Origin of the sequence: Prochlorococcus marinus str. MIT 9211, assembly GCF_000018585.1 — a bacterium.
Taxonomy (GTDB): Bacteria; Cyanobacteriota; Cyanobacteriia; order PCC-6307; family Cyanobiaceae; genus Prochlorococcus_D; species Prochlorococcus_D marinus_B.
The window spans coordinates 964,111-1,021,781 of sequence record NC_009976.1 but is presented as its reverse complement, the minus strand read 5'-3'; the positions used below and the strand labels follow the sequence as shown (position 1 = coordinate 1,021,781).

Here is a 57,671-nt window from a genome sequence, read left to right as displayed (position 1 = left end):
GTTCAGAGCCCAGTCTTCTCTATCAAAAAAGCAGCTCATATTCAACTAAATGAAGTTGTGCGTCATCAGGGGCCCGTTTTGAAGTTGGCTACTTTGCTTAGGGATGAAAGTTTTCTTTGCCCATCGCCGCCTTGTTTCCCTGTTGTAGCTAATACACAATGCTGTATTGGGTCGCTTGACCATAAAGAGTGGTTGGAAAAAGCTAAGGATTCTTTGTACTCAGCCTCCAAGAAAGATGATCCGGATGCGGCGAGAATTCTTTGCTATACCAATAGATTTTTAGAAAGGTTGATACCCCATGCTCGTCGAGCTATTCATGGAGCTATTGCTGATGAAATGTCTGTTTTACCAGGAGAAGTACTGATTAGTCGCAGAGCAGTCATGAGTAATGCATCGCTTGAGCAATTTAGTACTGAAGAAGAGCCTGGAATGCTTTTTGGTTCTAATACAGAAATGATAGTAAAGGAGGTAAGTGAAGAATTAAATGATTTTGGAAATTCTGAATTTGCTGACCAGGGTTTAATTGACTTTCCCCAGATGAAAATTTTAACTGCAAAAGTTAGCTGCCGAGGTTCAGAATTTTTGGTTCGCCTCATGCCTGAAGTTGGATCATCTTCAAGGGCAACTTTAGATTGCTTTTTAGAAGACTTGGCATCAAAAGCAAGGCAAGCCAGTAGTAAAGAAGCGCGTAAGCTTTGGAAGATGTTCTTCTATTTTAGAGATTCCTTTGCTTATCTTTGCCCAGCTTCAGTTTTGACAGTTCATAGAAGTCAAGGGAGCACTTTTGGTGAGGTATTCGTTGCTTCAGATGTCTTTTGGCCTAATGATATTTCTTTAAGGAGACAGCTTGCTTATGTGGCTGTTAGTAGAGCAAATAAAGGCGTCTGGCTATTAGGAAGTAATGATAAACTACATAAAAGAGACATATGGGAAAGAGAAATAGATTTGATTCATCAAGATATGACTAATTAACTTGATTTGACAATCACTTTACTCTTGTACCCTTGATAGCCTCAATAGAATTACACCATGCATCTAATATTTTTTCAGAGCTTGGCCAATGAAGATGAATCCAACTCGCATGAAGTAGGTTGTTACTCCATCCTTCGCTTACCGGATCTAGGCCCCAGCCAGTACTTAACCATGGTGGAGACAGATCCTTTTTATTTTCATTAATACTTAGATGCCATCGATGGAATTCATGGCCAACTAGTTTTTGATGTGGAGATAGAATAAGACTTCGTTTGTGAGCTGTTAGTCTTCTATAACCTACTTTTAGACTTCCTTCCCTTGCTTTAAATGGCAAAAGACCAGTCATTGGATATTCATTTCCATTTATGTCTTCTATGGCATTACCTAGGATTAACATCCCCCCACATTCTGCATATATTGGTCGCTTACAGAAGATCTTTTGTAATGAATTTAGGCTTCTTTTACATTGACTTATTTCTTCCGCAAACTCTTCGGGAAAACCTCCTGGAATAATTACTCCTTTAACTTCTTTAGGTATAGGCTCGTCTTTTATTATTTCCCAAGTTAGGATTTCCATTCCCATTTCTATAAGGCATTCTTTGGTTTCTGGATAATTAAAATGAAAGGCTTTGTCTTCAGCAATAGCAATTAATGGTTTATCTAACACTTTGTTTTTAGCTTTTCGCTCAATAATCTTTGCAGACTTTTTATTTTCGCAATTAGGTGAAGCGAGTAATTTTTCAAAATAATTAAGATCAAGATATTTCTCGGCTATAAATTTCCATAATTTAATTCTTGCTTCAATTCTTCCTAATTCATGGGGTGGGGAAAGTCCCAAATTTTTACTTTTTAGATGGAGGTCTTCGCTATTTGGTAGACAACCAAGGACTCTGACATTCATGTCTTCAAGAACCTCAGTTAACAAACTCCTATGACGTGAAGTGTTGACATTATTAAGAACGACACCTTCTATATTCAAATTGAGATCTGTGTCTCGAAACCCTTTTACCAGTGCACCAATAGATGCAGCCTGGCCACTTGCATTAATGATAAGGACTATTGGAAGATTTAATAAACGAGCTATATCAGATGTGCTGCCTTCTCTAGAGCTTCCTACCCCATCAAATAAACCCATAACTCCCTCTATTAAAGTTAACTCAGCTGAATTCTTATGGCTAGAAAAACTGTTTTGCACCCATTCCGGACCTGAAAGAGTCAGGTCTAGATTTCTGCATGGTCTTTTGGTTACTAAGGATAATTGCTGAGGATCTAGATAATCAGGCCCTACCTTGAATGTTTGAATGCTCTTTCCTTTAGAGCGTGCCCATGCCGCAAGAATAAGGCTTAGTATTGTTTTCCCACTGCTACTTGCAGGTGCGGATATGACACATGCCATTTAGTATTCCTTTGATTTATAGAAACTTAGTTTTTAGGCTTAATTAAGTGCAGCAATTTTGCGGCTACAGGAGCAGCATTCGCAAGAAGTGGACTTGTTGAGCCGCGACTAGTTGCAAGTAGCCTTGCGACATCCATCTCAGCAGAGTTTTTTTGGTGTGGGACTACTTCCTCTAAAAGCTCCATACTTGCCATGCCTCCTGCCTCAAGTCTCATACATTCTCCTGATTCAGAAGCAAGAATAATACAAACAGATTTTTTAGGCTCCTCTTTAGGTTTGGATATCAACCTTATACCAATAATTTGGCCAGGGTGGATACTTGGATTGCCTACGGGCAATGGCATTAATTTGAATTTGACTATCTCTTTGTCATCACGGACAAACTCGGCATTTACAATATTCCCATCCGCAGAAACATTATTTTGTAATTTCCATCCAAGTCGATCTGCAATCCATGTTGCCAATAAAAGAGCCTGAACAGGATGATCGCCTTCAATATCAATGTCTATGCTTGTTAGATTTTTGAGGATTATACGTCTATCTGGAGGATCAAATACCATTGCTAAAGTTTCTCTCCATGATCTTAGTCGAAGCCAATTGAGATCATTAACTGCTTGACCACTACTTATACTTTTTTGAAGTAAATCAAGACAGTTAAAGGGATTTCCTAGGGCACTGTCAATTATCAACCTGCGAATTGGTGTGGCTATTTTATTTAATAGACTTGGATCTTCATCAAGATTTCCATTCCACCACAACCATGAAGGAAGATCATTTGGAATTAATTCTTCAACTATTTTTAGACCATTCTTTAGAGAATTCAGATCACCTCTGAGAACCACGACATCTCCACACGCCGAACTACCTCCACCTTCTTCTGGTAGAGGACAATAGGCAGCCACAAGAGCCTCTAGTTTCTTTCCCTTATCAATAGAGGGAGCTAGGGTAATTAACCTTCTTGGTTGAAGTTCGCTTATAGAACTATCTATATGTTGACCTCTGAGGTCTTCTTTTTGATTTGCTATAGGTGCCATCTCGATAGAAGCTGCAACGGATGTATCAAAAGGCGGCGTTGAATGAGGTAAATCATTCTCTAGAACTACTTGTCTTGCAGCTTCAATAACTTCATTCCTTTGGTCCCCAAGAATTGGTTCTTTGACTCTTCCAGTTTTTACAAGCTTTTGCTCTATCCAAGCAGGTTGCCAAATTAATAGAGAAAATGTATTTGCTCCTTTTATATCAACTTGCTCTTGGGCCCAAAGTTGTTTTAAGTAATTAGGTATTTCTGATGGAGGTATCTGAAGAGGAGTTTGAAGCGTGAGTTGAGGTGTCATTGATTATATGGAGAGAGTTTTTAAGATCGGATTAGGGTCTACGCCAAAGCAATTGGTCTTTAGCTAATAGGGCATCAGATTCGGCTGGTCCCCATGTTCTAGCTTCATATTGGTAAACAGGTAGTTGCCAGGGGCTATCTTCTATTAATTCCAATAAAGGGGTATATAACCTCCATGCTGCTTCTACTTCATCACTTCTGGTAAACAGTGTTGGATCGCCGAGCATTACGTCAGCCAAAAGTCTGACATAACCTTCGTCAGAAGGTTCTCCAAAAGATTCGTCATAAGAAAATTCCATTTCAACTGGGCGACTTCTCATCCCAGAACCTGGGGATTTAACCTCAAATCGAAATTCAGCCCCCTCATTTGGTTGGATTCTTAAAACCAGTTGATTTGACGTGGGAGAGCCACCAGCTGCGTCGAAAAGGTGAACAGGAGCTTCTCTGAAAGTAAGAACAACTTCACTTGTCCTTTTGGCTAACCTTTTACCAGTTCGAACGTAAAAAGGAACTCCTTGCCATCGCCAATTGTCTACGAATAGTTTCATCGCGACATAAGTTTCAGTGGTGCTATTTGGGTCCACTCCTGGTTCCTGTCTGTATCCAAGAATCGGGCTATTTTTATTTCCACCTTGAGAATATTGACCTCTTACGCAACATTTCCAGGGCTCTTTTTCGTTAGCAAGATGTGCGGCTTGTAGAACCTTCGCTTTCTCATTTCGGATAGCTTCCGGGTCAAAGTGACCAGGTGGTTCCATCGCTGTTATCGCAAGCATTTGAGTCAGATGATTCTGTACCATATCTCTTAGAGCACCTGCGCTTTCGTAAAAACCGGCTCGGTCTTCAACACCAACTGTTTCGGCTGATGTGATTTGGATATTTGAGATGTAGTTTCTATTCCAAATCGGTTCGAAAATAGTGTTTGCGAACCTTAGTACCAAAATATTCTGTACGGTTTCTTTCCCCAGATAGTGATCGATACGGAAGATTTGACTCTCAAGCGCACAACTTTGAACTATTTGATTCAAAGTTTGCGCGCTAGCGTAGTCACGCCCAAAAGGCTTTTCTATGACAATTCGATTGCGTTTGGGATCACTTAGAAGGCCCACCCCTGCAAGGGATTTGCAAGCCATTGCATAAAACTTAGGTGCTACAGAAAGGTAAAAGGTTCTATTGCCATGAGTCGCTTTTAAACGATCTATCTCTTCTAAACGTGTTGATAGTTTCAGGACATCTTCCGACCTTTGAAGATCTACAGGTTCATAGAAAAGATTGGCTGAAAATTGTTCCCATTCCTTGGTACTTTGTTTGACTTTGCTTTCAAGAGCAAATGCCATCTTTTCTCGGAATTCTTCATCAGTCCATGGTCTTCGTGCGCATCCAAGTATGGCAAACTCACTAGGTAATCGTCTCTGCTTAAAGAGTTCAAAAAGTGCAGGGATTAGTTTCCTGTGTGTCAAATCTCCACTTGCACCAAAAATTATCAAACACTGAGGTGATACAACTCTTTCTTGCCTAAGACCTATCCTTAAGGGGTTTGTAGGCTGGGTCCGCATTTAAACTCCTTGCCGGATGGTTGAACAACTAATAATTAAATTCAAATTACTTATTCGCAATACGCTATGTTTTGTTGTCAGATCACCAAAAATAAAAACCTAATATTTGACCCTCTTTTTTGCTTTATAAGCAATACTGCTTCATAGAAGCTAGTTGCTTGTGTGGTTTTCTAGGTGATTTTTTTAATACGTCTCAACGTGCCATCTGCCTGCTTTCTTAAGTTGAGGCCTTAATTCTGACCAAACCAAGCCTTTTGAAGCTGCTGCTTGAGTCATTGCTTCATCTATGCCAGGTTCCATTCCTTTTAAACCACAAAGATAAATATGAGTTTTTGGATTCTCAATCAATGCAAATATCTCATCAGCGTGTTCAAGTACCCGATCTTGAATGTACATGCGACCACCTCTGGCATTCTTTTGTTCCCTGCTAATTGCTTTTGTATAACGTAGGTTGTTAGGGAATTTAGACTTGTAGCCTTCAAAATCAGAGTCATAAAGAAGGTTTGCAGTTTTTGGAGCACCCATGAACAGCCATGCATTCCCTTTGTAGTTCCAGCTGTTTTTTTCTTGTTCTGTTGGATCAAACATTCTTCGAAGATAGGCTCTCATAGGGGCTATGCCTGTACCTGTGGCGAGCATAATTATGTTGGCATTCTCGTCTTCAGGAAGAAGCATTTCTTTCCCAACAGGTCCGGTGATTTTTACCTTGTCTCCAGGCTTTATGTCACACAGATAAGTTGAACAGACTCCATCAATAGTTTTGCCATCTTTTTCATATTGAAGTTGACGGACACATAGAGAAACTGTATTACCTTTATAGTCATCACCATGTCTTGTACTGGCTATTGAATAGAGCCGAATTTTGTGAGGTTTACCATTAGCATCTTCGCCAGCAGGAATTATTCCAATGCTTTGACCTTCTACGTATTTAAGAAGAGGGTCTCCACTAGATAGATCAAAGGTTATGTGATTAACCCTACCAATTGCACCTGATTTCAATAGTGAGTAGTTCTCTTTAACAGTCCCAATAAAAGGGGTCTTTGGTTTATAGGTATTAACGGGAACATTTGGATGGGCTGGCTTTTTAATTACTTTTGGCTGTGAAGAAGCCACTGATGAGGCTGGCTTCGTCTGAGTACTGGGCTGATTGGATGTGCCTTTTGCTTGGGTTCGCTTGAGAATAAATGACTGAATAAAGCCAAATACCCCAATGAGAACAGGTATATGCGCCAGGCCACCGGCGATTACATTTGCTTCCGAGTAAGACATTAAAAACCTAAAACCGAAGTGGAGAATACCAATAGATCGATTTTATTGGCTTATATATTCCATTTCAAAGTTCACGTTTTGAGATTGGCACAAGTCAGAACATTTCCAATTGAGTCCCAATTTGCTTCTTTTTTAGGTAATCTGCGTAAGTTTTTAAAAATCAATTAGTTTGTCCACGCTTCGGACTATTAAGCAAAATCTTGCTCTGGAGTCTCATGATCCATTGTCTCAATTGGATTTTAACGAACGAACTATAGAGCAAACTATGGAAGTTCTTCCTGGAGGGACTCGTAGATTGGCAGCTCAACTCAGAACGAGGACAAATTTTGATGCGTTATGGAATGTACTTACAAATTACGATCATCTGAGTGAATTCATACCAAATCTTGCGAGCAGCAAACTGGTTTTTAGAGATGAGAATAGAATTCACCTAAGACAAGTGGGTTCACAAGAGTTCTTTGGCTTTACTTTTTCAGCAGAGGTCTTGTTGGAATTGATTGAAAATAAAGCGGATGGAATTTTGAAATTTTCACTTCTAGAAGGAGATTTCAGACGCTTTGAAGGCTCATGGGCAATAAAGCAATCAGCAAGCGGCCAAGGCTCCTCAATCATTTATGAGTTGATAGTGCAAGGATGCTTTGGGATGCCTGTATCTCTTATTGAGGACAGATTAAGAATTGATTTGACTAATAATCTTTTAGCAGTCGAAAAGGCATCTTTCGAAATGTTAGCCAAATCTAATTGAATATTTTGATTTATAGCCCCAAGGGGATTCGAACCCCTGTCGCCTCCGTGAAAGGGAGGTGTCCTAGGCCTCTAGACGATGGGGCCAAGGCCGTGATCAAAAATTGATCACAATTTAAAACTACGGGCCAGGTGAGCCCTGCGTCAAGCTTTACTAGGACTTGTTATCTCCATTCCATACAGGCACTGTGAAATGAAAGCATGCACCTTGGCCAGGTTCAGATACCACCCAAATCTTTCCTCCATGAACTTCAACTATGCGTCTACATACTGAAAGACCTATGCCAAAGCCAGGAGTCTCACTGGACGTTTGAGGAAGACGAACACGATCTAAAAAGATCCGTTGTTGCTCATCTTCAGGAATACCTGGCCCTTGGTCGCAAATACTGCACTGAACCCATTGGTCAGTTCTGTGTAACATTGTTATTGATACTGTGTCTCCTTTCCTTGAATATTTGAGTGCATTTTCCATCAGGTTAAGCAAGACCTGACGCATCCTTCTTTGATCGGCAAAAACTATTGGTAAGTCAGATGGAATATCAGTGTTAACCCCTACTCCTCTTGCGAGCCAAAGTTTTTCCAGTTCTAGAATTACCTCGGCAGTAATATTGGATAAATTTGACTTTTGTGGGTTAAATAAAGCTTCCCATCTTGTACTTCCAACTTGCAGTAAATCTTTTGAGAGTAATTCGATCTCTTCAAGCCTTCTTTTGACAACTTCTTGAAATTTTTCTTGGTTAATTTGACCGAGCTCTTGACTTTGTATCGCTAGTACTGCTGCTGATAGTGGAGTTCTTAATTCATGAGCAACCATCCTTAAGAGTCTTTCTTGAGACTCGACTCGTGCTGAGAGAGTTTCATTTTCTTGTCGCAAAACTAATAATTCATCTTCTAAAAGAACCTCTCTGCGTGTCCTAGTAGCATCAGCATCTGAAATTCTTAGATTGAGATCTAAACCACTAATAAGGCCCTCTTGTTCCCATCTTGGCAACCAGTTCTTTAGTTGATCAAAAATTTTACTTCCAGCAAAAATTTGTTTTGGTTGGGGATTTATCTTTATTAGAGCTGGAATGGCAACAAGTCGATGAAGCTCAAGCACTTCTGGTTGTTCAGTAGGATCAGAAAACTGAAGGGATACCTCAAAACCAGACACTTCGGACTCCAAGAAATTAATAAGTGTCCTTATATCTCCTCTTGAGAGGTGTTGCCGACTTGCAACAAGAAGAAGCTTCAGCTTTCTTCTTCCCTTTTCATATTCCTCATCCAAAGCCCAATTTATTTAAATTGTTAGGAATACTTTAAGCTACTAAGAGTCACTTTATGGATTTGCTAAATAAAAAGATGAAAAAGACTACTATTAATTAAAAGTTATTTTATGGAATATACTTATTAAAAGTATGAGAAATTGAAATTTATATAATCTAATGATGCTTCTAGATTGATTTTAGTAATTTGAAAAATGTATTCATATGATTTCATACTTATGGCGTATTAAAAGATTGAATTTATCAAGATGAAGGTTTCTTAAATATACAGATGTTTGTTAAGTTGGAAAGGCATCAAGAGAAGGAGTTTCGGCTCTTAGGTAGAGAATAAGCTTTAATGTAGAAGATCTAAATTCCCTTTTTTGATAAAGAACTAGCTTATTGTAAAGAATCATCTATAAGGTAATCTGTTTTTGACTATAAACATAAATCAAAATAATTGTTATATAAGTAATTTCTCTGGTATATCTAGTATTAGAAAAGTAGATGAAAAAGCAGTTATCTTAGAATTAACATAAGAAATCTCTTAACTACTAGAACAAGAGAGACTGATATTTCAAGATCGATGGTGATCAAAGGCTATTTATATTTGGGATGATGAGAAATTAAGCATCATCGAGAATTACCATGAGCTTATGAATTATGGTTTACTTGGACCAGTCCATGAAAATAATTAAGTGATGTTTCCAACAATCAAGTATATTTATAAAGCTTTAGACCAATAATTCACTTTTGAAAAAAAATCCTTTTCTAATACAGAGTAGCCTCTCAGGCAGACTGCTTTTTATCTTGCTAGCGCTTCTTTGCCTTTTCCAGCTACCAGCAACTGCGAAAAACAAGCAAAAGAATAAGCCCGCTACGGACGAGGATACTTTTCTTTATAGAACCTTAGGAGGTAGCTATATATGTAATGCAAGAACAGCTGGCATTGAATTTCCCAAAGCTGTAGGCATCGCTTCTGGTACTTATGTTCAAGTGCTTGAAGGAAAACATGGAGGCAAAGTCAAGAGTGTAGGCAAGAAAAAGCTGGGCCGAGAACAGTTATATACTGGAGCTGAATTTCAGGTGATAACAGCAGCGATTCAATTTTGCCCAGATAAAGTCCCTGATGATATTAAGGAGAAGGTTAAAAGTGCACTTGATAAAGAGCTAAAGAAGAAGGATTAGGCTTAATGATATCCAAAAAATAATAACAACTAAGTGGCTCTACTACCTAAACATTGAGCTTACTGAGCTTTCTTCGTGTATCCTTAGAATCGCTTCTCCAAGCATATTCGCTACAGATAACACTTGTAATTGTTCGAAGTTTAGGTCATTAGGGACTGGGATACTATTAGTAACAATAACTTGTTCAAAAAGATTGGGAATAGATAGTCGACTATAAGCAGGAGGAGAAAATACGGCATGAGATGCGCAGGCAAATACTCTTTTTGCCCCTTCTTTCCTTAGTAGTTCAGCTCCTGCACAAATTGTCCCTCCAGTATCAATCATGTCGTCAATAAGAATGGCTGTTTTATTGGCAACTTCACCGATTACGGTAAGACTCTCTGCAACATTATGAGCTGAGCGTCTCTTATCGATAATTGCTAGAGGCGCATCTTTCATTTGTTTTGCAAAAGCCCGAGCTCTGGCAACCCCCCCTACATCCGGAGAAACCACAACTACTTCATCTAATTGTTTTGTAGCTAGATAATCGACTAAAACAGGTGACCCATATATATGGTCACAAGGGATATCGAAATAGCCTTGTATCTGTGCTGAATGAAGGTCCATTGCGAGTACACGATCAACACCAGATGAGACAAGAAGATTTGCAGTTAGTTTTGCTGTTATGGATTCTCTTCCTGCTGTTTTTCTATCTGCTCGAGCATATCCGTAATAAGGAATGACTGCCGTAATTTGTCTTGCAGAAGCCCTTTTGCAGGCATCCACCATTATCATTAGTTCCATTAAACTGTCATTTACAGGGGCGCAAGTGGGTTGAATTAGAAAGACGTCGCACCCTCTAATGGATTGTTGAATCTGGATATAAAGCTCACCATCTGCAAATCTTTTGGAAACAAGAGGAACGCATGGAATCCCAATATATTGGGCTATTTCTTTTGAAAGAGCTGGGTTGGAAGTCCCGCTTATTAGCCTTAACCTTCTAGTGTCATGGCTAATATTCTTTTGTTTTGTATTAGCTGCGGTGATAAAACTTGTCACGGTCGCCGCAAACAACTTGCTTTCTACAAATGCTAATGCTCATAGCCGCACTAACCAAACTTGTTAATAATCATATGTTCAGATAATGATTTCTAAGATGCCTTTCCTTATAGAGGCTGGATCTATTCCAGATGATTCTATGAATACAGGTTCTCTTGCCTTGGCTAGGCTTTGGGGTGGCGAGCTAATTTCATTTTCAATTGAAGAGAGCCCAAATGAAGTTATTTGTTCCTTGCCTTCTTTAGATGGATTAGTTCGACTAAGAGGAGATGCAGCTATCACAAATGTATCTGGAGGTTCTTGGTTAGAAGCATTGGCAGCTTGGAGAATTCCTGTAATTCTCGTCGCTATGCCATTGCCCTCAGGCCACATACCTGGAGCGGCATATGCATATGTTGCTTTATGCAAGCAGCTCTCTGTCCCATTAGTAGGGATTTTGCAATTAGAAGGACCCTGGAAGCCCCAACTAAGAAGACTTGATGGACTTCCTTGGTGTGGTCATATTCCTTCTGATGCAATTAAAGTTGATTTAAATAATAATGATGCACGTAACAATACCTTAGTTGAATTACATAATGTTATTTATAATTTAAAGTCTAGATATTTCCATTTAACTAAATAGGAAATAGAGTTATCTACATAAATACTCATATTAATCATTGCTTTTTTGATAGATTTGCAATAAAAAGTTAAAACGAACTTAACAAAAAAAGAAAAAAATGATTTTCGCTTGCAAAAGCTATGCTTAAAGATAATTCTATTTTTGGTTTGAACTATTTATTAAAGTCTTTGATGGATCTGCATTTTGCTTTTTTGTGTCTGCCCAATAATTATCTAATAATTTCGCCGTCATCCAAAACCCAAGTAGGACAACTCCTAAAAAATGTATTGTCCTTCCAGGATATTTCAAAATCATACGTTGAAATTAGAAACTTTGAGCCCATAATTCAAATATTAGCTGATTTAAAAATCCCTGAATAGTTTTTTGCTGTCCTTTCTTTTTTATAATGATAGAAGTTAATTCAGCTAAACCCCGATTTAGTGGAGTATTGCTTCACCCCACGTCTTTACCAGGTAAAAGGACATGTGGTGGGTTTGGACAAGAGGCAAGAGATTGGCTGGAGTTACTTGCAAAGTCAGGAATCAGTGTTTGGCAAGTATTGCCACTATCTCCCCCTGACTCAACTGGCTCTCCATATAGTTCTCCTTCAAGTTTTGCATTCAATCCTTGGCTGCTTGATGTAAATGATCTTGCTCAACAGGGATTTATTGCGATGGATGTTTGCAATGAATTATCCAGCAGTAAGCAAGACATAAATTCAAGTATGGACTTTGACTTGGCTAATTTACATAGCAGAAAGTTAGGTCAGGCATTAAGAAAAGAATGGCCTATCCAAAATAGTTCTTCTCACAAGGAATTTCTGGATTGGTGTGCTGATCAGTTTTGGCTTGAAGATCATGTGATGTTTATGGAACTTCGTATTCAGAACAATCAACTTCCTTGGTGGGAATGGCCTGAGGACTTAGCTCTGCATAACAAAAAAGAACTAAATAATTTTAAAGTTAATTTTAAGGAGGCTCTTCTAGAACACTCTTTATTGCAATGGCATTTAGATCGTCAGTGGTCATCAATAAGGTCTTTAGCAAATGATTTGGGGATATTGATTTTTGGAGATTTGCCTTTCTATGTTTCAAGAGACAGTGCTGATGTTTGGAGTAATAGGTCTTTATTCTCAATTCTTGCAAATGGAGAAATGTATATGCAAAGTGGAGTTCCACCTGACTATTTTTCAGAAACAGGTCAGCTATGGGGTACGCCTGTCTATCGTTGGCAAAGCAATAAAAGATCTCACTTTAGATGGTGGCGCAGAAGGCTTTCCCGACAGTGGAATCAATTTGACTTATTACGACTAGATCATTTTCGAGCGCTTGATTCATTCTGGGCTGTACCTGGTAATGACAAAACTGCTCAAGATGGTTCGTGGATTCCATCCCCTGGACTTAAGTTACTTAAGCTTCTTAAAAAAGATTATGGTCAAAAACTTCCATTGATTGCTGAGGACCTTGGTGTTATTACTCCTCGAGTTGAGAAATTAAGAAATTATTTTGGATTGCCCGGGATGAAAATTCTTCAATTCGCTTTTGATGGAAATCAAGAAAATCCCTATTTGCCTGAAAACATTAGAGATTATCGATCAATTGTCTACACAGGCACTCATGACAATGAAACTACTACTGGTTGGTGGGCAGAGGTTGGACCTGAAATTAAATCAAGGCTTAGAAAACAATCCAATCAAGAAAATGATTCCCCTGCATGGCAATTAATAGAGCTTGGCTTACAGACACAAGCATGTTTATTCATAGCTCCTATGCAGGACATACTTGGACTAGGCAATGAAGCCCGTTTTAATACTCCTGGCACTGTTAAAAGAAGTAATTGGTCTTGGAGGCTAGAGGCATTTAATGACTCAGTGTTGGCAGGTGTTGAAAAATATGGACAATTGTCGAAATCATATGGTAGAAGCTTCGCAGAAGTTTCTACTTTAATTGGATGACAGAGGTCTATTTTAATTATCTAACTGACTGTACTACTTTATAATAATTGGTGCGGTTGTTTGACTATTTTTGATTGAAAGATACTCCTGTTGCTTGTTGATCATAAAGATACTTAATCCAATTAAAAGGAAGTAGATAAAACTTCCTTGCCAACTAGAGAAAATATTTATATTACCTAGTGTGAATAACCTTAGACTTTTATCTGACTTGCTTTCTTCTTCGCAAAAAATTTTTAGGCTGTTTCTTTTAAGACCCAATTGATCTTCTAAAATAAGAAGCATTTTTGAAAGGTATGCTTTTTCAGGCAACTGATTTAGCCATCCATTTTCTATAGCTTGAATTACAGCAACAGAGATTCTTGTTTGAGATGATAGGTCTGTTCTTGATAAACCTCTCTGTTCTCTTTTTTCCTTTAACATCTTACTTGCAATTGAAAACTTTTCATTAAAAATAATATTCTTGGAAGATAAATCATTTATTCCTTTCAGTTGTCTTGATTTGACTTTATCCATCTTTAGACTATGGCACCTTATTTATTGGTATAAACATGATAACTCATCTTCTTTAACTTCTCTCCAGCATCCTTCTTGAAGGTTGCCAAGTTTTATTTTTGATATGGCAACTCTTTTTAGATCGATTACTGGGTGACCAAATTTCTCGGATATCCGTCTTATTTGTCTATTCCTACCTTCTTTCATTTCTATTTGGATCAAACTTTGATGTTTGAGAGACTTTATAAGATTAACCTTTGCTTTCATTGTTATCTTTCCATCAAGAACTGTTCCTTGCCTCCACTCAGAAAGTGTTGAGCTACTAGGTAATCCTTTGACCCATACAAAATATGATTTTGTATGGTTGAATTTTGGGTGTGTTAGCTTTAAAGTTAGATCACCATTATTGGTTAGTAATATTGCACCTCTACTTTCATAATCTAATCTTCCTATTGGATATAGACCTTTCCTAATATCGCTTGGTATTAGGCTTAAAACAGTTTTTCTTCCAAATTGATCATTACAGCTGCTAATAATACCTCTAGGCTTATTAAGAAGAATCACTCTATTGAAAATTACCTTTGGGATCCTATAACCATTTACAATTATTTGATCGTTTTCAGGATTTGCTTTATCCCCAATTTTTGCCGCAAATCCATTCACCAGAACTTTATGTTGGATAATTAACTCTTCTGCTTTACGCCTAGAGCATATTCCTGACTCAGCAATAATTTTTTGCAGCCTTTGCTTAATCATAAGCTAAGACTATAAACTTTATTAGCAGTTAGTAGTATATTCATTATTTATGAAAGAGGAGATTTACTTTTAGATTTTAATAAAGGTAAAAATCCATTTGCAATAGAGATTGGGCTGAAGGTACTTTTAAGTAACTTTACTAACTCTTGCATTTCTGAAATATTAATCTTGTCATCTTTTATAAGAGACATCAATAGTTTTCTTCTTACTGGCGAACCTTTAGAGCTGATAAGCAGTTTCAAGCCATCTCTAGCAACAGGGAGTAATTCATTGCCGGGAGTATCTGAACCTTCTGTTAAAACATTTAATAAAGCTTCAAGTCGATCAACTCTTATATGATCATACTTATCAAATATTATATCCATAAGTATTTCGATCATCTCTTCATTTTGTTCTACTAGTAGACGCTTCGCTACATAGGGATAAGCAAAACGCAGTATCTTAAAGCTAGGGTCTAATTTTATAGCTAGGCCCTCTTGGCTAACAACTGCTCTTATTATTAGAGCGAAACGTGCTGGTACCCGAAAGGGGTAGTCATACATTAATTCAGAAAACTTGTCAGTTATACTTTTAAGATTAAATGAATTAACTTCTTTAGTAAGTACTCCACCAAGTACTTCTTCTAGGATTGGTACTATTTTACTTAGATCTTCTTCCTCATTTAAGAACCCTAATTTTACAAAATCATTTGCTAATGAAAGGAAATCCTTGTTTATTAAATGAACAATTGCGCCAGTAAGAGTTATTCTGTCCTCATTAGAGATTGAGTCCATCATGCCAAAGTCTACATAGGCTAAGTGGCCCATTCCTCCAAGAGTATTCTTTAATGCAAACATATTCCCAGGGTGAGGGTCTGCATGAAAATATCCAAATTCGAGTAGTTGTTGAATACCACTTGTTACCGCTGTTCGGATTATTTCTGTTGGATTAATTGAGTTTTCCCTTAGGTATTCGCTATCTTTTAATTTTATTCCTTCAATCCAACTGGTAGTAATAACTTTAGAAGATGAATACATCCGTTCTACTTTAGGTACAGTGACGTATTTGTTAGATGCAAAGAGTCTTGAAAATCTTTCAGCATTATCTGCTTCTTGCTTATAGTCAATCTCCTTGAATAGGCTTATTCCAAATTCATCTATAATTTCACTGAGTCCAAAGCCAAGATTTAAAGGAAGTATTGGGCTTATTAACGAACTAAGAATCCTAATAATTACAAGATCTCTTCTAATAATATAAGTTAATCCTGGCCTTTGAATCTTTACTGCTACAGTATTTTTGTTTTTTAATTTCGCCTTGTAAACCACTCCTAGACTAGCAGAAGCTATTGGCTCATCAGGAAACTCTTCGAAATAACTTTCTAATGGATAGCCGATCTCATTTTGTAGAATTTCAATTGCTCGTGGATGGCTAAATGCAGGCAAACTATCTTGAAGCTTAGTAAGCTCTTCTAACCATTCCTTTGGGATTAAATCAGGTCGTGTTGATAAAGATTGTCCAACTTTTATGAAGCAAGGACCCAGAGTTGTAAGACTTTCCAGAAGATCTTTCGCTAGCCCTCTTTGAATATTGCTACTCTTACTTTGACCAAGAAAAAATAATTTGAATGCAAATATGCTTATCGAGACAATAATTATGATTATTCTAGGTATCCATATCCATGGCTGAACTAGTAACCATAAGAAATCTCGGCTAGCGTCATAACCTATAACCATGGAATCTATTTTGACTGAAGACTTATTGGGAAACTCCAATTGCCTAAACCTCAACTTTATTCAAACACTTTAGAAATACCACCATAATCTCATGAGGCTATCTGCCTTGCTTACTTTTAATCGCGGCCAGAATTTATTCTTGCCAGCTCATGGTCGTGGTGCTGCATTACCAAGGGAGTTCAGAAAACTTTTAAGACAAAGTCCAGGGGTTTGGGACTTGCCTGAACTTCCTGATATAGGAAGCACCTTAGTCTCAACAGGGGCAATTGCAATTAGTCAAGAGAAGTCTGCGAAGGATTTCGGAGTAGATCATTGTTGGTATGGCGTCAATGGCGCTACGGGATTATTGCAAGCTTCCCTTTTGTCAATGGCTAAGCCTTCTGAGGCTGTTTTAATGCCACGAAATATACATAGAAGTTTAATCCAGGCTTGTGTTCTTGGTGATATACAACCAATTCTATTTGACCTGCCTTATATGGCTGATAGAGGTCATACGTCACCTCCAGACTTGAATTGGTTAAATAAAGTTCTTAATTCAGTAGTTTCTTCAGGTATAAAGATCGTAGCCGCTGTATTGGTAAACCCTACTTATCATGGCTACGCATCTGACTTGACTCCATTAATAGAGCGTCTTCATAACTATGGAATATCAGTTTTAGTAGATGAAGCGCATGGGACATATTTTGCAGCAAATATTTCCAGGGATTTACCTCATTCGGCATTAAGAGCAGGCGCCGATCTTGTTGTTCATTCACTTCATAAATCTTCGACCGGTATTGGACAGACGGCGGTTCTTTGGTCCCAGGGAAATTTGATTGACCCTATAACAATCGAAAGGAGCTTGGGGATGTTTCAGACAACTAGTCCAAGCTCTTTATTGCTTTCTTCTTGTGAGGCTACACTCCGAGACTTGTGCAGCAGGGCTGGCCAAAGAAGATTGATCTCTCAAATTGATTCTTGTAGAGATGTCTATTCGCGACTTTTAACTCTTGGAGTACCTTTACTTAAAACTGATGATCCATTACGCATAATTTTGCATACATCATCTGAAGGAATAAGTGGGTTTAGAGCAGATGACTGGTTTATCAAGAAGAGAATCGTTGCAGAACTACCAGAGCCTGGGACACTTACATTTTGCATGGGGTTTGCATCTCCCAAAGGTTTCGTAAGGGCATTGGACAAGCAATGGCACGGAATGCTTGAAAAAAAAATCTCTGATGAGATATACCCACCATTTACCTTCCCAAAAGTTCCTTTTTTGACAATTCCTAGATGTTCATGTTCCTTGGCTTCTAGAGGACGGTCGCATTTTGTTTTGTTAAATGACGCAGTAGGCTCTATATCAGCTGATCTGATTTGTCCCTACCCTCCTGGCATACCTATTGTTATCCCTGGAGAATCGTTGGATCACGACCGTGTTAACTGGATGATTGAACAAAATAAACTTTGGCCTAATCAAATTCCATCACAAATCAGAGTTCTTTACTAATGCTTTCAGGGCTTTCACGAAAAAGAATTATTAGTGGTTTTGTAGCAGGAATGTTAGGCCTTTTATTTGTTGGACTTGGAGGGTGGTGGTTTACTTTATCTCTTTGCTTAATTGTGCACCTAGCGCTTCTTGAGTATTTTCGAATGGCAGAATTTACCGGTATTCGTCCTGCTACGAAAACAACTCTTGTTGCTTGTCAATTACTTCTTCTTACGACCCATTTTGGTATAGGAGAAGGATTTACAAGTTTTATTTCGGCGGGAGTATTACCTCTTACTGGGGCGGCTATTTGTGGTTGGTTGCTTTTGCAACCTAAGACAGGATCGATAGCAGATATTGCCGCTTCAATATTTGGACTTTTTTACCTTGGTTTCTTACCAAGTCATTGGATCAAATTAAGAAACATCACACATTTAGACCTCACTCAAAGCTCACCTTCTTTAACACATGGTTTATCAGGGCTATTTAATATTGGGTTTGTTATGACTTTTATTACGTGCCTAATGATTGTTGCTTTCGATATCGGATCTTATGTCTTTGGTCAAATTTATGGGAGAAGACCTCTCTCTCCAATTTCCCCTTCTAAAACTATTGAAGGTGCCATAGCAGGCTTCCTTTCAGCTATATCGATCGGCGCTATTTCTGGATTTATACTTGAATGGAAAATGGGAGTTTTTATTGGGGCTATGCTAGGTATGCTGGTAGCCTTCTTTGCATTGGTAGGAGACTTAACAGAATCAATGATGAAAAGAGATGCAGGCTTAAAGGACTCTGGAAATGTTTTACCTGGACATGGCGGCATATTGGATAGAATAGACAGTTATCTTTTTACCCCAGCGATTGTTTACTATGTAATTATATTGATAATTCCTTTAATCAATTAGTAGAAGTATTTACCTTGATCAAGGTGTTACTTTTGAGGAGCACTTAACTCTTATAGAATTATCATCTGTTGTCGCTTCTTTGATATTGATAGACTCATCCATTGGAAATAAAGAAGTTTTCTTAGAAGCAATATCCGAAATTTCCAATGTACCATTAATTACTTTAATACTAAGGTTTTTTTCAATAGTAATATCTTCTATACTATTTAGAGTTTGTAGAATCAATAGATTATTTCTAATACCTAGGATTTTAAAATGATAATTCAAAGAGAACTCTTTTTTAAACCAACTTCTTATCCAAGACCATTTCTCAGAAGAGATGATTTTATTAATACCATCCTTTGATAATAATATTTCAAAATCTATATGGAATTCTTTCGATAGTGAAACTTTTGGAGTTAATTTGTAAAGAAGCAGTTTTAGCTTTATACCTTCTGCACAGATATTTATTTTATCAATAATAATACCTTTAAAGTCTACTTTGCTAGCTTCTAAATTGACTTGGGATACGTGACCTTTCAAAAGATTCGAAGGGGAAGTATTAATTTCTAAAGATAAATCTTTAATGCTATTACATTTTGTTTTTATCCAGAGTTTTAAAGAGGTTTCAATTAGAGAGGTGAACGAATTATTGCTTCTGGGGCTATGTTTTTTTACTTCCATTTCTTAAGCCAATTAGTTGCTACAACTTCTGGCACGTCTAAGTGAGGTAGGTGGCCACATTCTGGAATCTCCTCATATTCGCACTTTAAGATTTTCATAGAAGATTCCTTTATTTCCTTATTTAGGATTTTATCTTTATCTCCCCATATTACTTTTATGGGTTGATTTGGAACAGGTTTTCCGCAATTTGCAACTCCTCCAGATCTGGCAAAGGCTGCAAGAGAACTACTCCATCCAGGGACATTTATATGTATTGATGCTATCTGCTGTTCTTGTACCCCAACATCCTTTGTTGGATTAGCAAATGCTTTAATACACAATTGCTTCCTAACAAATTTATTCTTAAGAATGCAGACGCCTAATTGATCTAGTGGCCTTGGCAATGGTTTAACTTTTCCTATTATGCCCGCTGGTGAAAGTAATAATAGACGATCTATTTTTGAATTAACCTTTCTAGCTAGCTCAATTGCTATACCTCCACCCATTGAGGCCCCTATTAAGCCAATGGAAGAATCTCCTACAATGCTTTCTATTACTGCTTCTAGGTGTTCGATGATTTTATTTATGCCATATTGAGTGTTTTCTGGTCGTGGGCAGAATCCAAATCCATATAAATCAGGAATAATTAGCTTATGTGAACTTTCTAAATAACTTACTAGTCTTCTAAATTCAAGGAAACAACTATCAAAACCATGAATAAGTAAAACTGGTGAGCCCTTCCCAGTTATAGCTATCGGATATTGCTGATTATAATCTGATGAGATACCTTCTAGGTAAAACCATTCTACTTTTCTGGCAAGAGATTTGGCGTAAGGGTCAAGCAAATTTTCAATTGTTTTATTAAAACCTTCTTCGTAATTATACAATTTGAACCTCTTTGATTGTATTAATTATTAGCTTGTTAAATTTATACTCCTGCACCGGCTAGTTCTAAATTTGTCGCACCTTTGTTAATGTGTTTAACCACAACTTTCTTGTTCTCATCGATATCTACTTCTGCTTTGTCTCCATCTTTAATCCTTCCTGAAAGAACTTCTTCCGCCAAGCTGTCTTCTAGGAGTCGCATTACTGCTCTCCTTAAAGGTCTTGCTCCATAAGAAGGGTTATAGCCTTCTTCTACAAGTCTTTCTTTGAAAGCTTCTGTGACTGATAGTGTTATGCCTTTATCTTTAATTCTTAGGAATACTTCATTTAGCATAATTTCTGCAATGTCTTTAACTTCATCTCTAGATAGCTGACGGAATACTATTATCTCGTCTAACCTGTTGAGGAATTCCGGCCTGAAATATTGCTTTAGTTCTTCATTTACGAGGGATTTAATTCTATTGTACTGACTATCTTCGATGCTCTCACCAGAGAATTCAAACCCTAGTCCGCCACCTCCTTTCTCTATAACTTTAGATCCTATGTTAGATGTCATTATTATTAATGTGTTTTTGAAATCAACTGTTCTTCCTTTTGAATCTGTTAGTCGACCTTCTTCTAAAAGTTGAAGTAGCAGATTAAATACATCAGGGTGCGATTTCTCTATTTCATCAAAAAGAACGACTGTGTATGGCCTTCTTCTAACTGCTTCAGTTAGTTGTCCGCCTTCATTGAAACCAACATATCCAGGTGGAGATCCAATTAGTTTGCTGACGGTATGTCTTTCCATAAATTCAGACATGTCTAGTCGAATCATCGCTTCTTCGCTGCCGAAGAAATATGCAGCTAGTGCCTTGGTTAATTCTGTTTTGCCAACACCAGTAGGTCCTGAAAAGATAAAACTTGCTATAGGCCTATTTGGATTTTTGAGACCAACTCTTGCCCGTCTAATTGCTTTCGAAACGGCCTTAACTGCTTCATCTTGACCAATTAACCTTTGATGAAGTGTATCCTCCATATTTAGAAGTTTTACTGATTCACTTTCTGTTAGTTTTTGAACAGGAACACCTGTCCATGAAGCAACAATATGAGCAATATCCTCTTCGTTAACAATTGGGGATCTATTGACACCTTTGATTTCTTGTGAAATATTTTCTTTATTATCCTTTTTATCTTCAGCTGATGCGTCAGGCTGACTATCTTTTTCACCTTCATTTAAAGTGGTTTTATCTTTTGTAGTATTTAATATCGAGGCAATTTGATTTTTTAGGTTTACTTCTTTTTCTCTTAATTCACCTGCTTCTGTAAAGTTCTGGTCTCTTACTGCTTCTTCTTTTTCTTTTTGAACTTTGCGTAATTGTTTGTCAACTTCCTTCGCTTCAGGAGGTAATTTGGAATTCAATAATCTGACTCTACTGCCTGCTTCATCTATAAGGTCAATAGCTTTGTCAGGAAGAAATCTGTCAGAGATATAGCGATCTCCAAGATTTGCGGCGGCTTCTAAGGCCTGATCAGTAATTTTTAGTCTGTGATGTTGCTCATATCTTTCTCTTAGCCCTTTAAGTATTTCAATTGTGTCTTCTATGGAAGGCTCTCCAATCATGACTGGTTGGAACCTCCTCTCTAAAGCAGCATCTCGTTCAATATGTTTTCGATATTCATCAAGTGTTGTAGCCCCAATGCATTGCAGTTCTCCCCTGGCCAAAGCAGGTTTAAGGATATTTGCTGCATCAATTGCCCCTTCAGCAGCACCAGCTCCAATTAAAGTATGCACTTCATCAATCACAAGAATTACATTCCCAGCAGATTTAATTTCTTCCATTATTTTCTTTAACCTTTCCTCGAATTCGCCTCGATACTTAGTACCAGCTACAAGCAAACCTATATCTAAGGTTAGGACCCTTTTCTCTTCCAAAATGTCAGGAATATCTCCTTGTTGAATTCGTTGAGCCAATCCCTCAGCTATTGCAGTTTTTCCTACACCTGGCTCACCTATAAGAACTGGGTTGTTTTTTGTCCTTCTGCCAAGTATCTGAATAACTCTATCTATTTCTTCATACCTGCCAACGACTGGGTCCAATTTTGACTCGCTAGCTAATTTGGTTAAGTTTGTTCCAAATTCATCCAGCGTGGCTGTTTTTAAAGACCCCTTGCCGCCGCCGCCGCCGCCGCCAGAAGTTACCTCTGCAGTCTCTCCAAGCATTCTTATAACTTGTGTCCTTACTTTCGTCAGATCCACACCTAGGTTCTCTAATACTCTCGCAGCAACTCCTTCCCCTTCTCTGATAAGACCCAATAGAAGATGTTCTGTGCCTATGTAGTTGTGACCAAGTTGTCTTGCTTCTTCTAATGAGAGTTCTAGAACCCTTTTTGCTCGAGGGGTAAAAGGAATCTCAACAGCAACAAAGCCAGACCCTCGGCCAATAATTTTTTCAACTTCTACTCTTGAATCCTTAAGATTTACACCCACTGATTTTAGGACTTTTGCAGCAACTCCAGTGCCTTCCCCTATTAGGCCTAAAAGTATTTGTTCTGTTCCAACAAAGTTGTGACCAAGGCGTCTTGCTTCCTCTTGGGCCAGCATTATCACCTTGATGGCCTTTTCGGTAAACCTCTCGAACATGGTCTAGGCCAATGTGCTTCTATAACCAACTTATCAGGCTTGAGAAGCTAATGTGATGCTTGTAAGCCTTCGGGATACCGTAATTTCCCAAGAGTATAATTAAAAACAATATTTTATTATGAAATTTCCCAAAGTATTTGTTTTAAATAGCTTCTAATTAATATTCTTTGCCTCGCTTTCAGAAAAAGATTATTGGTCGATATAAAGAGAAAATAATATTGCTGACGAAAGGTCCTTGTAGTAGTTTTTTCTATAACCAACTTGTAGAAAACCTAGACTTCGATAGAAATTAATGCCATCAATATTTTCTTCATTTACTTCAAGTGTTGCATTTGTTGCCCCCTTTGATTTTGCATGATTTATTAAGGCACAAAGAATTTTACTCCCTAGACCTAGTCTTCTATACCTGGGATCGACTGCCACTGCTGTAATGTCTAGTTGATTGGCTACAATCCACCCGCAAGATATAGCTATTAGCGACTCCTGCTCTGAAACCCCTAGACAATGCCTGTAATCACTCTTCAATTCGTATTCCCATTGACTTTTTGACCAAAGTCCATTTAGAGCTATATCATTTAGCCTCATGCATTGATCTAGATGAACTTCGTTAAGTGAAACCACCTGCCTATCTAGAGATAAGTCTTTTCTTTTAGCTAATTCTTTGTCCACATGATTCAATCTGGTTAATCTATCAATTAATTAAATTTACATTATTAAATTTTCTACTTTCCAAACCATGGGTGTTTCAAGGCTCTTCGACTTAAATAAGGATCAAAACAGTCCCAATAGAAACATAACTCCAATTACTGCTGAACTGGACAATTCAGATAGAATGACAGTTGGCGGATGTTTGCTTAGTGATCTTGCCAATCAATATGGGACACCTCTTTATGTAATTGATGAGGCCAGTATTAGAAGCTCTTGCAGGGCATATAGGAAGGCTCTCAAACAAAGCTACCCTGGGGATTCTTTTGTTTTATACGCCTCTAAAGCAAATAGTTCTTTGGCTATTGATAGGATTGTTGCTTCAGAAGGACTGGGTATAGACGTAGTTTCCGAGGGTGAGTTAATTACAGCCTTAAAAAGTGGTGTCGCAGGGGAACAAATTGTTTTACATGGAAATAACAAGTCTGACAAGGAGTTGTTACTAGCGCATGAGAGTAACGCAACTATTATCATTGATAATCAACATGATATACAGCGCTTGGATAAACTAATTAGCCATAAAGAAGGTAGTGTTAGATTAATGTTACGCTTTACCCCAGGAATAGAATGCCATACGCATGAATATATTCGTACAGGTCATTTAGATAGTAAGTTTGGGTTTGACCCTGAGCAAGTTTCAGATACATTTGCACAATTAAAGGATTATAAATGGGCAAAATTAGTTGGTCTTCATGCACATATAGGCTCTCAAATTTTCGAATTATCACCTCATATGGATTTGGTAGAAGTTATGGCAGATTTCTTTTTAAGAGCAAAAGATCTAGGTCATCCTATAAAAGACTTAAATATTGGCGGAGGACTTGGTGTTAAATATATTCCTTCTGATGATCCCCCAGATATTTATAGTTGGGTAGAAACTGTATCAAATGCTGTTATTAAAGCATTTGATACAAGAAATATTGAATTGCCAAGACTGATTTGTGAGCCTGGGAGGTCAATTATTGCTACTGCAGGGCTAACTCTCTATAGAATTGGAGCTCGTAAAGATATTCCAGGAGGAAAGACCTATCTGTCAATAGATGGAGGAATGAGTGATAACCCTCGCCCAATAACTTACCAATCCACTTATACAGCTTGTTTAGTTGACAGACCATTGGCTAATACTGATCAGGTCGTCACAATTGCTGGAAAACATTGTGAATCAGGAGATATTCTTTTAAATAATATTGCTTTACCCACCGCTTCTAGTGGTGATGTCCTGGGTGTTTTTGGCACAGGAGCTTATAACCTTTCTATGAGCTCTAATTACAATAGAATTCCAAGACCGGCTTCAGTTTTGGTTAATAATGCACAGTCAGATCTTGTTCAAGTAAGAGAGTTGCCTGAAGATCTATTGCGATATGACCGCCTTCCAGATCGCTTTATTGCCAAAGGGTAGGTAAATTTAGTGAAACTGGGTTGATGGAGTGAATTTTGGCTGGCTAATAAATTTGCCCTTTTTGCTTGACATATTGTTTGCATCAGCACTTGGGATCCTACTTTTTTCAAGGGTTAATGAGCAAAGAACCCTTTGGCTTCTTAGGGGGTATTTATTTCTTGTATCTCTAGCTTGGTTTGTAAATCGGTTTGCCGACCTACCAATTACATCAAAATTAATTGATGCTTTAGTTTTAGTTTGTTCATTATCATTAGCAATTTTATGGCAGGGAGAATTACGCCGATTAATGGAATTGCTTGGGACAGGTCGCTTGGCTGTTTTATTGGGTAATCCTCAAAAAGAGTTTCAAGCAAGTGCGAGTACAGTTTCTTTCTTAAGTGAGGCTGCAGGGAAACTTTCTCAAAATAGGAGAGGGGCTCTTATTGTTTTAGATATGGGCAGTGACTTGAGACCTGAAGATTTCCTTTATCCTGGCGTTCCTATTGATGCTCAGGTCTCGACAGAATTATTGTTAAACCTTTTTGCGGCAGATACTCCACTACATGATGGAGCAGTATTGATTAAGGGAAATAGAATAATTTCTGCAGGAGTTATCTTGCCTTTATCAAGACAAACCATAAGCCGTTATGGAACTAGGCATCTCGCTGCTCTTGGAATAACAGAAAGGTTTGATAGATGTATATGTGTAGTTGTTTCTGAAGAAAGTGGTACTTTATCTTTGGCTAATCAAGGGCGACTTGAAAGGCCTATTACTAGTAGTAGGTTGTTAGATCTTCTAAAGGAGTTTTTGAGTTCCCCAACCGGTAAAGTGGTTGCAAAAGTCTCATCAAGTAATTCCGGTCTAAATGACTCTGTTTCTAATAACCTTGTTGATGACAAAGCTTCAAAGCCAAATACGGGACTTTCTTCTTCGATTCCAAATAAGGACAGCTTGCAATGACGAACTCTTCGTCAATTACCTCTGATCAAAAGCATTTTGCTCAGTCTTTACCTGAAGGGCTTGATCCTCTTCGGACACCAGAGCATATTGCTGTGATCATGGATGGTAATGGAAGGTGGGCTAAAGCTCGGGGCTTATCACGAACTAAGGGTCATATTGCAGGCGTTGATGCTTTAAAAGCAACTTTGCGTTTATGCAGTGATTGGGGTCTAAAAGCACTTACTGTTTATGCTTTCTCAACAGAGAATTGGTCAAGGCCTAGTGAAGAAGTTACTTTTTTAATGGCATTATTTCAGCGTGTATTAAAAAGAGAACTTGAGGCTCTAATTCTACAAGAAGTAAGAATTAGGTTTCTTGGTGATTTAGATCAATTACCAGGACAACTGCAAGATTTGATAACTGAGGCAACAGTATTAACTTCAGGGAACAAAGGTATACATTTTAATGTGTGCACTAATTATGGCGGTAGAAGAGAGTTAGTAAAGGTGGCACAGAGGCTTGCAGAAAAATCTGTTAATGGAGATTTGGATCCTTCCTTAATAGATGAGAATGTTTTTGCAGCTGAACTATGTACTGCAAATGATGTAGACCCAGATCTTCTTATTCGTACAAGTGGTGAAAGAAGATTAAGTAATTTTCTTCTTTGGCAATTGGCCTATGCAGAGATCCATGTTACTGATGTTTTGTGGCCAGACTTTGACAAGAGCTCACTTTTAAAAGCCCTTTTAGACTACCAATCTCGTTCTAGGCGCTTTGGAGGACTACAACAAATTACCTCTAATAGAAACAAAACCTAGTTTTAACTTTATGACTTTGATTAATTACAAAGCTGCTGACCAAAAAGAAGTTCAACTCCGATATGACTGGTCTTTCTCTGAGGTTGAATCACTTTTACAAAAACCGTTGATGGATCTTTTGTGGGATGCGCAAAGAGTTCATAGATTGACTAATCCTGGTTATAAGGTTCAACTTGCATCTCTATTAAGTGTTAAAACAGGAGGCTGTGAAGAGGACTGTGCTTATTGCTCGCAATCAATTCATAACAGCAGCGATATCACTAGCTATTCAGATTTTGAGGTTGAAGAAGTTCTTAAAAGGGCAAAAACTGCTAAAGATGCAGGTGCAGATCGTTTCTGCATGGGTTGGGCGTGGAGAGAAATTCGAGATGGCCAACCTTTTGAATCAATGCTGAAAATGGTTCGAGGTGTTAGAGATCTTGGAATGGAAGCATGTGTAACAGCAGGCATGCTTACTGACAATCAAGCACTCCGTTTAGCCGAAGCTGGATTAACAGCTTATAACCATAATCTTGATACAAGCCCTGAAAACTATGATCAGATTATTACCACTCGTACTTATCAAGAACGTATAGAAACACTTGAAAGAGTTCGTTCAGCAGGTATTACCCTTTGTACAGGAGGAATTATCGGCCTTGGCGAATCTTTAAAAGATAGAGCTTCTTTGTTGAAAGTTTTAGCCAATATGAGTCCTCATCCAGAGAGTGTCCCAATAAATGCTTTGGTAGCTGTAGAGGGGACTCCTTTACAGGATCTCCCTTCCATAGACCCCATTGAGATGGTCCGCATGGTAGCTACTGCAAGAATTCTTATGCCTTTAAGTCGTGTTCGACTGAGTGCTGGACGAGAACAATTAGGTGACGAAGCACAAATTTTATGTTTTCTTGCTGGAGCAGACTCGATTTTTTATGGAGATACTCTTCTTACTACATCAAATCCTGCCATCCAAGCAGACAGAGAATTACTTTCGAAAGCAGGTGTTCAAGTGAATTGGTCATTGCATGAATAACTCTTCAGCTGGAACTATCAGTAATCAACTACAAGTGGCAGCTTTTTATAGCTTCTCTAATTTAGATGAAGAGATGCTTTCCTCATTGCCAAAAGATTTGATTGCTCTTGCTAATCAGTATCAACTACGGGGTAGTGTTTTGGTTGGCTCTGAAGGTGTCAATGGGACTGTCTGTGGATCAAAAGAAGCTGTCAAGAAATTAATAGAGAGATTGGAAGGCTTGCCCTTGAGTAATCCATTGCAACTTAAATTTAGTTGGACATCCAAGCAAGCATTTCGTCGATTTAAGTCTCGTCGCAAGAATGAAATCGTGACGATGGGGATAGCTGGTATTGACCCAGTTGAATCTGTAGGAACTTATGTGAAACCTTCTGATTGGAATGATTTTGTAGATGACCCTGAAACGTTGTTGATTGATACTCGCAATGACTATGAAATTGGAATTGGTACGTTTGAAGGAGCAATTAATCCGAATACTGAAGTCTTTCGAGACTTTCCTAAATGGGTCGATGAAAACTTAAAAACAATAATAAATAACACTTCTACTAAGAGAATTGCAATGTTTTGTACTGGAGGGATTCGCTGTGAAAAGGCGACATCGTTTCTGAATGAAAGAGGCTTTTCTGATGTTTATCATTTGCAAGGTGGGATCCTTAAATATTTAGAGGAAATACCTGAGACTGAAAGCAGATGGAAAGGTGAATGTTTTGTTTTTGACCAAAGAGTTGCTCTGGACCATCGCCTCTTTCCAGGGGTTCATCGACTCTGTTATGCATGTGGTATGCCTCTTTCGCCAGTTGATCGTGAGAAAGAAAGCTATATACCTGGTATTCAATGTCACCATTGCATTGAAAGTTTTAATGATGACGATCGCGCTAGATTTGCAGAAAGGCAGAAGCATATAGATAAGATTAACAAACGCCTACCTGGAAACTCTATATGGCCTAGTGCATGACTACTACCGGCCTTACAGCTTTAGAAAAGCAAGCCTCCGAATGTGGACTGCTTTTGAGGGTTAAAGTCAGACGTCCTCTTAATTTGTGGGCATTTAGACTTTTAGTTGGCAGACATTTATCCCCAGAAAAAGTGCAAATATTAGGTGAAATGAAGGCATGGGCCTATTACGGAACTAATGGCTTGCAATTAGACACTATGCAAGTTCGAAAAGGATCTCCCGAAGGTGTTGGCCATTTGATTTGGGCAGCGACTATGGCATGGGCTTTGGAAGAAACTATATGCAAGAGTGCTCGGTTGTTGGCAATACATGATGACAGTCGACAACATAAGAGATTGACTAGGTATTTCAGAATGCGAGGATTTGAATTTGTCAGAGATGTTGGCTCTGCCCCTTCCGACTTGCTGTTACGAGTTGTTTGGGGAGGTGCAGGAACTTTAATGGTAGCTAACTGTAATGAAGTTTATAAATCCAGTCGAAATCTTTGGGAGATGACAATGAATAATAGTTCGACCTAGCTCTCTTCTGCGTGATAACTACTTCTGACTAGTGGTCCACTATTTACTTTGAGGAAACCTAAATTTTTGGCGATATCAGCCAAGTCATCGAACTCTGATGGGTGCCAATATTTATGGACTGGTAAGTGTGAAAGAGAAGGCCTGAGGTATTGTCCAATTGTTACTTGTTGACAATTGACATCTCTTAGGTCCTTAAGGGTTTTGATTATTTCATCAAGAGTTTCACCAAGACCAAGCATTAAACCTGACTTTGTAGGAGTCTTTGGAGCTAATTCTTTTGCTGTTTTTAATAAACCTAAAGATCGCCTGTAAGTTGCACCTCTTCTGACTTCTTTTTGGAGTCGCTCAACTGTTTCAAGATTATGATTAAAACATACAGGTTTTGCAGAGAGTACTTTAGCTAGACGCTCCTTTTGAAGTCTTAGAGCTGTATCCTCATTTGAACTCCCCCCCCAGAAGTCTGGTGTTAGGACTTCTATGTTGATGTTTGGCACTAGTTCTCTAATCGCAACTATTGTTTCTGTAAAAATACTTGCTCCATGATCATGTAAATCATCTCTTGCTACAGCAGTAAGTACAACATAATTGAGTTTCAACTGTTGTATTGCTTGTGCGACACGCTTAGCTTCATTTACATCTACTTCTTGGGGAGACTTTCCTTTCTCAACCTGGCAGAATGCGCAGCTTCTTGTGCATATTGACCCACCTAGAAGAAAAGAGGCTGTACCAGATGCATAGCATTCACTTCGATTGGGACAACGCCCTTCTTCGCAGATTGTGTGCAATCTATTGCGTTTGACCAGTTTTTGAACTTTTTCTAATTGCGATGCCTTCCCAATGCCTGGCTTAATCCAACTAGGAAGACGTTCTTCTGGAAGAACTTTACTGTATTTAGTTTGTCTATTAAATGTAGTCATGAGTGTAAGTAGTTTTTTATTCTACAGTCCTTCGTCCCTCTAGGGCTCGGGCTAAAGTGACTTCATCAGCGTATTCAAGCTCACTTCCTACGGGCAGTCCGTATGCAATTCTTGTTACCTTTACAAAGGCATTTAGTAATTTAGCGAGGTAAAGACTAGTTGTGTCTCCCTCTACGCTGGGTGTAAGAGCCAGAATAACCTCGGTGGTTTCTTCACTAGTGATTCTTTTTACAAGTGGTGAAATGTTTAATAATTCAGGACCTATACCATCCATTGGTGAGATGAGCCCTCCAAGAACATGATAGAGACCTTTATATTCACGGGTTCTTTCTAACGCAAGAAGATCTCTTGAATCAGCAACAACACAGATCAAATTTCTTTGTCTGTTTTGGTTTAAACAGATTTCACATTCGTTACCTTCTGTCAAGTGGAAACATTGCTGACACTGCCCAACTTGGTTCCTTGCGTTTAGCAGTGCGTTGGCGAAAGCTTTTATTCTTTCTTCTGGTTGACGCAATAAATGCAACGCAAGCCTTTGCGCTGTTCTGGGGCCAATCCCAGGCAATTGCTCAAATTGATCAATTAGACGGGCAAGTGGTCTTGTGAAGCCGTTCAGAGGTTTTTCGCGAATAAGACAAATTTAAGCAGTCTTTGACAACAAAAGTAGAATTTAATAAGTATTCAGATTTTTGAATCAACTTTTTATCATAATACTTGTTACTGAGGGTTATCGATGTCTAATTTTTTAAAAGCTTTTCGAAACTTTTTTCTTGCATTCCTATTGATTTGCTCTGTAACTGCATGTAATACCTCATCAACAGCTGGATTAGAAGCTTTTCAAAGTAACGATGGTCGATACGGATTCTTTTATCCAACTGGATGGACGCGAGTAACAGTTAGTGGTGGCCCAGAAGTTGTTTTCCATGATGTTATTAATAGTGATGAAACTCTTAGTCTTGTAGTTTCAGACCTAGACGAAGATGTTGACCTCGAGGAACTAGGTGGACCAAAAACTGTTGGGCAGAGACTAATTGAGCAGGTTTTTTCAGCTGACGGTGCTGGTAGACAGGCAGAATTATTAGATGCCCAAAAAAGAGAATTTGATGGTCATACCTTTTATGATATTGAGTACTCTATACATCTTCCTAATAGAGATAGACATGAGTTGGCTACAGTAGTTATTGACCGAGGATCCCTATTCACTTTGGCAGCTAGTACTAATGAGAATAGATGGCCTAGAGTCAAAGAACTATTTGGTCGTGTTATTACTTCCTTTAATTTCCTCTATGGATAACAATATTTCCCTGATTTAAGTAATTTCAAAGCCCTCTAATCTATTCGTTTGATTCATAACCAGCTTGTACTTTCCAAAGATCAAAATAAATACCTTTGTTTTTTAGTAGTGAATGGTGGGTTCCTCTCTCTTTAATTAAACCCTGGTCTAAAACAATTATTTCATCTGCATTTTTAACTGTACTTAATCTGTGCGCTATTACTAGAGTTGTTCTATTAGAAGTTATCTTTGAGAGGGATCTCTGAATTGCTGCTTCAGTTTCATTGTCTACAGATGCTGTGGCTTCATCTAATATCAATATCGGCGCATCTTTTAGGATTGCTCTTGCTAATGCAATTCTTTGGCACTGTCCTCCCGATAGCTTTTGCCCCCTTTCCCCAACAAGGGTGTTATATCCTTCAGGTAGTTTTTCAATAAACTCAGCTGCCTCCGAAAGTTGGGCAGCTTTGATAATTTGATCATGGCCTGCTGCTTTATTGCCATAAGAAATATTCTCTTTTACTGTGCCATGGAATAGGTAAACTTCTTGACTAACTAACGCTATACACTTTCGTAGATCCAATAGATCTACTTGATCTATTGGAATTCCATCTATCTTAATATCGCCTTGATCTAACTTATAAAGCCTTAGTATTAATTTCACTAATGTGCTTTTCCCAGAACCTGTAGGTCCTACAACTCCAACAGTACTTCCCTCATGAATATTTAGGTTGAACCTATTTAAAAGTAGTGGGCGATCATTATATTTGAAACTTACATTATTAAACTCTATTCTACCTTTTAAACTTTTTAAACCAAGCCTTATTCTTCCACTAGATATTGTTACTGGGGTATCTATTAGGTCTAGGACTCTATTTGTAGATGCCATTGATCTTTGATAGTCATCTAAAACATGCCCTAGTGTAGTTAAGGGCCAAAGAAGTCTTTGAGTAATAAATATAAGGAAACTATAGCTTCCAATTTCAATTATTCCTTTCCAAGCTTGTAAGCCACCTACAATTAGGATTGCAAGAAATGCGAAAAGAATTGCAAATCTAATTAATGGAATAAATGCAGCAGATAATTTAATTGCCTTTTGATTACTTATTTGATACAAATTACTGTCATTATTTACTCTCTCTAGTTCCCATGATTCTGTGGCAAAGCTCTTAATTGTTAACATTCCACCTAAGTTGTTACTAAGACGAGCTGCTAGATCTCCAGCTTTATCTCTCACATCTTTATATCTAGGAGCAAGACCTTTTTGAAATTTTATAGATCCGATAAGTATTAAAGGTATAGGTACAAATGCAAAGATTGCAACTCCTGGTGCTAAATAAGTCATAGCAAGACCAACTATGGTCACAGTCACAATTAACTGAAGGATCTGGTTTGCTCCGTGGTCTAAAAATCTTTCAAGTTGATTAATATCATCATTCAAAATTGACAGAAGTCTTCCAGAACTATCTGACTCAAAAAAAGACATCTCTAACTTTTGTATGTGGCTATATGCTTGAATTCGAAGATTGTGCTGCGTTGTTTGAGCAAGATTCCTCCAAAGAACGCCATATAAGTATTCAAAATATGATTCGGCTGTCCAAATCAAGAATGAAGAAATGGCAAGAATGGCCAGTTGAGAAGTAACTGCTTCAAAGCCTAAGCCAGCCAACCAGGATTTATCTTCTCGAACAACTACATCAACAGATATACCTATTAGAACAGGAGGCGCTAAATCAAAGATTTTATTTAAAACTGAACAGGTTATGGCAGCTAATATCAACTTCTTATGTTTTTTTTGACTTCTAAGTAGCCTTTGCAGAGGAGGTTTATTTTTAATTTTTGAACGATTCATTCGTATAAAAAGAAAGGGTTAATTTTGTTTTGAAAAATTAAATCTCTTAGTAGCTTCTTCTTTGCATAAGTTACGAGCCTTATTTATTGTTAGACCGGAGTTTATTTGTTTCACAAAGCATTTACAGGCAAAGTCTCCCATTTCATCTAGTGGTTTCTCTTTGGTGAATTGCATCTGTGCTTTGAAACTTGCCATACATAACATAGTAACAAGGTCATTTGTTTCTTCACTATTTGCTTTTCCTGTTACTAGAAATAAACCTGTATACATTAGAAGAATAATATATAAATTCGTTGTTAGAGGACGATTCATTCTGAAAATTACTTATTTATAAAGATTAATATTTAGCTCTTTATTCATTACTTTAACTGTCTTCAAGCTTTTATAAATATTTGTGGGCATACCTTTAGGTAGGTCTACTAAACTGTAATTATCAAAAATTTGTATGCGGCCTATCATGTTTCCTTTTAGACCACTCTCATTGGCTATAGCACCTACAATATTTCCTGGCTTTACTCTATCTCTATGGCCTACATCTAATTTATAACGCTCTTTATCTTTATCAGGATGCGAGGAGTTAAAGCTATTTTTTCGACGTGATCTGCCTCTATCGTCTCGACGGTCATAGTTTTTACGTGAGATGTTTTGTTGACTTAACCAACTCTCGTCCTCTTGAATTTTCAGTGGGAGACTACCTATTGCAAGATTTAATGCGGCTACTGCAATGTCTTTAGTCTCTATCTCTAATTCTTCACCTACTTCTTTAATCAGGCATTTCAGAATTTCTGTTTCCTCTTCATGTTGTCTAGGTGTCTCAACTGCTTGGCTCAAATTGTTTTTGAGCTTGTTAATTCGGTGTTGATTAATGATTTCATTATTTGGAATTTCCATCTTTTCTATACTTTGACCAACCGCTCGTTCTAGATTGTTTATAAAAGATCTTTCTCTTGGGCTTACGAAAAGGATTGCTTCCCCAGTTCTCCCCGCCCTACCAGTTCTTCCAATGCGATGCACATAAGCCTCTGAATCAAAAGGCATATCGTAATTAATTACAAGTCCAATTCGTTCTACGTCAAGTCCCCTTGCTGCAACATCTGTTGCAACAAGTATATCTATACCTCCCTGGCGTAGGCGTTCAATTGTTCTTTCTCTTAAGGTTTGTGGTACATCTCCATTTAGAACGGCGACATTATGATTTAAGGCTTCTAGACTTTCGGAAAGTCTAAGGGTAATGGCCTTTGTCCTAGCAAAGATAATAACTCCTTCATCTGCAGTTGTTTCAAGTACCCTTTTTAATGCTTCAAGCTTGAAACTATTTTGAATTACAATATACCTTTGTCGAATCAATTGAGCTTCTTTCTTTTGGGCTTTAATCGTAATTTCAGCTGGTTCATGTAGATACTGTTTTGATAAACGTCTTATCTCACTAGGCATTGTTGCTGAAAAGAATATCATCTGACGCTTTGCAGGCAACTGTTCGAGTATCCACTCAATATCATCAATAAAGCCCATCCTTAGCATTTCGTCCGCTTCATCTAGAACAAGTGTTTCCAAATCAGTCTTTATAAAAGTCCCTTGTCTAATATGATCCATGACTCTTCCAGGCGTCCCCACAACAATTTGTACACCTCTCCTGAGTGCATTGATCTGCGCTCTGAAGTCTGAGCCTCCATATACTGCTAGAACTTGAACCTCGGGCCTTCCCTGGGCATAAGCACGAAATGAATCTGCTACTTGCATGGCAAGTTCGCGCGTAGGTGCTAGGACGAGAACTTGAGGCGCACGCGTGTCTTGTTTTATCCTTTCAAGTATTGGTAGAGCAAAGGCAGCCGTTTTTCCTGTCCCTGTTTGAGCTTGACCTAGGAGATCTCGGCCGAGCATCAATTCTGGGAAGGCTGCTTTTTGAATTGGGGTAGGGTCTTTGTAACCCTTACTTTCCAGTGTGTTTATCAGATCATCACTAAATCCAAAACCTTCAAAACCTAGAGATTTATGAACTTCAGGATTTTCATTAATGGAAAGTTTTGATTGGTCTTTAGAAGCTACCTCTGAAACGCTTTCACTTTCTAAGCTTAATTCTTTAGAACTTCCTGTCTTTTTTAAACATGAAGAACCAGCCTGAGTTTTTTTCGTGGCCATGTAATTTAATTTTATCCCTGATAATCCTTAAAAATCAGGCAGACAACCTCCAATCGGTATATAACCGTGCTTTGTTGACGCGCCTTTTTTAAAGGTTTCTCTTAATCTAACATTGTGTGATATTCCCATTAAGAGGTATCGGGCTTATTTCTTCAATTGCTTTGCGCCTCAGGCAAAATAAGATCAAATTTATTTTTTGCCCGCGTAAGTGCTGTATACATTAAGCTTTTATCGTAATTCTCATTTCTTTTATCTTGTTTTATTTGCTGATCACATATATAGCTATCATCGGGCCAAAGCAAAACAACGTCATTAACCTCACTGCCTTGTGATTTATGTATGGTTAGAGCATAAGCTGGATCCACTTTTCTTAATCTGCTTGGATGAATAAGCTTTGGCTCTAAAGTTTGTTTCTCTGTAATGACTCTAAATATGAGACGTCTTTCATTATTGCTTCCAAATATTACTCCTATATCACCATTTGATAAGCCAAGTTCTTGCTGGTTTTCACCACAAATAACAGGTGTTCCTTCTGGCCAGTGCATCACGCCTTCTTCTAAGCTATTCCCTAACAGTGCTTGATGAACATGCTCTACACTCCATAGTCCAAATCTTCTGGGGCATAAAACTGCTAACTCTTCTAGAGTTTTTAAAAGTTTTTTTATTGTATTATCAAATTCAGGATTATTTATAGTTGCTGGGTATGTATTAACTGTATTCAAAGTTTCCAATGAATTACTTAGGATCTTTTGGATTTCAGCTTGCTTTGCCTTTAGTTTTTCAAGTAGAAATGAAGGCATACTATTTTTCTTCTGTGAATGCGATTTGACATTTGATGATAAAGGAAGATTTTGGATCTGATTCCAGAAAACATTAAAGCTGTCTTCTCTAATCATCTTTGCTAATAAAGCGATTTGACCACGATTTCGGTAAACCTTGCTCAAATTAATTCTTGATGAGCCAAGGATCTCTTGGTTTTGAGACTTTAGAAGCTCATTCCAGACTGCTCCACTACCAACAGGAGGCAGTTGATTAGGATCACCTACAAGTACTAATTGACTTTGTTTTGGTAATGCATTTAAAACACCTCTCATTAGACTAATGTCTACCATTGACATCTCATCTATTACTAGGAGATCTAAATCTAATTGATTGGTTTCGTTTTTACTAAATCCACGTTCGTTTGCTTTTAACCATCTATGCAAAGTTAGGCATGGAATACGGTAGAACTTATCTTTGACTTGCGGGTTTAATTCTTCTATAGAGGATTGAAGTGATTCTTGAAGACGTCTCGTTGCTTTACCAGTCGGGGCTGCTAAACCAATTCGTAATTCTAAATCTATTGATAGTGATTTTCTTAGCATCTCTACAATTGTACTTGTTTTCCCTGTTCCTGGGCCTCCACTCAATAAGACTAAATTATGAGATGTTATCGATTCTAAGGCGAGGAGTTGTTCGGAATTCAGTTTGACTGTTGATTTGATGGCATCTTTATCAACTTCTATAATTGCTAATTTGGGACGTTGATTAGATTTTTTTATTAGATCTTTAATTATACCTTTCATTTCATAATCCCATCGATACCATCCAAGTCGATTGTTTTCAAGGATTATGGGACTCGTGCTTTGCTCAAGCCAGCCGCTCTGTTTGATGGCTCTTAAATGTTCTGTAGGCCATCCCGGTGCCTTGACCTCGGTTGGTGGCTTTGACTCGTCTAAAGAAATATAGATCTCTCCACGGGATAACGACTCTAAAAGGATATTTATTAGGTCTTGCAAATGTGGTTGAGAAGCACTAGTTGGTATTCTTTCAAGTAAGACTTTTGCAAGAGCATTTTTTAACTCTGGCTTTATCTGATGGGTATTCTCTTTATTCATTCTCCGCCGTTCTCAATTAGACTATCTAGCTCTAATACGGTTTGAGCAGATGCCTCTTCAATTATTAGTCCTGGCATCTCATTAGAGTTTCTAGGGATACTATTAATCTCATCTTGGCTCGGTATACCTCGGAGAAACACGTAGACATAACCTCCTAGATGTTTATTAGGAGAGTAGCCAGGTAATCTCCATTTCAGGAATCTGTGTAAGGCTACTAAATATAAATTTGCCTGAAGAAGATAGTGATGATGCATCATTTCTTCTTCCATTCTGGATGCACTGTAATGGGCTGGGCCGCAGTAAGTAGTGAGATTATTCGTTGGATGGTTGGCTAGCCAATTGCTTTTCCAGTCAGCTACCCACCAGCGTTTTTGAGAAAACTCATTCTGATCATTGAACACCAAGTCAATTGACCCAGTTAGAAAACCTCGACTATAGATATTCAATTCTTTAATCTGATCAGAATAGGCTTTCCCAAAACGTCTCTTTGTACAACTATGTAATGTCTTTTCCAAATCAGAAGTTTTGATTGGCTGCCTATTTTTTGATAAACAAAGGTCAAACCCAAGCTCATTGATCTTATTTCTATTATCTATGTCTTTGAAACGTAGGTTTCCGAGTGATTTACCCATTTTAATATTTAAAACTCTTTCTAGGGCAACTTGCACGTCAACTCGATGCTTTTCATCTATTCCACTTCTTCTCAATTCGTCAACTATTACTAACTCCGAGTCTTTGCAGCTTATTGGATGACGGAAGTTTATTCTTTCAAGAATCTTGTGAAGGCACTCACCTGCGATTGGCCCTCGAGGGAAATTTTGAAGTGGACCTTGCTTAGACCAATTGTAGTCACTTAGGTTTTCTCTTTGATAAAAGGTCGTCACATCAGGATTACGATTCTCTAAATTAACTACTTCTTGCTCTAGATCTTTACCCTCATCAATTGCATCTGGGTTTAGTGGACGCTCATTAAGTCTGTATGTGCTGGATATCCAAGATGAGTAGCTATGACGACCCCAGCTTTTATCTAATTTACGTTTTGGGGTAGGTCCTAATTTCAGTATTGATTTATCATCAAATTTATCCCAGTAACCTTTTACCTTCCCTATATCTACTTGGCGAATACTTATATTTGAATTATTGGCTTTAACCCATGTATTCATTTTTTCAAAAGTTAGATCCTCGGCTTTTGCATCAAGAGAATTAGGACCAAATAGAAAGAATTTCAAAGGATTATTTTCTTGCTTAGAGGCTGCAATCCAAATGACAATTAACTTATCTTGTGCTCGTGTCATTGCTACATAAGCTAATCTTTCTGCTTCTTGATTGGCTTCCACTATCGCGCTGTCAATAATTTGATTTCCATTTCCCCATCCTGGATTGATAGATATCAACCATTGTTTTTTCACATCATCTCTCCAAAGAGGTCCCCTTGGAGAACTTGGACTTTGCCATAGGTAAGGACATATCACCACTTTGAATTCTAGTCCTTTGCTTCGATGAATCGTAATAACATTGATAGCTTCTTCTGCTATGTCACTGTTAGGTTGACGATCTTCAGGTGTAGGGTCTAGTAATTTTGTGCGTTGTTGTTTTAACCATCTCGCGGCACCTCTTGCATTTAGTCCCTGATTGTGCACTGCTTCTTGGACAAGCTGTGCACATTGAAATAAATCGCCTAGCAATGTTCCCTTCCTTGAAAGGCTTGCAATATTCTTGCTTTCTAGGAAGTTTGAAAGGCAGCCTATGAGACCTAGCTCGTTTAGTTCATTCCCCCAATTAGTAAATTGGATAATTAAATCATCGATCTCTTTTGTCTCTTCAGCATCTTTTAACTTGTTAATATCCCATTGCATTAAAGGGGAGCAAGCAAGTAGCCTAATGTTGTCTATAGAGTTAGGGCTTGATAGGCAGTCAATGAATCGTTGTAGGATTGTTGCAGCCTCACTTTCGAAAATATCTCCCTTGTTGATTAGGCGACTTGGTATGCCAGATTTACTTAGCGACAATCTGATGTCGTTTGCTTGACTGTGACGGTTGACAAGGATACAAATATCATTTGGATGTAATTCACTGTCAGGTTTATTTATTAATTCCAAGATGGCGTTGGTAACGATATTTGGTATCAATTGCTCGACTTTGTTTCTTAAAGGGGGTACTGAGCTATTTAAAACCTTCTCGCTAGAGCTAGGTTTAGGTGTAAGAATTTCTAATGAATGAGACTCTGTTGATAGCGGCAATAGCTTCCTCTTTGATCCAGACTTTAATGACGGAACATTTAAAGCTGAGTATTTAAGGCCACAAGACATCATTTGATTAAGACTACTCAGTAGAGGAGCAGATGCTCTGAAGTTAGTTAGTAAAGAGTCAACTCGGTCTGCCTCCTTGCGAGCTAGTAGATATGTATTTAAGTCACCACCTCTGAACTTATAGATTGCTTGCTTCGGATCCCCAACCATTACTAAAAGATGCTTTGAGCTTTTACCAAAAACAGTATTAAAAATTCTCCATTGAAGAGGATCAGTGTCTTGAAACTCATCAATTAAAATAACTTTGTACCTTTGACGTAACCTTTCTTGTAACTTTGGGAAATTATTTTTAACTGAACAGTTTGATTCAGGATCTAATGCTTTGAGTTGATCTGAAAAACTTATAAATCCTGATTTAAGCCTTTTAAGTCTTAGGCTCTCTAATACAGATCCTACAGCATGAATAAATACAAGCTCTGCTGGTTTATCAAATAAATCTGCAATTGCTTGTTGAAGTTTTGGCCTAATTAATGATGAGTAGTCTAATTGATTACGTCTTTCTACTTCTGCAAGCTTTAAGGGATGAAAATAGTCTTTAAGTAATTTCTGAGTACGAATATCTTCATAGGAAATAGGCTTGCTTTTTTTAGATCCATATTGAGAACACTTAAATATATTTATCCATTCATTTAATTCTTGATATCTATTCTTTCTTGGATTTGGGCTGTATGGCTTTGTATCTACGATCCCTATCTCTCGATAGGAGCTGGCTATCTTCTTAAGCTCATTGTCTAAATCACTACCATACTCTTCCCAACTGGAAATAAAACTTTCCCAGCAAGTCTTAAGGTTAGTATTAAATTGTTCTTTAAGTGGTTTTGACACGTCTACTTCTGTACGCTTAATCGAAAGTTTTAGACTTGGATCTTGATCAATAGCCAACACTTTCTTTGCAATACTTTCTGCATTAATACCTGCTTGTTTTATTCCTTTTAGATGTTGAGGGGCCAGAGATAGGACGTTTTGAATCCAATATTCATGTGCAATTTCATTTACGAGCTTTTTAATCTCTCCCTCAGCTATTGGATGTGGTTCAATGGCACTACCACTTTCTATTACGTCTCTTTGAAGGGTACGCCTACAGAAGCCATGTATTGTGGTGATGTCAGCTTGGTCAATATTTGTCAATGCATCTAGTAGATGATTTACCCAGTGCATTCTTCGCTGTATATCGTTGATAAATTTCTTTAGCCATTCATCAAGTACTTGGTCTATATGCTTGTTTTTGTATTCCTTGCTTGGGTTCTCTAACCCTTTCAAGGCAAATATTAGTCTATTTGTAATCCTTGCCTTTATCTCTGCCGCGGAAGCTCTGGTAAAGCTCACTACAAGGATTTCATTTATTGAGTGTTGTTTTTCTGTTAGCAGTCTTAGCACAAGGTGAGCGAGGGAAAATGTCTTTCCAGTACCGGCACTAGCTTCTATTAGGCGAACCCCTGGCTCAAGGGGAAATGTGTTTGGGTTGAATTCAGACTCTATGCCCATAGTTTTTCTAAGTTGTCAATATGTTTGCTTTGCCCTGAGACGTTCATTAAATTAATGCCTCCAATCAAAAAAGAGTAACCCTTTTATAATCGCTGGTGTCTGGTAAATATATTGATTGTATTGTGGATGTATCTCTTTGAGCTTGGCTTCTTCTAACTTGGCTTTATTTATCAATACTATACATAACCCTATAAGTAAGGTGACATGAAATAAGCTCCCAATGATCAAGATATAACCAATAGATATCATTATTAGAGATAGGTATAATGGATGTCTACTAAACCTGTAGATCCCACTTGTAACTAAGTCAGCATCTTTTTTAGGTTGTGGTAAAGGAGAAAGGCTTTTACCTAACTTTATTAGTGTAATTATGGCCAAAGCATTTCCTATGGAGAACAAAACTCCTCCTAAAATTATTAGTGTAATTGGCCATTCCATACCATATAGACTTTTGTGTGAAGGAAGGGTTGGGGCCAAGTGGGCAGCTATAATAGCCAATTGAATTGCTAGCCACCATTCTCCATTTCGATTATTCATAAGGCCTTTTCGAGTAAAACCCCAATCACTCAGAACTTTACTTATTAGACTTTTGGAAGAGTTTAATAGGGGAAATGACATAATGTGAGGCTGTTATTTGACAAGCTGAGCTATTAATGGTTTGTATAACAACTCCAGGCACTGATCAAATAATTCATTCTCAAGAAAGATCTCAGGTGCTGCTTTGTACCCAAAACAAAGCTGCATCTCAGGTTTATTGCGTTCGCCCTCTTTATTAAAGTCACCAATCCAGGCTCTTCTAAAAATCTCATTACAGTCGTTAGATTTTTTATAGCGTGCTTTTGCTAATTTCCATCCACTTTCAGGCGGGACAGGCCAGCATTGCTTTAAACCATTATGAGCTTGCTGCTTCAACTCATCGAGAATGCTTTCAGCCTTGATGCTTGACATTGGATGCCAACTAAGCATTACTTCATACGAATCTATCTTTGTATTTGAATCACTACGTGCTATTACTACGGTTTTCTTGGTAGACTTGTGATATGCGGATAACTTTAAATGAGTAAGCCAGGTATTTAAGATCGTCTTAGCTTTAAGCCTCCCAATCTCTACTAGAACAGTGCAATTATTCGCAATCAATATCTCCCCTGTTTCATTATCTTCCATCAATGAATCTCTTTTTACCTCTCCTAGTTTCGAGAGTGATTTAATTAGGCTAGTCCAACGTCTACCAAGTATTTCACTCTCTAGAGTGGCTGCTGATTTTGGAGGGAAAACACCTTGACCTAAATATTTATCTTGCCAATTAGGTGATTCTCTTTCATTAATTTCTGGACTTATTATTTGGTTGTTTGAGGAAGTTATTAGCTCCGTAAATTCTTGTTTGAGGATCTTAAATTTAATGAGCTCGGGAATGCTGAGAGAGTCTAGGTCTTCAATAGGCTTATTCCATTCGCGAGGATGTAAATGAAATTGTTCAAGCCATTTTAGTTGTGGTGTAGCCAACCACGACTTAAGCAATTCGTTATCTGAAGAGGAGTTGACTGCATTTTTGCTCAGATTCCAATTTAACGGCAAAGCTAGAGTTAAGCCCCGAGATCCCTGCTTTGCATTCATCCATTGCCGTGTCTCTAAATCACGCTTATCACAACTTATGGGAGGTTGATTATTACAGCTTAGGAAATTGTTCTTGTTGAGAGGATTGGGGCTTGGTTTTTTTAAAAGTCCCATGGAGCTCTTTTCTCCAAGTTCATGTTGTAGGTACTCAAAAAACTGTTGAACTGGACTAGAAGGTTCAAGTGAATCTCCAGTCTTTTCATCTCTACCATCCCAAGTAATAAGCAACGTTTCCCTAGTAGAGATTAATGCTTCTAAAAGCACATATCTATCCTTATCATTTATTCTTGGATCGCCTAAAAAGTGTTTATGATCTAAAAGGCTAAACCCTGGACGCTGTTGTTTACGAGGAAAAATTGTCTCATCTAGGCCCATTAATACAATCATTTTGTGTGGAATCGCTCTCATGGGCTCCAATGCACTAATGGTTATTCTCCCGGTCCTGTGTCCAAAACGTCCTGCTTCTTTAGCTATTAAATCTTTAACTATTTCAGCTACAACTTCTATTTTTATTTCTTTTTTAAAACAGTCTGCTGCTCTTATCCAATCGTCTATGGCACGAAGAAATCGTTGACGTTCCCATGACCACTTGCGATCATTGTTGCATAGATCATCACAGAGTCCTTTTAGCACCAAGCCCCATTTCATACAGCTATGAGACTGTCTTAGTCCCTGAAGCATATTGCATATCTTTGATAGGATTTCCCACCACTTTGACAATTCGCTTATAGATATTCCTTTCGAGAAAGGAGCAATTCCACCTAGCACCAGACCAGGGATAGTAGGTATTACCATGCCTACAAGCCACCGCTCCAGACACCAGTTTAAAGTATGTGTTTCTTCCCCATCTCGTTCTAAAGAGTTTATACCCCACCGAAACCCTGTTTCTTGTAGGCAATTTGTGATTTTATCAATTTCACTGTCGTCTAATTTGTATAGATCTTTTATTACAGGGTTGGTCAGCAGTTGATCTAAATTACTTGCAGTTAAACGCGTACATGCAATTTCCATTAATAATATTATGCATTGTGTTAAACCTGGCTGGTCATACTGACTTCTATCAGTGATTTTCCATGGAAGAGTAACCCCTGTTGCTGAAACGTCATTAAAAATAGAAGGTATTAAATGAGCAAATTTTTCAACTTGTGGTGTCATTATTAGGATGTCTTTTGGCTCTAGATTTTTGTTTAATGCAAGCTGCTGAAGTATTTGATCTCGTACAATTTGAATTTGCCTCTTTGGACCAGGACATTCAGTAAAAGATATTGAAGAGTCATCTAAGCTTCTCTGCAGCGGTTCAATACATTCATTGGTTACTAGTCTTTGCTGAATCTGTTCAAGAAGAGTTGGCTTTCTTTGCTTGTTTAGGGCTATAGTCGCAGGCATAGCAAAAAGATCTTTTTCGTCCCACTCTCCTAATTGATATTCCCCACTACCTTCTAATAATTGCTCGAACTCAGAGCCCATACGACCAAGAGTGGCTTCAAGTCGTTGTTTATTGAGTAACCACAACTTATCATTAGCTACCTTCCAGCCTTCACCGTATTCTTCTCTCTTCGTTTTGCAGCGGCTCCATAAGTCCTTGCAAGGAGTTAGTAGGAATACCTTCACTTCCATTATGCAAGACAAGGCTTGAATAAGCTCTAGTTGAACTGGAGCGAGACTATTGATCCCAAAGATTCGAAGATCTGAAGGAAGGTTTTGCTTCGGAGCGATTCCTTTCTTTAGTTTTGAAGCAACATTCCTGACTTGTAATCCAAATGGCTCCTGAGTAATTCTTTGTTTTAGGAGATTGATCAATATAGGTTGCCATTGAATGTATTTAGGTAATTTTGATTTGAGGTTATTTATTTCATTTTCCGTACCCCACCAGTCAGAAATAACATCAGGTCTGTACATGATGTACTCATCAAATGTATAGGCAATAGTTTTTGCTAGTTGCCATTCATCTCTGCTGAGTTTTCCGGATTGGCTTAGATCTCTTTCTAGCCACTTCTGTAATACTCCAGCTTCCTCTTTTTGAAGTAATTCAGGTAATGAGTTAAGTATCGGCCATATAAGTTGGTTGGCTTCCCAAGGGTCGTCGTCATTTATTACTTCTATTCCAAGAAATTTTCTAACAAGTGTCTTTAGCTGTGCAGCAGGAAATGGAAATCTAACTAATGCACTAATTCCATTGATTTTAGCGATCTCCTCTCCTAACCATCTGCCTGTTGGCCATGTATTGACAACAATTTCCACGTTCTCAGATAATCCTGGAGGATTTGCTCGAAGCTGTTCAGCCAAAACATTTGCAAGCCATTCAGCTCTGTTGCTTCGGTAAATTGTTAGCAAGGTTCTTTTGGCATTACTTTTGAATTTGATTGGCTATTAAGTTGTCTTTGGGTTTTAACTTATTCATATTAGTTATTTAGTTATTTGGCAAAATAAATTATGAAAGTATTGATGGCTATTACCTACGAAATATTCTAGAAGTTATTTCTACGTGGATTCGTTACAAGGCTTTTCATTTCTTTTACAGCATTTTGAAGGCCAACTGCTAGTGCCCTAGCAACAATCGTATGGCCAATATTAAGTTCTTCTATGCCTTCAATTGCAGCAATTGGCTCCACGTTTAGGTATGTAAGACCATGCCCTGCATTTACATGTAATCCCATGGACCTAGCTTGAGCACATGAAGCCTTGATTTTGGCTAGTTCAATTTCTTGTTTCTCCCATGATGCATTGGCATAACACCCTGTGTGAATTTCCACCCAACCTGCTCCTATTTCTTTAGATGCTTTGATTTGAGCTTCAATTGGGTCAATAAAAATGCTGGTTTGTATTTTTGCTGAATGAAGGTTGTTAATAATTTCTCTCAGCTTTTCTTTGTTATTAACAACTTCCAATCCTCCTTCCGTTGTTATTTCCTCCCTGCTTTCTGGAACAATTGTGACCATATCAGGTTTTACTTGCAAAGCGATTTCAACCATCTCTTTTGTGGCGGCCATTTCTAGATTCAGCCGAGTATTAATTGTTGCTCTAAGTAGTTTGAGATCTTTGTCTTGAATATGGCGCCTATCTTCTCTGAGATGAACTGTTATTCCGTCAGCGCCTCCTAATTCAGCAAGAAAAGCCATTTGCACTGGCTCTGGCTCAGATGCAAGGCGTGCTTGACGGACATTTGCTATGTGGTCGATGTTTACACCAAGACTAGCCATAGGAAAAATCAATGTTTTTAGAGTTTATTAATTGGCTTACCCATCTTTGTTTAGAGTTCTAGCCGCTGGTTTAACTGCCCAATAGATTGAGTTTGGGCAATGTATTCAAAGTTAACTTCAAAGAAAGCAAAATTTCGCTTCTCTCTTCTTGAACTTAGTTAAACGAGAAACAAATTTGTGCCTTGGCGTAGATCCCTTGTGGAGCAAGCTAGCAATGCTTGCTACCCAAGATATTGCTTTGCGCTTTTTCTTTAAAAAAACAATTGTAATAGGCCAAGAATATTTACCTCTTACTGGACCATTACTACTTGCACCTACTCATAGAGCTCGCTGGGATGCTCTTATGTTGACCATGGCTGCGGGCAGGAGAATTTCTAATAGAGATTGCAGATATATGGTTACTCATTCAGAAATGCAAGGCTTACAAGGATGGTTCTTGAACCGTTTGGGATGCTATCCAATAGATCAAATAAAGCCTTCTTTACTTTCTCTCAGATACTCTGTTGAGTTAATGGCTGCGGGGGAACAACTTGTTGTTTTCCCGGAGGGTCGTATTAATCGAAACAGACATCCTATAAAGATTGAGAAAGGGTTGGTTCGACTTGCACAGTTGGCTTATAAAAATGGGGTAGAGGTGAAGATTTTGCCAGTTGGCCTTGCTTATAGTGATGTCATTCCTAAACCTTTCGGAAAAGCAGCAATTTGCTTCCAAGAACCTATAGAGATTTCTCGAATTGGTAAAAAAGCTGCTGAAGAATTTAATCTAATTATCACCGAGCGTATGCATGCAGCTGAGCAAGCGGCCCTACGCTCTGTTGGACGTAATTCTTAAAAGTCTAAAGTTAAACTAAATCATTTTCTTATATGAGCTGCCGTCACTATCTAGCTGCAAGTGCAATTTTTGCAGGATTACTGTGCTCGAACGTTTCTTCTTTGGCAGAAACGACCTCACCCCGTCAGTACAAAGTTTTAGCAAATCAATCGGCTGGTTTAAATCTTGGAACTGTTCAAGCTTTTTTAGATAAAGGTGATGAATTTTTCTTAAAAGGAGATCTTTTAAAAGCTAGAAAGGAATTTGATAAGGCCAGGGATGTCTCAAAACAACTCCTTAGCTTTTATAGAGATCTAGGCAGTGCATTTAAAGGTCTTGACGCTCGAATACCACGTGAGATGGATAAGAATGGACGTAAGGTACTTGGAATGCTTGCTCAAAGTAATCTTCGCCTTGCAACTCTTTTTAGAAAAAAGAATCAACCTGAAGTGGCTGTTCCACTTCTTATAGAAGTTGTAAGAATCATGACTCCGTCCAGATCTGAAGGACAAGAGGCCTATCAGGCTTTGGTTGAGTTGGGATTCGTTGAAATTCCCTATGCTGGTGCAAGAAAAAATATTTATTAATTAAAGTTTTCTATGCTTAAGCCTGCACAAGTAGTTGCTTCAATAAAAAAAGCACTTCCAGATGCTGAAGTGACAGTGGAAGACTTAAGTGGTGGTGGCGATCATTTTCAAGTGAATGTCATTTCTACTTCCTTCATGGGCCTTTCTCTGATAAAGCAGCATCAGCTAGTTTATGGTGCCCTTCAAAAGGAGTTGGCATCCGAAGCAATCCATGCTTTGGCTTTAAATACTTCTATACCAAATTAAAAGAGATCAAAAAATGGATTCAGATACACGTTCCAAGATTGAGTCACTTATTAACTCAAACCCAATCATGGTTTTCATGAAAGGCACCAAACTGATGCCCCAATGTGGTTTTTCTAACAATGTAGTTCAGATCCTTAATGCTTTAGGAATTAGTTTCGAGACTTTTGATGTTCTTTCAGACATGGATATAAGAGAGGGAATTAAAGAATTTTCAAATTGGCCCACTATTCCACAGGTTTACTTGAAAGGAGAGTTTTTAGGTGGTTCTGACATATTGATAGAAATGTATAACTCTGGTGAACTTAAAGAAAAGTTAGAAATTGCTTTGGCCTCATAGCCCCTTTAGTCATTGCTTCTCATGAAAAACAAATCGTTTATATCACCGTTAGGTCCAATGAAACTTGAAGGATCCAAAATCCATCGATTAGTAAGGATTTCTAGTTTTTCTAGGTCTTTCGTAGTGAGGCGATTTGTTTTTCTAAGTGCATGAATATAACCATCTACATATAGCTTGAGTTCTGATGGGCTATGGTATCTGCTGATAAGTTCTTGGCATGCATCACATATTGACTGGAAATGCTTTATAGCTTCTGGGTCTTCGAAAGTTTGCGATGTCATGTCTTGCTAAAAAGGCTAGGTATTTTTTACAGCTAGCCGTTGAATTGGTTATCTTAAAGGAGCTTTGTTCTGGCCTGTGACTTCAACTTCAGACCTACTTTCAGATGAGCAAAGCGCTCAGTCTTTGGCGGGTAGTTTTGCTATCCAGTCCACTTCAGAAAGTCCATCAAAGGTTCTTGTGGTAGAACCTCATCCTACTTTGCGCACAGTTCTTGTCCAACGACTTAGGCAAGATGGACACTTGGCAGCAGCAGTAGGCACTCCAGAAGATGCTGTTGACCTTTGTAGGGACCAATCTCCTGATCTTCTTGTTAGTGCAGAACTACTTGAAAAAAGTTCTGCTCTAAATTTGTCACAACAGCTTGGATGTCCAGTAATTGTTCTTACTGCTCGTGCAGGTGTTGAGTCTTTAGTTGGCCTTTTAGATGATGGGGCTGACGATGTATTACGTAAGCCTTTCGGATTGGAAGAGCTTGCTGCTAGATGCAGAACACTCTTGAAACGTGGTCGAGTAGGACTTCAAGAGAGAGTTACTGTTGGGCCACTAGAGGTGCATCTCCTTCTGCGTCAGGTCACCTTAAGAGAGAAGCCAGTGGAATTAAGCCCTAGGGAGTTTGCACTCCTCTGCGCACTTTTAATGCCTCCTGGCATGGTTAGAAGTAGACATGAACTTCTGAGGATGTCATGGCCTCCTTTTAGCGGTGGTCCCCGCTCTGTTGATACTCAAGTTCTTACTCTTCGAAGAAAACTTGAGCAGGCAGGATTGGGAGAAGGAGGAGGTATTACAACTGTCCGTCAACAGGGATATAGATTTAGTCTTGATTCGCTGCCTTCTTAAGTAAAGGAGTTATAAAACTCACTAACTTATATTTAGTTCTCCCCCTTTTATTTCTACATTTATAGCTTTATTTTTTGCATAATTATTCATTAGAATCTTTCGTGCAATTGGTGTTTCTAGTTCATTTTGAATTGTTCTTTTTAGAGGCCTGGCTCCATAACTAGGGTCGTAACCTTTTTCTGATAGCCATGAAATAGCTTGTTGGTCTATTTTTAGATCTAGGCCTTTATCTAAAAGCCTTTGTTTGATTCTCTCTAGTTGAATTAGTATTATTTCATTTAGATCTTTCTTGGTTAAGCTATTAAATATTATTGATTCATCGATTCTATTAAGAAATTCAGGCCTAAAGTGATTCTTTAATTCCTTATTTACTACTTCTGTAATCCTATCATAATTTGAGTGTTGCCCACATAATTCTATTATTGATTGACTGCCAATATTACTTGTTAGGATAATAATAGTGTTGGTAAAGTTAATAGTCCTTCCTTGGTTGTCAGTTACTCTTCCTTCATCAAAAATCTGAAGCATTAAATTAAATATTTCAGGGTGAGCCTTTTCAACTTCGTCAAATAATATGACAGAGTAGGGTCTTCTTCTAACAGCCTCAGATAATTGTCCACCAGATTCATACCCTATATAGCCTGGAGGGGCTCCTATTAGTCTACTAATAGAATGTTTTTCCATATACTCAGACATGTCAATTCGAATAATAGATTTTTCACTATCAAATAATTCTTGTGCTAATGATTTAGTTAATTCAGTTTTTCCTACTCCTGTAGGGCCAAGGAATAGGAAGGTGGCTATTGGTCTGTATGGATCACTTAGGCCTGTTCTGGATCGTTGTATCGCCTCTGTGATACTTTTAATTGCTTTTGGCTGACCAATTACTTTTCTGTTCAACTTCTCTTCAAGATCTAGTATCTTTTCTACTTCAGATTTTACGAGCTTTTTAACTGGAATATGGGTCCATTTAGAGATTACTTCAGCAATATCATCTTCGGTAACTTCCTCTCTTAAAAGAGGCTTTTCTCTGGAGCTATTTTCTTCTCTAAGTAGATCTTCTTTCTCTGATAATTTACTTTGTAATTGTGATATAACACCAAATTCAAGCTCAGCAGCTTTGTTTAAGTCATAATTTCTTTTTGATTGATCTATCTGGAATTGTACTTTCTCGATCTCCTCCTTTATTAGTGAAAGCTCACTAATTGAATCCTTTTCCTTCTGCCATTGGTTATTAAGTTCTGATTGCTTATTTTTAAAGGATTTTAGCTCTTCTTCTATTATCAAAAGTCTGTTTTTACTTGTTATATCTGACTCTCTTTTTAGAGAAAATTTCTCCATTTGCAGCTGAAGTATCCTCCTGTCAATTTCATCTAATTCCTCTGGCTTGGAGGTTATTTCCATCTTTAATTTGGAAGCTGATTCATCAATTAAATCAATAGCTTTATCTGGAAGGAATCTGTCAGCTATATATCTATTGCTTAATGTTGCTGCTGCGACTAAGGCATTATCTGAGATTCTTACGCCATGATGCACTTCATACCTTTCTTTTAGTCCTCGTAAGATTGAGACAGTATCTTCTACGGAAGGCTGGCTTATGAGTACTTGTTGAAACCTTCTTTCTAATGCAGGATCTTTCTCGAAATGCTGGCGATGCTCATTAAGTGTTGTAGCACCTATGCACCTGAGCTCACCTCTCGCAAGCATTGGTTTTAATAAGTTGCTCGCATCCATCGATCCTCCTGTAGCTCCAGCGCCTACAACAGTATGTATCTCGTCGATAAAAAGTATTATTTGACCATCTGAAGAAGTTATTTCCTTGAGTACAGCCTTTAGTCTTTCTTCAAACTCACCACGATATTTAGCACCGGCGATTAGAGCGCCCATATCCAGAGCAATTAGCTGACGATTTTGCAAAGCCGATGGGACATCTCCATTGATTATTCGTTGAGCAAGGCCTTCCACTATCGCCGTTTTTCCGACTCCTGGCTCACCAATTAATACCGGATTGTTTTTGGTTCGTCTACTAAGGATTTGAATAGTGCGTCGAATTTCATCATCTCTTCCAATAACAGGGTCCAGTTTCCCCTCTTTGGCTGCTGAGGTTAAGTCTCTTCCATATTTTTCTAGGGATTCATATTTGTTCTCAGGGTTTTTATCGGTCACACCTTGGCTCCCACGCATTGACACTATCTTTGAATTTAGGTTCTTCTCTTCTATATTCGCCCTTGAAAGAATATCTTTACAGCATCTTTTGTCATTGGTAAGCGTTAGCAATAGATGCTCAACAGATATATAGTCATCTTTCCATTCAAGTCTCTTATCTTCGGCCTTTGAAATGATTACATTTAAGCCTTGACCAACAAATAATGTTTCAGGGCGAGACTTCATTTTGGGTTGATTTTTAATGAAATCATTTAAATCAGAAATAACCTTATCTATTTCGCAGCCGGCTTTATTAAGAACTTTCTGGCAAAAATCACTCTTTTCTATTAAAGAAAGCAGTAAGTGCTCTGTCTCAATGTATTGATTGTTATTTTCTTGAGCATGACTTTGGGCTAATAAGATTGAATTCCATGCATTCTCAGTAAAATTTTCCGGGGAAGCTTGCATAATGCCAGGTCGTTCACCAACACAAACTATCGTTAAACTATAAATATATTGAGTAGGTTATCCGTATCCTTTTTGACCAGAAACAACTACATGTAAGGCAATTCCAGAAAGAATTAATTACTACTACTCTTAATAGGCTTGATTCTACTTTTGATAAACCACTCTTCTATACGATCAGACACCTTATTCTCTATAAGATCATTTTGGCTTAACTTATAACCATACTTTTTAGATAGAGCTAATATCATGCTGTCGCTTTGACAGTCTTTCAGCTCTCTTCTTAGTAGATAACTATGCTCTGCTGCATAAAGGAAATTTGAGAGCTCTTCCTTTGACATTAATACTTCTAGTGCTCATTTTTTTTACTTTATCTCTGCCTCAAAGAAGTTCAACTCCTATAAAAAAACCTAGGCATGCTTATTATTAGATGCAGCCTAGGTTTTTTAGATTTATTTGTGAGGTTTTCTTTAGTTGACTACTACCTTACCTACCATTCCTGCTCCTCTATGTGGCTCACAGTAGTAATCGTAAGTCCCTGCTGCAGAAAAGGTCTCTTCCCATGATTCTCCGGGTGCAAAGGCAAGATCTGGATGACTAAGCTCGTCATGACCTTCAAAAACAGCATTATGAGGAGGCAGCTTATTATTTACAAATTTGACAGTGTCACCTGTAGAAATTGTTACAGTGCTGGGTTCGAAAGCAAGCATTCCAGCATCAGTTCCGAGTTTGACTTCTACTGTTTTTGCTTGAACAGAGGAAACACCGAAAGCAATCACTAGAGTAAAAGCAAATACTGCTGTGATTAAAGAGCGGAACATTGAAATCATTGATACTTTATTTATTTCTAAAACCATCTTACCGCTTTTTAGGCTTTTTTCTTTTTCTTTAAGCCAGAAGAGAAAAGTATTTCATTTAGGTTTTTGGCATAACTATTCCCTCCTAGGTTTTCAGGCCTAATTACTGGCTGGTGTACAAAATGCCTTTGTCTAATCATTAGTCGATCCCAATTACTAATTCTAATTGGTAGCAATTTTATTAAAAGTTTGATTATCCAGCTCCTTAAGGGGAATCGAGGTGTTCGCTTCATTCCTCGCCAATCTAGTAATATATCAACTGCTTGGTCTATAGAAATTGCAGGCTGGCCTAGGACAAGCCTTGGTATTTTAGCGGCTTTATTATCAATATTATCAATAATTAATTCATTATAATTAAGAGAAAGTTTGCCACATATATATGCAATATCTTCAGCATGTATGAAATGAAATTTTGAATATGCTTTAAACCAACGAGCTAACCACAGCCAATCAATTGCTTCATTAAGACCAGAAGTTAAATAGCTTGTTGGAAAATTACTTTCGCCATTACATTTGCCACCAAAAACAAGTGTTGGAAAAACAGCAATTATTTTGTTGGCTAAAGGGTTTTGTTGAAGTTCTTGGAGACACCTTGCTTTTGTCTGAATGTACTCAGTCCCGTATAGCAATGCTTCTGGTAAGGGATTAAGTTCTTTATCTAAAATACTAGCAGTAGAGAAATATATTATTCTTTCTATTTTTAATGGATTTATTAATGAAAGCATTTTTTTTACTGCAAATACATTAACTTGATTTGCTCTTTCAGGATCACCCCAAGCAGTTGCAGTATGTATTAAATGTGTTACATCGTTTAGATCATTTGAGAATGGTTCAGGGTCTCTTAGGTCGCCTATTAATAACTTTATCCTTGGGTTTGAAGAATCAACTGATTTAAGCTTTCTAGGATCCCTTAACCAAAGTAATAAATCTGCTTTTGAATTTTTAAGCAACCAATTAGCTGTGTACTGACCAACACAGCCACTTGCTCCTGTGATCAGAATGCGTTCCTTCAAGTTTGGGAGATTAATTCATTTACACTTTTGCCGGCTTCAAAGAAAACTCTTGCATTCTCTTCAGGGGTGCCAGGCAGAATCCCATGACCAAGATTAAGTATAAACTTTCTGCCCTTGGCTTTTTTGACTGTATCAATGATACGAGCACGTATTGATTCTGGGGAACCAAAAAGTAATCCTGGATCAACATTCCCCTGAATTCCAACATTTTGAGGCAAGCGAGCACATCCCTCAGCCATATCAACAGTCCAGTCTAAGGAAACTATGTCTACTCCAGTTCTACCCATCCTTTCGAGTACACCAGCACTACCAGATATATAAAGAATCATAGGGGTTTCTGGATGAGTTTTTTTTACAAGATCTATTACCTTCTTTTGATATGGAGCTGCAAAGGTTTCGTAATCAATAGGACTTAATTGCCCAGCCCAGGAATCAAACATTTGAACAACTTGAGCTCCAGAATCAATTTGGTAGCACAAGTAATTTGCAATGGAGTCTGCAAAATGATCTAACAGCTTATGCAGTAGCTCTGGCTCTTGAAATGCCATTGCTTTTATGACTGCATAATTCTTACTGCTTTTACCTTCAACCACATAAGCAGCCAAGGTCCAAGGAGCTCCTACAAAACCAAGCACTGCGGCTTCATTGCCAACACTATCTCTAAGTCTTTTTAGTACTTCCCCTACAAAAGGGCAGCTTTCACTAGGGCTTAAAGCTCGTAGAGTCTTTATCTGACTCTCATTACGAATTGGATCTTTTATTAAAGGCCCTTTGCTTTCAACAATATCGAAATCAATCCCCATGCCAGGAAGGGGAGTAAGAATATCTGAGAAAAGAATGACCCCATCTGGCTTGAAAGCTCTAAATGGTTGCATTGATATCTCGTACGAAAGATCAGGGTTCTCTGAGCGTTCTCTGAAACTTGGATATTTATCTCGAAGATCTCTATAGACCTTCATGTATCTACCTGCTTGTCGCATCATCCAGACAGGTGGTCTGTCAACATTTTCTCCGCGAGCAGCACGGAGCAATAAAGGTACAGATTGAGTCATGCGTCTTCAACGTCAATCGCAAAACTTACTTGACCGGGAACTCTAAAAACACTTTTATTGCTTTTTAAGCAGTTCTTCGTCACACCTTTTTTTATTTCTCTGCATTTGATCTTTGTCTTAACTTCCATGAGATCTGGGAATTCAGAAAATTAGTTTTCATTTGGACTCTTTTTCTGAGCGTACTTAAATACAAGTACACTCAAGGGTGGTAGCGATAGATCAATAGAATCTTCATATTCGTGAATACTCCATTTTTCAGAAGCTTTTCCACCCATGTTACCTGTATTGGAACCACCATATTTATCTGAATCAGTATTAAAGATTTCCTCATAAAAACCTTCTAGAGGAACACCTACTCTGTAGTTAGGGTGACTCTCTGGCGTGAAATTTGCGACAACTATTAGCCATTCATTATTTAGAGTTTCTCTTCTCATAAAACTAATCACAGAATTCTTGTTATCTTTACAATCTATCCACTGGAAACCATATTGATTAAAATCATCTCTCCATAATGCAGGATTAGATTTATAAAGCACATTTAAATCATCAACTAATCTTTGTATCCCTTGGTGTGGCTGATAACCTAATAGATCCCACTCTAAGTCATCCCAAACATTCCATTCTTTTCTTTGGCCAAATTCCATACCCATAAATATTGTTTTCTTACCGGGATGTGTCCACATATATGCAAGCAATGCTCGGGTATTTGCATACTTTCTCCAATCATCTCCAGGCATTTTGTGCAGGAGATGGCTTTTGCCATGAACTACTTCGTCATGACTTAGAGCAAGCATAAAGTTCTCTGTGTAGTTGTAGGTAATCGAGAAAGTTACATTGTTTTGGTGAAACTGCCTAAACCATGGGTCTACCTCAAAATAATCAAGCATGTCATGCATCCACCCCATATTCCATTTGAGATTAAAACCTAAACCTCCAACATCAGTTGGATTGGTTACTCCAGGCCAGGTTGTCGACTCTTCAGCAATTGAAAGAGCACCAGGAAAATGTTCAAAAAGAACATGATTGGCCTGTTGTAGGAACTTGACGGCTTCTGTATTTTCGTTTCCTCCATCTTCATTTGGTATCCACTGCCCTTCAGGCCGCAAATAATCCTTATAAAGCATTGATGCGACAGCATCAACCCTAATGCCATCAATATGGAATTGCTCGAACCAAAAAACTAGATTTGCTACTAGGAAATTTCTTACTTCGTTTCTGCTGTAATTAAAGATTAATGTTCCCCACTCTTTGTGTTCTCCTATTCGAGGGTCGGAATGCTCATAAAGGTGAGAGCCGTCAAAAAAAGCTAGCCCATGAGAATCCTTTGGGAAATGTCCTGGAACCCAGTCAAGGATTACACCTATACCCTCTGAATGACATGCATCTACAAATGCTCTGAACTCATTAGGTGTTCCATATCTACTTGTTGGTGCATACCATCCAGTTGCTTGGTATCCCCAGGATCCATCAAATGGATGCTCAGATATTGGCATCAATTCAATGTGAGTGAACCCTCTTTCCTTTACATACTTAATTAGTTTTTGTTTTAATTCTGGGTATGTAAGAAGTCTTGTGCCTGGTTTCAGATCTGCTGCAGGGACTGCAGTTCTTTTATTGCCATTAGGTTCTATGAACGGTTCATCTGAAGGAGCGTGCAACCAACTCCCTAAATGCATTTCATATACAGATATGGGTTGATCTAATGGGTTGCTGCTGTCCCTTTTAGTGATCCATTCTTGGTCAGACCACTTAAAATTGTCAATTCTAGAAACTTTTGAGCTTTGAGCTGGTCTGACTTCATGTTCAAAGCCGTATGGATCTGATTTCTCATAGCAATGTCCGTTTTGAGTTCTGATTTCGTACTTATATAAAGCTCCCTCTTTTAATCCCGGAATAAATAACTCCCAAATACCACCCATTCTTTTTTGCATTGGATGGTGGCGCCCATCCCAAGAATTTACTTCACCAATAACAGAAACGCTTCGAGCATTTGGAGCCCACAAGCAGAACATTACACCACAAACACCATTCATTTCAGAAAGGTGAGCTCCCATTCGACGCCAAATATGGTGATGATTACCTTCTGCAAATAAATGGGTATCTATTTCACCCATCCATTCATCTCTAAAAGACCAGGGGTCGTATTGTTGATGTTTTATTCCACCTCTATGAACTTTAACTTGATAATTTGAACCAGGATTTTCATCCAAAAGTGCTTCAAATATCCAAGGGTGATTTGGGGGTGTTAATGGTATTAATGACCCATTTATTAATAACTCAACTTCCTCAGCCTCAGGCATCCAGATTCTCGCAATCCATTTTCCCTGGAAAGGTTGTATACCTAATACGCTAAAAGGATCATCATGTTTGCAATCAGATAGTTTTTGCCCCTCTTGAGCCATCCAGTCGGAAACAAAACTGGTGGTCATAATCAAAGCTCAGGATGAAGTGGAGCTTATATGATTTGGCGCACTCTTGTTAGATTATTTTGAGAAGAGTGGACAGATCTCTAGCTTGGCCTGAGAAAGTTCTAGGGAGATTGTCGTTACTAGACAATATGGAGATGGAGACCCACAGTTATAACTTGGGTCTCCTGGGTTTATAGCAATAGCTGGCCAAGCTGCTCCAGATATTGACAATCTAAGGCGATCTCCTTTATGAATATCTGCGAATAATGGCTGCAGCGTCACATTTCTTTTGAGTGTACTTTTGGCTTTATTCCCAACTAGACGAAGTACTCCTGTAGAAATCTGCAGTACTTCTTTTGAATTTTGCTGAATAATTGAAATTGCAACGCATAGATCAAATCCATTCCTATCAGCCATTGCAATAATTTCAAGCTTAGGAACTCCTTTTAGTTGAATTCTTTCTTCAAGTGGTTTTGAGGTAAAAGTTGCTACATCGTTTCTCTTGTCAATTTCGGCTCTATTTGCAATACCAGGGTCTGGACTTAGGTGACCTCCTATTGAAGAAACGGGTCTCCATGGATCATGAACAATAGAGAGTTCCCCCTGCCCTTTGCCGAATTGAGTAAGTTCTCCATCGGTTGAATCTATGCATGCATTCCCTCCAGTACTTAGATGCCAAATCCTATTTCTAGTGTCTATAGGTTGTAGGTCAAACCATTTTTTGCTTGTAATATTCCAAAGTTTTTGTTGTCTGCTAGATGGGACCTTAAGAGTATTGCTTGGTTGAAGATATTTGTTGAAGAAATCTAAATGAATTTGCTGTACTTCTTCCCACCATCGCAAATGAGAAGCTGGTCCAATATG

Annotated in this window: 50 protein-coding genes and 1 tRNA gene (2 of these 51 only partly in view); 19 read left to right on the top strand and 32 right to left on the bottom strand. The window is 38.1% G+C overall.

The window, feature by feature from the left end:
* Positions 1-972: the 3' portion of an AAA family ATPase gene (locus P9211_RS05450; protein ID WP_012195669.1), read on the top strand. 489 nt of this gene lie to the left of the window's left edge; only the last 972 of its 1,461 coding nucleotides appear in the window; the start codon falls outside the window, past its left edge; the stop codon is at positions 970-972.
* Positions 973-985: 13 nt separating this feature from the next.
* Here P9211_RS05450 and P9211_RS05445 read toward each other — a convergent pair whose 3' ends face one another.
* The 4 genes from P9211_RS05445 to P9211_RS05430 all read right to left on the bottom strand — a co-directional run bounded on the left by P9211_RS05445 (position 986) and on the right by P9211_RS05430 (position 6,526).
* Complete coding sequence (locus tag P9211_RS05445) at positions 986-2,368, bottom strand: cobyrinate a,c-diamide synthase (RefSeq protein ID WP_012195668.1); 1,383 nt, start codon at positions 2,366-2,368, stop codon at positions 986-988.
* 26 nt (positions 2,369-2,394) lie between these two features.
* Positions 2,395-3,702 (bottom strand): glucose-6-phosphate dehydrogenase assembly protein OpcA, encoded by a 1,308-nt coding sequence (locus P9211_RS05440; protein ID WP_012195667.1) that lies wholly within the window; start codon positions 3,700-3,702, stop codon positions 2,395-2,397.
* 31 nt (positions 3,703-3,733) lie between these two features.
* Complete coding sequence (zwf, locus tag P9211_RS05435; RefSeq protein WP_012195666.1) at positions 3,734-5,257, bottom strand: glucose-6-phosphate dehydrogenase; 1,524 nt, start codon at positions 5,255-5,257, stop codon at positions 3,734-3,736.
* A gap of 183 nt (positions 5,258-5,440) precedes the next feature.
* Entirely contained in the window at positions 5,441-6,526 is a 1,086-nt protein-coding gene (locus tag P9211_RS05430) for an FAD-binding oxidoreductase (RefSeq protein WP_012195665.1), read from the bottom strand.
* Between the two features lie 223 nt (positions 6,527-6,749).
* Here P9211_RS05430 and P9211_RS05425 point away from each other — a divergent pair, with 223 nt between their 5' ends.
* Positions 6,750-7,271 (top strand): SRPBCC family protein, encoded by a 522-nt coding sequence (locus P9211_RS05425; RefSeq protein ID WP_012195664.1) that lies wholly within the window; start codon positions 6,750-6,752, stop codon positions 7,269-7,271.
* 13 nt (positions 7,272-7,284) lie between these two features.
* Here the strand turns inward: P9211_RS05425 and P9211_RS05420 are convergent.
* Positions 7,285-7,357 (bottom strand) — tRNA-Glu (locus tag P9211_RS05420).
* A gap of 67 nt (positions 7,358-7,424) precedes the next feature.
* A complete protein-coding gene (locus tag P9211_RS05415) occupies positions 7,425-8,537 on the bottom strand; it encodes a histidine kinase (protein WP_012195663.1) in 1,113 nt (370 codons plus the stop codon).
* Positions 8,538-9,324: 787 nt separating this feature from the next.
* Here P9211_RS05415 and P9211_RS05410 point away from each other — a divergent pair.
* Positions 9,325-9,702, top strand: a complete 378-nt coding sequence (locus P9211_RS05410) for a cAMP phosphodiesterase (RefSeq protein ID WP_225866191.1) — start codon at positions 9,325-9,327, stop codon at positions 9,700-9,702.
* Positions 9,703-9,744: 42 nt separating this feature from the next.
* On the opposite strand, the gene P9211_RS05405 is transcribed toward P9211_RS05410, so the two are convergent.
* A complete protein-coding gene (locus tag P9211_RS05405) occupies positions 9,745-10,740 on the bottom strand; it encodes a ribose-phosphate pyrophosphokinase (RefSeq protein WP_012195661.1) in 996 nt (331 codons plus the stop codon).
* A gap of 85 nt (positions 10,741-10,825) precedes the next feature.
* Between P9211_RS05405 and P9211_RS05400 the strand changes: the two genes are divergently transcribed.
* Positions 10,826-11,362, top strand: coding sequence for a hypothetical protein (locus P9211_RS05400; protein ID WP_012195660.1), 537 nt, complete (start codon positions 10,826-10,828; stop codon positions 11,360-11,362).
* A 385-nt stretch (positions 11,363-11,747) separates the two neighbouring features.
* On the top strand, positions 11,748-13,295 hold the full coding sequence (malQ, locus tag P9211_RS05395) for a 4-alpha-glucanotransferase (RefSeq protein ID WP_012195658.1): 1,548 nt from the start codon (positions 11,748-11,750) through the stop codon (positions 13,293-13,295).
* A 33-nt stretch (positions 13,296-13,328) separates the two neighbouring features.
* Here the strand turns inward: malQ and P9211_RS05390 are convergent, their stop codons facing one another.
* From P9211_RS05390 to P9211_RS05380, 3 genes are read right to left on the bottom strand one after another with little or no spacing between them, the layout of a single operon-like run.
* Positions 13,329-13,808, bottom strand: coding sequence for a helix-turn-helix domain-containing protein (locus tag P9211_RS05390; RefSeq protein WP_049750868.1), 480 nt, complete (start codon positions 13,806-13,808; stop codon positions 13,329-13,331).
* A 21-nt stretch (positions 13,809-13,829) separates the two neighbouring features.
* Complete coding sequence (locus tag P9211_RS05385; protein WP_012195656.1) at positions 13,830-14,543, bottom strand: pseudouridine synthase; 714 nt, start codon at positions 14,541-14,543, stop codon at positions 13,830-13,832.
* A gap of 47 nt (positions 14,544-14,590) precedes the next feature.
* The gene (locus tag P9211_RS05380; protein ID WP_225866231.1) at positions 14,591-16,255 is read right to left on the bottom strand and encodes an ABC1 kinase family protein; all 1,665 of its coding nucleotides are present in this window, start codon (positions 16,253-16,255) and stop codon (positions 14,591-14,593) included.
* A gap of 91 nt (positions 16,256-16,346) precedes the next feature.
* Here P9211_RS05380 and P9211_RS05375 point away from each other — a divergent pair, with 91 nt between their 5' ends.
* Positions 16,347-17,744, top strand: a complete 1,398-nt coding sequence (locus tag P9211_RS05375) for a lysine decarboxylase (RefSeq protein WP_012195654.1) — start codon at positions 16,347-16,349, stop codon at positions 17,742-17,744.
* Positions 17,744-18,628: a phosphatidate cytidylyltransferase gene (locus P9211_RS05370; protein ID WP_012195653.1), complete on the top strand. Its 885-nt coding sequence runs from the start codon at positions 17,744-17,746 to the stop codon at positions 18,626-18,628. Before P9211_RS05375 ends, P9211_RS05370 begins: the two co-directional genes overlap by 1 nt.
* 18 nt (positions 18,629-18,646) lie before the next feature.
* On the opposite strand, the gene P9211_RS05365 is transcribed toward P9211_RS05370, so the two are convergent.
* The 4 genes from P9211_RS05365 to P9211_RS05350 form a co-directional block, all read right to left on the bottom strand.
* Positions 18,647-19,291: an LmeA family phospholipid-binding protein gene (locus P9211_RS05365; RefSeq protein ID WP_012195652.1), complete on the bottom strand. Its 645-nt coding sequence runs from the start codon at positions 19,289-19,291 to the stop codon at positions 18,647-18,649.
* A complete protein-coding gene (locus P9211_RS05360) occupies positions 19,282-20,157 on the bottom strand; it encodes an alpha/beta fold hydrolase (RefSeq protein WP_012195651.1) in 876 nt (291 codons plus the stop codon). Before P9211_RS05360 ends, P9211_RS05365 begins: the two co-directional genes overlap by 10 nt.
* Positions 20,158-20,198: 41 nt before the next feature.
* Positions 20,199-22,778: an ATP-dependent Clp protease ATP-binding subunit gene (locus P9211_RS05355; RefSeq protein WP_012195650.1), complete on the bottom strand. Its 2,580-nt coding sequence runs from the start codon at positions 22,776-22,778 to the stop codon at positions 20,199-20,201.
* A 189-nt stretch (positions 22,779-22,967) separates the two neighbouring features.
* Positions 22,968-23,447 (bottom strand): GNAT family N-acetyltransferase, encoded by a 480-nt coding sequence (locus P9211_RS05350; RefSeq protein ID WP_225866190.1) that lies wholly within the window; start codon positions 23,445-23,447, stop codon positions 22,968-22,970.
* 67 nt (positions 23,448-23,514) lie between these two features.
* Between P9211_RS05350 and lysA the strand changes: the two genes are divergently transcribed.
* The 6 genes from lysA to P9211_RS05320 are packed head-to-tail and all read left to right on the top strand — an operon-like array spanning position 23,515 to position 29,101.
* Positions 23,515-24,882, top strand: coding sequence for a diaminopimelate decarboxylase (lysA, locus tag P9211_RS05345; RefSeq protein ID WP_012195648.1), 1,368 nt, complete (start codon positions 23,515-23,517; stop codon positions 24,880-24,882).
* Positions 24,883-24,910: 28 nt separating this feature from the next.
* Positions 24,911-25,822, top strand: a complete 912-nt coding sequence (cdaA, locus tag P9211_RS05340) for a diadenylate cyclase CdaA (RefSeq protein ID WP_012195647.1) — start codon at positions 24,911-24,913, stop codon at positions 25,820-25,822.
* Complete coding sequence (gene uppS / locus P9211_RS05335; protein ID WP_012195646.1) at positions 25,819-26,619, top strand: polyprenyl diphosphate synthase; 801 nt, start codon at positions 25,819-25,821, stop codon at positions 26,617-26,619. The genes cdaA and uppS overlap by 4 nt, the downstream gene beginning before the upstream one ends.
* Before the next feature lie 10 nt (positions 26,620-26,629).
* Positions 26,630-27,628 (top strand): biotin synthase BioB, encoded by a 999-nt coding sequence (gene bioB, locus P9211_RS05330; RefSeq protein WP_012195645.1) that lies wholly within the window; start codon positions 26,630-26,632, stop codon positions 27,626-27,628.
* Positions 27,621-28,583, top strand: coding sequence for a rhodanese-related sulfurtransferase (locus tag P9211_RS05325; protein ID WP_012195644.1), 963 nt, complete (start codon positions 27,621-27,623; stop codon positions 28,581-28,583). The genes bioB and P9211_RS05325 overlap by 8 nt, the downstream gene beginning before the upstream one ends.
* A complete protein-coding gene (locus P9211_RS05320) occupies positions 28,580-29,101 on the top strand; it encodes a hypothetical protein (protein ID WP_012195643.1) in 522 nt (173 codons plus the stop codon). Before P9211_RS05325 ends, P9211_RS05320 begins: the two co-directional genes overlap by 4 nt.
* Here P9211_RS05320 and lipA read toward each other — a convergent pair.
* Positions 29,098-30,018 carry a lipoyl synthase gene (lipA, locus tag P9211_RS05315; protein ID WP_012195642.1) on the bottom strand — a complete coding sequence of 307 codons (921 nt, stop codon included), beginning with the start codon at positions 30,016-30,018 and terminating at the stop codon, positions 29,098-29,100. The genes P9211_RS05320 and lipA overlap by 4 nt on opposite strands.
* Positions 30,019-30,034: 16 nt before the next feature.
* Positions 30,035-30,634: a recombination mediator RecR gene (gene recR, locus P9211_RS05310; protein ID WP_086934883.1), complete on the bottom strand. Its 600-nt coding sequence runs from the start codon at positions 30,632-30,634 to the stop codon at positions 30,035-30,037.
* A gap of 117 nt (positions 30,635-30,751) precedes the next feature.
* Here recR and psbP point away from each other — a divergent pair, with 117 nt between their 5' ends.
* Positions 30,752-31,312: a photosystem II reaction center PsbP gene (gene psbP / locus P9211_RS05305; protein ID WP_012195640.1), complete on the top strand. Its 561-nt coding sequence runs from the start codon at positions 30,752-30,754 to the stop codon at positions 31,310-31,312.
* Between the two features lie 40 nt (positions 31,313-31,352).
* Here psbP and P9211_RS05300 read toward each other — a convergent pair whose 3' ends face one another.
* The 8 genes from P9211_RS05300 to P9211_RS05265 form a co-directional block, all read right to left on the bottom strand.
* Positions 31,353-33,143 carry an ABC transporter ATP-binding protein gene (locus P9211_RS05300; protein WP_012195639.1) on the bottom strand — a complete coding sequence of 597 codons (1,791 nt, stop codon included), beginning with the start codon at positions 33,141-33,143 and terminating at the stop codon, positions 31,353-31,355.
* An 18-nt stretch (positions 33,144-33,161) separates the two neighbouring features.
* Positions 33,162-33,455 carry a hypothetical protein gene (locus tag P9211_RS05295; protein WP_012195638.1) on the bottom strand — a complete coding sequence of 98 codons (294 nt, stop codon included), beginning with the start codon at positions 33,453-33,455 and terminating at the stop codon, positions 33,162-33,164.
* 12 nt (positions 33,456-33,467) lie between these two features.
* A complete protein-coding gene (locus P9211_RS05290) occupies positions 33,468-35,282 on the bottom strand; it encodes a DEAD/DEAH box helicase (RefSeq protein ID WP_012195637.1) in 1,815 nt (604 codons plus the stop codon).
* Positions 35,283-35,434: 152 nt separating this feature from the next.
* Complete coding sequence (gene recD / locus P9211_RS05285) at positions 35,435-37,159, bottom strand: exodeoxyribonuclease V subunit alpha (protein WP_012195636.1); 1,725 nt, start codon at positions 37,157-37,159, stop codon at positions 35,435-35,437.
* Positions 37,156-40,953: a UvrD-helicase domain-containing protein gene (locus P9211_RS05280; RefSeq protein WP_012195635.1), complete on the bottom strand. Its 3,798-nt coding sequence runs from the start codon at positions 40,951-40,953 to the stop codon at positions 37,156-37,158. The genes recD and P9211_RS05280 overlap by 4 nt, the downstream gene beginning before the upstream one ends.
* Positions 40,954-41,004: 51 nt before the next feature.
* On the bottom strand, positions 41,005-41,490 hold the full coding sequence (locus P9211_RS05275) for a methyltransferase family protein (protein WP_159088377.1): 486 nt from the start codon (positions 41,488-41,490) through the stop codon (positions 41,005-41,007).
* A 93-nt stretch (positions 41,491-41,583) separates the two neighbouring features.
* Complete coding sequence (locus P9211_RS05270) at positions 41,584-44,901, bottom strand: exodeoxyribonuclease V subunit gamma (RefSeq protein WP_012195633.1); 3,318 nt, start codon at positions 44,899-44,901, stop codon at positions 41,584-41,586.
* 134 nt (positions 44,902-45,035) lie between these two features.
* Positions 45,036-45,767, bottom strand: a complete 732-nt coding sequence (locus tag P9211_RS05265; protein WP_012195632.1) for a pyridoxine 5'-phosphate synthase — start codon at positions 45,765-45,767, stop codon at positions 45,036-45,038.
* Between the two features lie 148 nt (positions 45,768-45,915).
* Between P9211_RS05265 and P9211_RS05260 the strand changes: the two genes are divergently transcribed.
* Genes P9211_RS05260 through grxD form a run of 4 tightly spaced genes read left to right on the top strand, consistent with a single transcriptional unit; the run spans position 45,916 to position 47,748 of the window.
* On the top strand, positions 45,916-46,599 hold the full coding sequence (locus P9211_RS05260; protein ID WP_012195631.1) for a lysophospholipid acyltransferase family protein: 684 nt from the start codon (positions 45,916-45,918) through the stop codon (positions 46,597-46,599).
* Positions 46,600-46,631: 32 nt separating this feature from the next.
* Positions 46,632-47,165 carry a hypothetical protein gene (locus P9211_RS05255; RefSeq protein ID WP_012195630.1) on the top strand — a complete coding sequence of 178 codons (534 nt, stop codon included), beginning with the start codon at positions 46,632-46,634 and terminating at the stop codon, positions 47,163-47,165.
* Positions 47,166-47,177: 12 nt separating this feature from the next.
* Positions 47,178-47,411 (top strand): BolA family protein, encoded by a 234-nt coding sequence (locus tag P9211_RS05250; RefSeq protein ID WP_012195629.1) that lies wholly within the window; start codon positions 47,178-47,180, stop codon positions 47,409-47,411.
* Positions 47,412-47,424: 13 nt separating this feature from the next.
* Positions 47,425-47,748, top strand: coding sequence for a Grx4 family monothiol glutaredoxin (grxD, locus tag P9211_RS05245; RefSeq protein ID WP_012195628.1), 324 nt, complete (start codon positions 47,425-47,427; stop codon positions 47,746-47,748).
* Positions 47,749-47,753: 5 nt separating this feature from the next.
* On the opposite strand, the gene P9211_RS05240 is transcribed toward grxD, so the two are convergent.
* Positions 47,754-48,029 (bottom strand): DUF6761 family protein, encoded by a 276-nt coding sequence (locus P9211_RS05240; RefSeq protein ID WP_012195627.1) that lies wholly within the window; start codon positions 48,027-48,029, stop codon positions 47,754-47,756.
* Between the two features lie 76 nt (positions 48,030-48,105).
* Here P9211_RS05240 and P9211_RS05235 point away from each other — a divergent pair, with 76 nt between their 5' ends.
* Positions 48,106-48,867, top strand: a complete 762-nt coding sequence (locus P9211_RS05235; protein WP_012195626.1) for a response regulator transcription factor — start codon at positions 48,106-48,108, stop codon at positions 48,865-48,867.
* A gap of 21 nt (positions 48,868-48,888) precedes the next feature.
* Here the strand turns inward: P9211_RS05235 and clpB are convergent, their stop codons facing one another.
* The 7 genes from clpB to P9211_RS05200 form a co-directional block, all read right to left on the bottom strand.
* On the bottom strand, positions 48,889-51,480 hold the full coding sequence (gene clpB, locus P9211_RS05230) for an ATP-dependent chaperone ClpB (RefSeq protein ID WP_012195625.1): 2,592 nt from the start codon (positions 51,478-51,480) through the stop codon (positions 48,889-48,891).
* A 113-nt stretch (positions 51,481-51,593) separates the two neighbouring features.
* Entirely contained in the window at positions 51,594-51,818 is a 225-nt protein-coding gene (locus tag P9211_RS05225) for a Nif11-like leader peptide family natural product precursor (RefSeq protein ID WP_012195624.1), read from the bottom strand.
* A gap of 129 nt (positions 51,819-51,947) precedes the next feature.
* Complete coding sequence (gene petE, locus P9211_RS05220; RefSeq protein ID WP_041391543.1) at positions 51,948-52,307, bottom strand: plastocyanin; 360 nt, start codon at positions 52,305-52,307, stop codon at positions 51,948-51,950.
* Positions 52,308-52,345: 38 nt separating this feature from the next.
* A complete protein-coding gene (locus P9211_RS05215) occupies positions 52,346-53,347 on the bottom strand; it encodes an NAD-dependent epimerase/dehydratase family protein (RefSeq protein ID WP_012195622.1) in 1,002 nt (333 codons plus the stop codon).
* Positions 53,344-54,399 (bottom strand): uroporphyrinogen decarboxylase, encoded by a 1,056-nt coding sequence (hemE, locus tag P9211_RS05210; RefSeq protein WP_012195621.1) that lies wholly within the window; start codon positions 54,397-54,399, stop codon positions 53,344-53,346. Before hemE ends, P9211_RS05215 begins: the two co-directional genes overlap by 4 nt.
* A 149-nt stretch (positions 54,400-54,548) precedes the next feature.
* Positions 54,549-56,828 (bottom strand): 1,4-alpha-glucan branching protein GlgB, encoded by a 2,280-nt coding sequence (gene glgB, locus P9211_RS05205; RefSeq protein ID WP_012195620.1) that lies wholly within the window; start codon positions 56,826-56,828, stop codon positions 54,549-54,551.
* A gap of 54 nt (positions 56,829-56,882) precedes the next feature.
* Positions 56,883-57,671, bottom strand: the 3' portion of a protein-coding gene (locus P9211_RS05200; RefSeq protein ID WP_012195619.1) for a CocE/NonD family hydrolase. 354 nt of this gene lie beyond the right edge of the window; the window shows 789 of its 1,143 coding nt (coding positions 355-1,143); the start codon falls outside the window, past its right edge; the stop codon is at positions 56,883-56,885.

Bases quoted from the DNA above. Each gene is read 5' to 3' on its own strand.
- P9211_RS05445 (WP_012195668.1), bottom strand. From the start codon at position 2,368: ATGGCATGTGTCATATCCGCACCTGCAAGTAGCAGTGGGAAAACAATA.
- P9211_RS05440 (WP_012195667.1), bottom strand. From the start codon at position 3,702: ATGACACCTCAACTCACGCTTCAAACTCCTCTTCAGATACCTCCATCA.
- zwf (WP_012195666.1), bottom strand. From the start codon at position 5,257: ATGCGGACCCAGCCTACAAACCCCTTAAGGATAGGTCTTAGGCAAGAA.
- P9211_RS05430 (WP_012195665.1), bottom strand. From the start codon at position 6,526: ATGTCTTACTCGGAAGCAAATGTAATCGCCGGTGGCCTGGCGCATATA.
- P9211_RS05400 (WP_012195660.1), top strand. From the start codon at position 10,826: ATGATTTCTAAGATGCCTTTCCTTATAGAGGCTGGATCTATTCCAGAT.
- malQ (WP_012195658.1), top strand. From the start codon at position 11,748: ATGATAGAAGTTAATTCAGCTAAACCCCGATTTAGTGGAGTATTGCTT.
- P9211_RS05390 (WP_049750868.1), bottom strand. From the start codon at position 13,808: ATGGATAAAGTCAAATCAAGACAACTGAAAGGAATAAATGATTTATCT.
- P9211_RS05385 (WP_012195656.1), bottom strand. From the start codon at position 14,543: ATGATTAAGCAAAGGCTGCAAAAAATTATTGCTGAGTCAGGAATATGC.
- P9211_RS05380 (WP_225866231.1), bottom strand. From the start codon at position 16,255: ATGGTTATAGGTTATGACGCTAGCCGAGATTTCTTATGGTTACTAGTT.
- P9211_RS05375 (WP_012195654.1), top strand. From the start codon at position 16,347: ATGAGGCTATCTGCCTTGCTTACTTTTAATCGCGGCCAGAATTTATTC.
- P9211_RS05370 (WP_012195653.1), top strand. From the start codon at position 17,744: ATGCTTTCAGGGCTTTCACGAAAAAGAATTATTAGTGGTTTTGTAGCA.
- P9211_RS05365 (WP_012195652.1), bottom strand. From the start codon at position 19,291: ATGGAAGTAAAAAAACATAGCCCCAGAAGCAATAATTCGTTCACCTCT.
- P9211_RS05355 (WP_012195650.1), bottom strand. From the start codon at position 22,778: ATGTTCGAGAGGTTTACCGAAAAGGCCATCAAGGTGATAATGCTGGCC.
- lysA (WP_012195648.1), top strand. From the start codon at position 23,515: ATGGGTGTTTCAAGGCTCTTCGACTTAAATAAGGATCAAAACAGTCCC.
- uppS (WP_012195646.1), top strand. From the start codon at position 25,819: ATGACGAACTCTTCGTCAATTACCTCTGATCAAAAGCATTTTGCTCAG.
- bioB (WP_012195645.1), top strand. From the start codon at position 26,630: ATGACTTTGATTAATTACAAAGCTGCTGACCAAAAAGAAGTTCAACTC.
- P9211_RS05325 (WP_012195644.1), top strand. From the start codon at position 27,621: ATGAATAACTCTTCAGCTGGAACTATCAGTAATCAACTACAAGTGGCA.
- P9211_RS05320 (WP_012195643.1), top strand. From the start codon at position 28,580: ATGACTACTACCGGCCTTACAGCTTTAGAAAAGCAAGCCTCCGAATGT.
- lipA (WP_012195642.1), bottom strand. From the start codon at position 30,018: ATGACTACATTTAATAGACAAACTAAATACAGTAAAGTTCTTCCAGAA.
- psbP (WP_012195640.1), top strand. From the start codon at position 30,752: ATGTCTAATTTTTTAAAAGCTTTTCGAAACTTTTTTCTTGCATTCCTA.
- P9211_RS05300 (WP_012195639.1), bottom strand. From the start codon at position 33,143: ATGAATCGTTCAAAAATTAAAAATAAACCTCCTCTGCAAAGGCTACTT.
- P9211_RS05295 (WP_012195638.1), bottom strand. From the start codon at position 33,455: ATGAATCGTCCTCTAACAACGAATTTATATATTATTCTTCTAATGTAT.
- P9211_RS05290 (WP_012195637.1), bottom strand. From the start codon at position 35,282: ATGGCCACGAAAAAAACTCAGGCTGGTTCTTCATGTTTAAAAAAGACA.
- recD (WP_012195636.1), bottom strand. From the start codon at position 37,159: ATGAATAAAGAGAATACCCATCAGATAAAGCCAGAGTTAAAAAATGCT.
- P9211_RS05280 (WP_012195635.1), bottom strand. From the start codon at position 40,953: ATGGGCATAGAGTCTGAATTCAACCCAAACACATTTCCCCTTGAGCCA.
- P9211_RS05275 (WP_159088377.1), bottom strand. From the start codon at position 41,490: ATGAATAATCGAAATGGAGAATGGTGGCTAGCAATTCAATTGGCTATT.
- P9211_RS05265 (WP_012195632.1), bottom strand. From the start codon at position 45,767: ATGGCTAGTCTTGGTGTAAACATCGACCACATAGCAAATGTCCGTCAA.
- P9211_RS05255 (WP_012195630.1), top strand. From the start codon at position 46,632: ATGAGCTGCCGTCACTATCTAGCTGCAAGTGCAATTTTTGCAGGATTA.
- P9211_RS05250 (WP_012195629.1), top strand. From the start codon at position 47,178: ATGCTTAAGCCTGCACAAGTAGTTGCTTCAATAAAAAAAGCACTTCCA.
- grxD (WP_012195628.1), top strand. From the start codon at position 47,425: ATGGATTCAGATACACGTTCCAAGATTGAGTCACTTATTAACTCAAAC.
- P9211_RS05240 (WP_012195627.1), bottom strand. From the start codon at position 48,029: ATGACATCGCAAACTTTCGAAGACCCAGAAGCTATAAAGCATTTCCAG.
- clpB (WP_012195625.1), bottom strand. From the start codon at position 51,480: ATGCAAGCTTCCCCGGAAAATTTTACTGAGAATGCATGGAATTCAATC.
- P9211_RS05225 (WP_012195624.1), bottom strand. From the start codon at position 51,818: ATGTCAAAGGAAGAGCTCTCAAATTTCCTTTATGCAGCAGAGCATAGT.
- petE (WP_041391543.1), bottom strand. From the start codon at position 52,307: ATGATTTCAATGTTCCGCTCTTTAATCACAGCAGTATTTGCTTTTACT.
- hemE (WP_012195621.1), bottom strand. From the start codon at position 54,399: ATGACTCAATCTGTACCTTTATTGCTCCGTGCTGCTCGCGGAGAAAAT.
- glgB (WP_012195620.1), bottom strand. From the start codon at position 56,828: ATGACCACCAGTTTTGTTTCCGACTGGATGGCTCAAGAGGGGCAAAAA.